This is a genomic window from Bartonella sp. AA18HLJMS, from assembly GCF_042197245.1.
Taxonomy (GTDB): domain Bacteria; phylum Pseudomonadota; class Alphaproteobacteria; order Rhizobiales; family Rhizobiaceae; genus Bartonella.
In genome coordinates, this window is sequence record NZ_JBHIRP010000003.1 from 115,344 (window position 1) to 173,014 (window position 57,671).

Genomic DNA, 57,671 nt, shown 5'->3' on the forward strand with positions numbered 1-57,671 from the left:
ACTTGATCACCAGAATTCAAACGGCGGATTTCAGGATCCGCACCAAGATTACCAATTAAAATAACTTTATTAAGGCTACCAGCCATCGCATAAACTCCAAAATTTTAATTTGTAAAATACTCTGTTCTATAACAGTTATAACCATCTTGACCTTCAATTTACATGTCGCAATTGACCATCAATATAGGTATTGCTATCCTTTACCAATATTGTATTCAGTGTAATTATAACAAAAGATGATAAAAACGCATAGTTTATTCCACCACGAGAGAATAAAAAGCTACTCATTTGTATTTTTTTCACAAAACTTATACCTTCCTTTTGCATTAAAGCAGTTAAACACATTGTAATTCTAAAAAAACAGTTTTATTCCATTTTAGGTGCTCAATTTTTGCCACATATGCCAAGGATAAAGTATGACTCATCAAAAATATATCTCCATTCGCGGTGCACGTGAGCATAACCTTAAAAATATTGATCTCGATCTGCCTCGTGATAAACTCATTGTTATAACAGGACTTTCTGGATCAGGGAAATCATCCTTAGCGTTTGATACAATTTACGCTGAAGGACAACGTCGCTATGTCGAAAGCCTTTCAGCCTATGCACGCCAATTTTTGGAAGTCATGCAAAAACCCGATGTCGACCGCATAGACGGTCTCTCTCCCGCTATCTCCATTGAACAAAAAACAACCAGTCGCAATCCTCGTTCAACGGTAGGGACCGTTACTGAAATCCACGACTACATGCGCCTTCTCTTTGCCCGTATTGGCATTCCTCATTCTCCTGTGACAGGACTTCCTATTGAAAGCCAGACAGTAAGCCAAATGGTGGATCAAATTATGTCCTTACCAGAAGGAACGCGAATTTTTATTATGGCCCCTTTGGTGCGAGGACGAAAGGGAGAATATAAAAAAGAGCTAACAGATCTTTTAAAAAGAGGATTTCAACGCGCTAAAGTTGATGGAAAATTCTATGAAATCGCTGATATTCCACCTCTTGATAAAAAATATAAACACGACATCGATGTCGTGGTAGACCGCATTGTTGTACAAAAGGATATCACCTCTCGCTTGGCTGATAGTATAGAAACCTGTTTACAGCTAGCAAATGGGCTTGCCATTGCTGAAATGGCAGACCAACCCTTAGCACAAAAAGAAACGACAAAGGAATCTGCTCATAAATCAAAAAATGATACACATAAACGGCTCATTTTTTCAGAAAAGTTTTCCTGCCCTGTATCGGGTTTTTCTATTCCTGAAATTGAACCACGCCTTTTTTCGTTCAATAATCCTTTTGGCGCCTGTCCTCTCTGCGATGGACTGGGCATAAAAAAAGCAATGGATCCACTGAAAATTGTGCCCAATAAAAATATTACCCTAAAGAATGGCGCCATTGCCCCTTGGGCTAAGTCAGATTCACTTTACTATAAACAAACCTTAGAAGCATTAGGAAAAGCTTACGGTTTCAAACTCACAGATCAATGGTGTGAACTCTCTAATGAAGCACAACAGGCTATTCTTTACGGTACAAAAAGAGATGAAATTTCTTTTATCTATAAAAATAATTCTGGTTCGCATAAAACGGCCCAACCTTTTGAAGGAATCATCCCTAATATGGAGAGACGCTGGAAAGAAACCGATTCTGCTTGGTCTCGAGAAGAAATCGAACGTTATATGTCTTCTTCGCCCTGTTCGGCTTGTCACGGTTATCGTTTAAAACCAGAGGCACTTGCTGTAAAAATAAACGGAATGCATATTGGGCAAATATCAGATCTTTCTATTCTAAAGGCAGATGATTGGTTTGCCAATGTTCATCAATATCTCACAAAAAAACAACGTAATATCGCCGTACGTATTTTAAAAGAAATTCGTGAACGCTTGGCTTTTTTAAATCATGTAGGATTGGAATATCTTACCTTGTCTCGAAATTCAGGAACGCTTTCAGGGGGAGAAAGCCAACGCATTCGGTTGGCATCCCAAATTGGTTCTGGTCTTACAGGCGTTCTTTATATTTTAGATGAACCATCTATCGGTTTACACCAACGCGATAATGAACGCCTGTTGGAAATGCTGCGCCACTTGCGTAATCTTGGCAATACAGTTATTGTTGTTGAACATGATGAAGATGCTATTCTCACAGCAGACTATGTTGTCGATATGGGGCCTGCCGCAGGCGTTCATGGTGGAGAAATCATAGCGCAAGGAACACCGCAGGAAATTATAGAAAATTCAGCCTCTCTCACAGGCCAATACCTTTCAGGAAAAATGGCTGTTAAAATGCCTACAGAGCGACGCAAAATATCAAAAACGAAAACACTTAAAATCATCGGCGCCAAAGGCAATAACCTCAAAAATATCAATGCGAATATTCCTCTTGGAACCTTCACATGCATAACTGGTGTTTCTGGAGGAGGAAAATCAACATTTCTTATTGAAACGCTTTTCAAAGCAGCATCACATCATATCATGGGCTCTCATCACAGCCCTGCCAGCTATGACAAAATTGAAGGATTAGAATTTCTTGATAAAGTCATCGATATCAACCAGTCTCCTATTGGACGCACCCCACGCTCTAATCCCGCAACCTATACAGGTGCTTTTACACCGATTCGTGAGTGGTTTGCCGATCTTCCAGAATCAAAAGCCCGCGGTTACAAAGCTGGGCGTTTTTCATTTAATGTTAAAGGAGGACGGTGCGAAGCATGTCAAGGTGATGGAGTCATCAAAATTGAAATGCACTTTTTACCTGATGTCTATGTTACTTGCGATGTCTGTAAAGGAAAACGCTATAACCGAGAAACACTAGAAATAAAATTCAAAGGACAGTCTATAGCCGATATTTTGGATATGACAATTGAAAAGGCAGAGGAATTTTTCCAAGCTATTCCCGCTATTCATAATAAAATGGAAACTCTCATTAAAGTAGGATTGGGTTACATAAAAGTAGGACAGCAAGCAACCACACTTTCTGGTGGGGAAGCACAACGTGTAAAACTTGCGAAAGAACTTTCTCGTAAAACAACGGGACGTACACTCTATATTTTGGATGAACCGACAACAGGTTTACATTTTCATGATATTTCCAAACTTCTTGAAGTGCTTCACGAACTAGTCGAGCAAGGCAACACAGTTATAGTCATTGAACATAACCTTGATGTTATAAAGACAGCCGACTGGATTATTGATTTAGGACCAGAAGGTGGAGATCGCGGTGGTAAAATTGTTGCAATTGGACGCCCTGAAGACATCATTAAAGTTCCCGCTTCCTATACGGGAAAATTTCTAAAAGATGTTTTACTGCGCCCATCTCTCTATAATTCCAATTCTTAGAAACGCTTTCTATTGTAAAATACAGCATACTAACAAAGCCTGTACTTTTATTATTACCTGTAAACCAACACCTAATTCCAGTGGTGCAACAAGTTTGAAGCAAAGACTAAAAACAATTTAGCGCTTTATAAGCTGTTTCAGTTGTCGTATTGCCAAATAGGAACGCGCACATAATTGCGTATTTATTCTCTGTTTTGTTTATACCTGAAACGACCAGACAACCTAAACTGGGAAGAATATGAAGTTTTAAGGGTATAAATAAATTTCTATATTTCCATTTCCTTTTAATTTATCTTTATGATTTTCCAAGGCATCCACAGCAATATCTTATAATGAAGATTGCCATTGCTTCACACTTTTATTTATCGCGTTCCTTAATGAAGATCACATTCCTCACGAAGGAACAAAACGCCCCAAACGGAATATATTTGCGTTGCCAATTCCCACATCTGTTTTAAAGAAACATTTCTCAATGCTCTCAAGCCCATTTCACGACGGCTCCTATGAATGCTATAATGATAAACTCATTATTGTACACCACCATCTTTACATTTATGAATCGGCATCATCACACTCTTTTCCAATATTTGTCTTCCCTACTCCCTAATATTGTAAAGCCTTTAATTATCGAAAGCTTTCATAAAAAGCATTTTATTTCTTTTTTCAAATGTTGTTATCCACACACTCATAACTATTTATGATATATAAAGGTATCGTTTTGATTGGTTGACGATAAAAGGATCTAAAATGAGAAAATCTTACGCTATTAGAGTTTCTCATTCAATGTGGAGAGCGTCTAATTATCCTTATAAGTCAAGATATTATCTAATAAAAAAGAAACAAAACTCTTTTATTATATTATTTGAATTCTTGTATAAGAATTGTAAGTTTTTTTCTCAAAAAACAGTATTTGGCTGTATTCTACAAAAGAAACTCTCCTAACAGAGCATAGAGTGTCATTATTTTCGACTTTTTGTGCACAAAGTATCTGTTGGACATCTTACAGTTGTCAATATAATGTGATGCAGTCTAAAAAGACAAAATAACGTTGGAGATAATTTCAGCATGAAAAAAATTGAAGCCATTATAAAACCTTTCAAACTTGATGAAGTGAAAGAAGCGCTTCAAAAAATTGGGTTACATGGTATTACAGTAACAGAAGCGAAAGGTTTTGGTCGTCAAAGGGAACATACAGAACTTTATCGTGGTACGAAATATGTTGTTGACTTTCTACCTAAAGTAAAGATTGAAATTGTTGTGTCCGATGAAAAACTGGAACAAACTGTTGATGCAATACGTAAAGCAGCTCAAACCAAACATATAGGGGATGGAAAGATATTTGTCTTTTCCATTGATGATGCAATTCGTATAGGCACGGACGAAACCGGTATCGATGCCCTTTAATAAATAACGAGAAAATTCACTTTTTTATCCACCTCAACGCCATATTAAGGAAATTGAATATGACAACCGCATCAGATATTATCAAACAGATTACAGACAACGAAATCCGTTTTGTTGATTTACGTTTTACTGATCCACGAGGAAAATTGCATCACATTACAATGGATATCGCAGAGATCAGCGAGGATACTTTTAGTGATGGTGTCATGTTTGATGGTTCTTCAATTGCTGGTTGGAAAACAATTAATGAATCTGACATGGTTTTAATGCCAGATCCAGCAACAGCACATATTGATCCTTTTTTTGCTCAATCTACTTTGGTCATATTTTGTGATGTACTTGATCCTGTCTCTGGTGAGTTTTATCGTAGAGATCCTCGTTCTATCGCCAAAAGGGCTGAGGTGTATATGAAATCTTTAAACATTGGAGATACAATCAATGTGGGTCCAGAAGCAGAGTTTTTTATCTTTGATGATGTGCGCTATAAAACGGACCCTTACAACACAGGGTTTAAACTCGATTCAAGTGAACTTCCCTCTAATGATGATACGGAATATGAAACAGGAAATCTAGGGCATCGCCCACGAATAAAGGGAGGCTACCTTCCTGTTCCGCCGATTGATTCCTGCCAAGATATGCGTTCTGAAATGCTCACAGCACTCAAGGATATGGGCGTACAGGTCGAAAAACACCATCACGAAGTAGCAGCAGGCCAACATGAATTGGGTATTCGTTTTGATACACTTGTTCGCGAGGCTGACAAGATGCAAATTTTTAAATATGTTGTACATCAAATAGCAAATAGTTATGGGAAAACAGCAACCTTCATGCCAAAACCAGTTTTTGGTGATAACGGCTCTGGAATGCATGTCCACATTTCCATTTGGAAAGATGGCAAACCCATTTTTGCAGGAAATGAATATGCTGGACTATCAGAAACCTGTCTGTTTTTTATCGGTGGTGTTATTAAGCACGCAAAAGCAATAAATGCTTTTACAAACCCATCCACAAACTCCTATAAACGTTTGGTTCCTGGTTATGAAGCTCCTGTTCTTCTTGCCTATTCAGCACGTAATCGTTCTGCATCTTGCCGTATTCCTATGAGCTCCTCACCAAATTCAAAACGCGTAGAAGTTCGTTTTCCAGACCCAACAGCAAATCCCTATTTGGCATTTGCAGCCCTTTTAATGGCTGGTCTTGACGGTATCAAAAACAAAATTCATCCCGGACATGCTATGGATAAAGATCTTTATGATCTTCCCTTAAAGGAACTTAAAGAAATCCCTACTGTTTCAGGAAGCCTGCGTGAAGCGCTTGAAGCACTTGACAAAGATCGTGGCTTTCTTAAAGCTGGCGACGTTTTTGATGATGATCAGATTAATTCCTTCATTCAAGTAAAGATGCAAGAAGTCTTGCGTTACGAAACAACACCCCATCCTGTTGAATTTGATATGTACTATTCTGTTTAAACAATCAATACGCATTCTTTTGATTTTTAAAGTGGAGGCAAAAGCCTCCATTTTTGTGGATATTCTTCTCATGCAAAAGCGCAAGAGGCTTTTTGCTCGTCCGCTTTTCCTTTATAATGTATTGAATCTCTTCAAATGAATTAACAAAGGTTTCTAATGCCGCGAATTTGTTTTCTCGTTCCCGTTCTTTTATGCATTGTCTTTATCACATCAACAACTAAAGCACATACAATAACCAACCAAAAACTTACAACTCTTGAGAAAGCAACATCTGCTTATAGTAAAGCACTTAAAAATGCCGATGCAAATGCCATCTTAAATGCTATTCCTCCCCAAGTCATCAACCGCTTAACCGCCAAAAAAAATCTTAATCAATCACAATTTCTACAAATCATGAAAAGCCAAATAGAACGGTTGGCAGAAAGTTACAAGATTGAAACGATCAACATTGATCAAAAACAAAAACGTGAAGGTACCCTTGATAATGGTACCCCTTATTTTGTTATACCCGTGGAGCTTGTAACCACAACAAATGCTGGGAAAAAATGCTCTATTCAAACTGAAATTATTGCCCTACTTCACGATAACCAATGGTATTTTATCCGTGGCAATGACGAAGCGCTCTTAACCATAACTAATGAACTATTTCCTGGACTTGATAAAGTAAAAACCAATCCTCAAAAAGTCACAAAAATACTCTGAGCCAAAAGAATGCACGTAAATAAAAGATTTTCCCCTATAAACAAGTTGTAACAATTGTAGCAGCAGCATTAAATTCAACTTTTTTATGAGCACGGCGTGCTATTGTTTCTTTATCTATTCCCCATTGTTCCATCATCCAATCTTCATCTAAATGGGCAATAGACCAAGCATGATCAGCATCAATGTTTCCCGCAGCAACGGCAAGAGCAATGAGAGCAGATCCCGTTAAGGTTGTCATCATATGAAGTGCAGCAAGCATATAAGCAGACTCAACGCTTCGTAAATAATGACTCACAGCTTGAAGTGCTTCTGGTGATTGTTCCACATGCATCAGCCCTTCTGTCAAATAAAACCTTGCACCCAGTTTTTTTTCTGCCCAATCTAATAAAGGATCCCATTGCTCAGATTGTTTTTGCACCAACTCTTTAGGTGTCTGTGCACGATAAAAGATCATATCACATGCAACGAAACGCAATAAATCTTCAAAAACCACCTGCATATCATCAGCGATACCATCAATAACAGTATTAACCAAACGCGTCATCGGCATTTTTGCAGGATCAACAACGTGCTTTTGGTTCTCAAATTCCTGAGCAACATATTCAGCAAACACTTCTGATGGCACATGAAAATGACGCCTTGCGGGCGTTTTTACGGGACGTTCATCCAACAAAATCGTAAAGCCGACCTCCTCACAAGCGATCTTCACTTGCTTATAAAACCGTTTTGGGTGTGATTGGCATGAAAGATTTTGAATCTTTTGAACAGAACTCTTCTTATTCAATGGCATATCAAAATGATCCAAAATCTCACGCATATTTGTTTACCTCTGATCTTTTCAAAAAAACGACTGTTTCTTTAGGTTCTGTAGCTTCAATAAGGTTTAATCTGACCTTCTTAACAATTCCAAAGAAGAAAAAAATCTTGCCAATCTCAATCTGATTTAAGAGTTATATTTCATGTTTCTTTTACAAACAAGACAATGATGATTGCCTTTTATATATTTAATACAATCATAATAGTAAAACAATTTCTAAAAGTATTATCTTAATTAAGAAGTTAAATATATTGAGTTTTATGGCAAAGATGTTCACGCCTTACCAATTTGCTTATTATTCACCTATAATAGTATTATCAATATGAACAGATTCAAAAACGCTGCTCATCCAAAAAATGATAGAGCAGTGCGGTTTACGTGTCATTCACCTTCGCTTAACCATTCCAATAATTCTCTAACATATCCAATAAATACCCTGATAGAATTTTTCCTGCTCAATTACTCCCCTAAACGACGATGTTTTACGGCATGATAGAATAATGAACAGACAAAATTATAATTGTAAATTTTCTTTCATATATACATTATTTTATAAAGCACTAAATTATTTAACGCATTGTGCTTGATATACTCTACATATTACACTATTTTAAATTTAGGCATATTTTTATAAAGAATAGAGATCATGCAATCTGAAAATAATACTTTTATCTATACACTTGTCCCTGCAGATACTAACTGTGCAGCAGCAGAACAATAGTGGCTTAACAATCACAATAAAAATATTTTGTCCACTGACTCGAGATCCCGTATTATCTTATACGCAACTCTTGAAGAAGCATTTAATGAACTTGCTCAAAAAAAAGATGCTTATCTCTTAAGTTGTGCTGCTTCCCCTGATTTGCATACACTCATATTTACCCGTTTAGGTGATATGCAATTATTTGACAGCTTTATCATGCCTACTCACTCTATGGTTTTAGCTAAACGCAATAACATTGATGAAATTAAAACCATAGCGCCTCATCCTGCCCCGCAATCTCTGGTAGCTCATCAATATGACAAAGTATTTGCCAACAGCAATGCTGATGCAGCCGTTCTTTGTAAGGCTGAAAAAGCCGATGCTTGTATCACAACATCGGTTGCGGCAAATCGCTATAAGCTGAATATTATCGAAAATTTTGAACAAATGCCAATGACCTTTTTGCTCCACTCACTAAAGTCAACTAATCATGAAAAAATCTGAAGTGCTTCTTTCCATTGTTAACTTAGTTGACAAATTCCGTATGCGCCAAGAACGAAATGGGAGCATTAAGGAACCAACTTCAGCAGATAGTAATATGATCAATGAATTGATCACTCTGCTGAACCACCATGCTAATATTCTTGATGGATTATCTCCAAAACTTTTAGCGATCATTTCTGATGATCTTCTTCAGTGGATGCTCAGCGGTTTAACGCCCCCTCCTCAATTTGATAACACTTTGGCTGCTTTCAAAGCCCCATTACCAGATGCTCCCTTGTTTTTCTTGGCTCCAATGCGTGCAACAAATGGACCTGATCCAGAAGGATTCCAGCTGGAATTAGTTACAGGATATCGTCATGAAACGGCCTATCTTTCTGACGCCTCGAAATATACAAAGAATTATCTATCACCATTTCAATGTATAAAAATGGGAATAGCATCAAAGGGATTTTTAGAAGGCAAGTTCTATTCCCAGAATCTGTAGCGACGGCTCAAAAAATTGATAAGCAAGCATTTGCTTTGTTTTTTTTCAGTAAATTCTTTGATATTTACAACAAGCAAACAATTGTGGAAGCTGAACGTTTACTCGGTCGAGATAGTAAATTCCTGTTCGGTCAATTGCATAGTCGTAACTTATCTAAAGAAGACATTTACGATGCTCGCTGTTTGTGGGGCTATTATCATGACTATGCACATCATACCGGACCGCGGCCATTGGATAAAAATCTGTATATAAAATTAAATTGGTTTACAGGTCTTCTAGAAGAAACTAAAGTTGATTTAATTACAGTGCGTATTATGCTACAAAATCATCCAAAATTTTGGAAAGAAATAACTGAATTTGTCCTATTAGAACGCATATTCCGTTATCCACAAGATTCTGATCAGCATATGACATTCGATGCTGGTACAGGGATCTTGCTTTTTGAAATATTGATGCGGAACAAAGCATTGATTGAAACAAATCAAAGTTATCTTCAATTTGATTTGGAGCGTCTTGAAAAAGTAATAATATTGATGATAGCAGATATAGAAACACTTGAAGCATTAGATGATGACGCTTATTTGGCAGGAGCTAAGGATTATATCCAAAATAATCTTGGTAAGCCGCAAACTTCACAGTCACGATTTAATTTTTCAACATCATATTATGCACAGCGAGTGATTAGAGGATTAAATCATTGAGTTTTATAAAAGGACGGTTATTATTATTTACTTTTGCTATTCTAGCATTGTTTTCCATAAGTTGGTTATTATCTAAGAATTTGGTTAGCAATATACCCGTCATGCATGCGGTTGGACTTAGGTTGTTTTCCACCGCTGCCACCTTATGGCTGATTGCAATATTTCGTGAGAAAGCTGTTTTCAGATCCCTACCATTGCTTTCCATGATACCTTCTTTTTTAATTCTCTCAGTGTTAGGATTTTCGCTGTATTTTGTATGCAGCTTTGGTGCATTAAAATCGCTCAAAGCCAGTGATTTAACCATGGTGCTCGCTACTATTCCAGGAATTACTTATATATTAGGTGCATCGACAAATGTCCTTAAATTCTCATGGCTGAAGCTTAGTGGAGTGATAATTGTCAGTGTAGCAGCTGTAGTATTCAATATAAATAGTGGAGAAGGTGGATATTATAACCTGATAGGAGTAGTGCTTGCCTTAACAGCAGCACTTTCTTATTCTGCTTATGGCTTATTGTCTAAACGTTATCTTAAAAATCTACCTTTGCTCACCTCACTGGCTTGGATCACGACAATTTCTGCAGCATCATTTATGCCATTATTTATTTTTGATCCTGCCCCACTCTTCTATCTTAAGTTAGAAGATATATTTAAAATATTGATTTTAGGAACTGTTTGCTCGGCACCAGTTTACGTATTATACCAAAAAGTTTTAGCCGAAGGAGGCGTATTATACGCCAACACTATCGGCGTATTATCCCCTTTTGCAGTGGTTGTATGTGAATGGATAATCGGCTCGAGCCCTTCCCTCAATATGATCAAAATAATTGCTATGATTGTAGTTGTTATAGGGATGACACTCTTATTTATAGATGCATCAAAGGTATCTACATGGCAACAGAAACGTCGTGCCCAAAATTCCAAATTTAATGAGGAAACAAAATGAAAAAACTCGCGTTAGTTTGCCAGCGCAATGCAAAATTACCATTTATATTTGAAGCAGCACAAGCAGCTAATATCGAATTAATAATGATCTATGATACCGCTGAAAGCGCTCCCACTCAACACCCCGCAGCAGTCACTTCAACTTGGCAACTTCCTGTTTTTGATAACCCAGAGGCAGCTCTAGACACTTTTGCAACAGGAGCAAAAGAACGCAATATTGCTGGGGTTATGACCCTTCGCGAAGAAGCCATCCTATGGACAGCTTTGGCTGCAAAAAAAATCAATACTCCAAGTATTGAACCAGAAGTAGCAGCATTAACCAGAAATAAATATCTCATGCGTCAAACTTTCGCTAAAGCAGGCTTAAGAACACCAGGATTCTTTTATATAGATCATCCAGAAGACCTATCAAAAACACAAGCCTTGGATTATCCAGTCGTTATTAAACCTGTCTCTGGATGGGCAAGTGCAGGCGTCATGTTAGCTAAAAATTCCGCTGAACTTCCTGATCTCATTAAAGCCGTATGGAATGTTCAGCATAAAGACATGGCACGTTTTAATGATAAAAGTAAACCTGTAGGCTTAGTCGTAGAACAGTATTTGCCAGGAAAAGAGTTTGTCGTAGAATGCTTTGTTGATACAGCAGGTGTACACGTTCTATCCGTTGGAGACAAGGGACAGCCTGAGGGACCATGGTTTGAAGAAACAATTTATCGTCAACGATGTGATATAGATGATCCTTTAATTATTGCTTTATGTGAGGCTGCATGCTCTGGAGTTAAAGCTCTTGGTATAAATATGGGAGCTGCTCATGTAGAACTACGCTTAGATGCCAATAACTTACCCTATATAATTGAGATCGGTGCTCGTATAGGTGGATCAGGTGTTTCCCATTTTATTGTCGAGCAGGGCACAGGAGTTTCATTTGCAAAACTATGTATGAATGCCGCTTTAGCTGAAAAAAACTTAGACCTTCCCGATATACTCCCAGCTAAAAAAGTGGCGGCAAATTATATTATTCCTCTTCATGGGTATGGACGGTTTTCTGGATTTTCAGGTCTAGATAAGGTTGCACAGCATCCTCAAACCGCCAGAACTATCATTTTCTTTGAAACCAATCACATTTCACCACCTCCACCAGCATTTGGTGGATATCCTGGTTTTATTTTCTCTGTTCATAACTCAAACGAAGAAGCACGCAATTACCATAAATGGCTCGATGATACCTTAAGCATCATATGGAAACACCATGTTTATCAATAGCCCGATAAAGATATTTTTACTGTCCCTGAACTTTGATATAAATCTTATCGATACAAACGAAATTACAATGCGAATGCGATTGCCTAAAACTTTGCAAACGTTTTTCCATTAAAGATGCATATTTAAAAAAAACAGGAATTGAGGAAGATATAATCTACTTTTACACCCCATTTTAATAAAAGCTCTTCAATGTTTCTATATTTGAAACAATAATAAGAACTTATGAACGATTTTTTTGATACGATCAACCTCTTCTCCCCACGTCTTAAAAGAAGAAAAAAAATCTTATCTCCCCACTTTGATATAAAACTTATATTTCATATCTATTTAACAAATAAGACAATGATCTTGTTCATATATTCAATACAGCCATTAGAACAATTTTTTTAAAGGATTTATCTTTATTAAGAACTGAAGATATTGAATTTGATGTTAAAAGTGATCATGCTTTACCACTTTTCTTATTATCCATCGACAACAATGCAAACGATACGAACAGCTTCAAAAACGCTTTTTGCAAAATTTTAAAGCAAAAAAATACGCATCATCCACGAAACGATCGAGCTGTATATTGTACATATCTCCTCCTTTGCTTAACAGCAAAAGCTTTTAATCAACAGTCAATATCTCCCTGCCTTTCATGATTGATATCAGCGACCTCAAACGCCAGTCTTTACAACATGATAGGATAATAAGGCTACTATTTTAAAAAGCTGATGACAAACACATCCCCAATATTTATAGCAAAAATAACACAAATAGATTTACAGTCTCATTATCATTTTTTTTGAAGCATTTAAGCTCCCCTATCAATCAGATAAAAAATAAATCAACGTGATCCTTCCATACCTATTAAAACACATGATACCATTATTAAAAGAAGCAATTAAAATTCTGCATCATCAATGGTTTAAATCACGACAATAAAACAAAACTTTAAAAATCACATTTATTATTTTTAAAAAGATTTATTAAAAATGATAGCGCAAACCACCAGAAAAATGAACTCCAGAAAAACCAGCCTTGGTTAACCTATGCTGATAGCTAAGATCACTGTGAAGTGTAACTTTAGAAGAAAACTGCGCATTGATACCCAAACCTGTTTCTAAGGAAGAACCGAAAGAACCCAACTGGAAAACATCTTTAAAATGAACAAATTGTTCTTTATCAAAACAATGAGCAAAATGAATATTGCCATAAAAAGAAGTGATCCAATCCTTATCAGAGGCTGTAAATGTTTTACTTAAACGCCCACCAACACGCACAAACCATTGATCTATTTTTTTCATCTCAACATCAAATCCATCAATATCACGAAACTTATCAAATTGAAGATGTTGATAAATAAGCTGAAGTTGCGGATCAAAAATAAGATCTTTATATCCTGTCATAGACACTTTACCAGCAGAAAACGACACGTTCAAAGGATTTGCTTTTAATGTCGCCGTCTTACCCCAAACACGGCTACGCACATCCCCTTTAAACAAACCATAAGATAAAAGACCGTCTACGTAAAAATCAGTGTAATGTTTCACACTAGCATATGCCGTAAATGACCATTTATTAAATGTACTCTTTTGACTTTGTTCCACGTTATGAGGTTGTAAGGAAAGCTTTCCATAGGTTCCCATAATCCCAAAAGATGTCGTACTATATGCACCCTCTATTGTTTTGAGCAAAATATCTGTTTTTATAGCGTTATAATCAACATGACCATCGTACCCATATTTAAGTGTAGAAAGATCTGAGACATAACGATAACTCCCACCATAACCGTGGACAGATAAAGCAAAGTTCCCTTCAACTTTTAATAATTTACGAGGGATAGACCGCCTAACTTGCAACTGCTTTTGTTGATGACTAATATCCATGAGCCCAACATGAAACAAAGCATTTGGTAACAAAAGATAGGTCAGAACTTGTGGAACAACCTCTCTGACCTTTAACTCAGAAGGGGGAATAGCAGACACCTCTAAAACAGGCTGAATATATTTACTTTCAAGGCGAAAATCCCAAAAATCTCCATCTCCTTCAACCAATCTTTGAGAAGTTTGTGCATTTCCAAGAGCAGAAGCTGGACCATAAGCATGAAGATAATATTGGTAAGGCAAACCCTCTAATGCGATATAAGCACGATTTAACTGAAAAGAATCCTCTGCCGCTTTTCCAGAAACCTGAATAAGTGAAATACTATGAGCATTTTCACCGGTTGCTATCTCACCCTGATTTCCTGCAACAAATTGCACATAAACTGTTGTTTTTCCAGAAACATCACCATGTATTAAAAGCCGATCAGTTTTTGTATTATCAAGCAAACCATCCCTACTGAGATACGTATTGAGATAAATATCTGCCCTATCTTGCGCACTATAAACTTCTTTTTCTCCCTTCCCAATATGAAGTGTCTGATACTCCTGAAACATTGGAGTCTCAAAAGCAATAAAACTATCAGAAACTTTCACAAATGAAATAGACGAACTTGTACGGTTTGCAACTTGCAAATCGATCTCTCTTCTTTTTGTCAAAAACCATTTTGATCCCCTTGTTAAATAAAGCTCAGCAATAGAATCATCGGCAACACGAGTCCCTCCTATCAATGAAGAAGAATTAGCCAAAATCGCTACACTTCCCCCTTTTTCAGCTGTTAATAATAAGTCACCAAAAATTTTTGTACCTTCTGTTACTCCAATATAAATACGACTGTTATGGCTATGAACAGCTGTCCCATCTGGAACCTCAAAAATCGTCCTTTTCAAAAAGACAAGCCCCTGTTCATACGCATCATTTTCCCCATCCCTCTCAAAATACATACCTTGTTTGTTACCTATTGCTTTAATTGTTGAATCTTCAATATTAACCCGCGAAATTAAAATATTTCCTTCCCTGCCGTTATTGGATGGCGTGTTAGAATCTTGTCCAACTGTTAAAATATGAACATCCGTAGAAATAATATTCGTATTTTTTACATAAACAGAACCCTGATGTTTTACATTGAAAACTGTATGTATAATTTTTTCATTTGTATTTTCTTTGTCTTCTGTTTTTTGATATTTTGAAGCAATGGTAACACCATCTAAAGTCGCACTCCCCCCTCTCCCCACATAAAGCGCAGCAGCATCATTCACATCAATAAATCCACTTTTCATCTGAATACCCGCATCAGCACTAACGAAAAGAGCACTCTCTTGACCGATACCCAAACCTTCCACTTTAATTTTTGTATTCGTTAACGTAACAGATGCTCCTCGCTTCTCTGCATAAGCAGCAATCTGAGAAGCCTCAATTGTTCCACGATTAACCTCAATCATTCCACTATCAGCTTTAAGACCTATTGATACATTTTTAAAAGCTGAATCGCTCAAAACAATTTTTCCCCCTTGTGATACAAAAACACCATAAATATCTTCTATACTTGCAGTCCCTTCAACCTCTACACGCATTGCCTCAATAACTGTATTTGGCTCCTGTACTACTATAGCAGCAGGTAACATGAGAGAACGATCCTCCCCATTCTTTTTTTTAACAGGCGCCGTGAATTTATATACTTTATCACTAATTGTATGCTTTGAACCATCACTGCATTCATAAGGTAATTTGTTTTTGTCACATGACAGTGATGTATATGAATGAGAATGTGCCTCAATATTTATATTTAACAAAAAAGAAAAAATAGCTGCTGTAAAAACGCACGAATACAAGTGATTGTTAGATACCTTGACTATCATTGTTTTTCAAAACTTTCTTTTTTCAACAAAAACAAAAAATGCTGGCAAAAAAATAAACCACAAATTAAACACAACAAGAATAAAACGAACAAAATTATTTTATTTTTATGATAAATTACAGCATTCAATAATATGTTTTGTGTTTTATGTAAAGAAAGAACAAAAAGTTTAAAAATACCATTTAGGAGGACAATCCCTCTAAAGAAGGCATCTCAAAAACCGCTGAAAACTGCAATTACAAAAGGCCCAAAAACCAATCTTAAAAAAACGTGAAAAAATGCGAATTTTGAAGAGATATAATATTCAATTTATCTCACCACCGAAAAATAAAAATACAACAAAATGAGAATAACTTCTAAGATTAAACGATTAAAACGTTTTAATAAAACACAGCACAAAAAGATACAGTATACGAAATCTATAACCGCATCATCTCTTCAACTACAACAAAAAAACAAGAAATTGCACACTAATGTATAAGCTGATGTACACAATTTCTATATTAAAAATGCTAGATATCTAACAAAGAAATTTGAATAAATAAAAAACTTCTCCTAATACCCTATCATCAATGATTTGAATTAATAAATGTAATATTTTAGATCTTTTGATAAAATCTAAAATACAGTAAAACACTCACCATTCTGAACTTAAAAAACACCAAAATAAAATTTCATCAAAATTAGCTCTATGAAAGCTATCTGTTTATTATCGTTAAGGAAGATATTTTAGCAAAGCTATTATTTGCCATTCTTTATATTGAATAAATTTCTCTAAACAACAACTCACTCTCCTCGGCTAGCATCATCTGACAACAACACTATTGCCAATCTCGTAGCTGATGAATATAACTACATTAGAGACAAAAGAGCTATATTTCTCTCTTCTCCCGTTTAATATGTTTATTTAATTATTGCTTTAAAAATTAACGTTCTACTGTTGATGATCACTTGTGCAAAGCTTTTTTTATTTTCTGGCGCTTTTTATCATTTTCAAAACGTAACATCAAATCTCGCTCTTGTTTTGTCGAATTGGTTACACCAAAAGTATCATTGTCCATAACCTGCTGATACCCTGCTACCATTAAATTGACTAAAAATGAATCACTTCGCGGCGTTGATGAAAAATAGATTCCCTTTGAATCTTGTAATTTGTACCGATAACCTGCTTTAGTCATGCACTCATAAACTGCTGCAAAATCACTTGCACGCGAATCCATATTTTTAGAAGAAGCGTAGATTGGTTTCCAACCACATTTTGACAGTGCTTGTTGGACCATAGACTTACTGACACCAGACTTTTCCCATAATTCTAACGTCGATGGGGGAGGTTTGCTAATACACCCAGCAGAGCTTAATAAAATTATAGCAATCAATAATTTCAATGTTTTTTTCATTTCCCCCTCCGTCAATATTTACGATAGAAAGACTGATAAATCTTCTAATATTTTCTCACACGCAAGATGACTTTTGTTAGCATATAGATATTGAAGAAACAATCCCACCCCCCATGCAAAAACAAGAATGGAAGGATTTTTGATTACAGCAGCCTCAATACTTAAGGTTGACATTCAGGTTGTTCTTTATGCTCTTCACAATGAGGACTATTCAAACGCCTCTCTACACTTCGCTGAGGAATAACTGCATCAGGCTGACAAATTGGAAGATTTTTATATTTCTCACACCACTTCATTCTTCCCAATTTATCTTGGAAACCTGCTTGGATCATACATGCATTCACAGACTCCTCAGCATTGAATTTCTCATCAGTACTTGTTTCTGTATCAAGACGACCATCAAGATGCTGTATTCCACATTCTAACAGAGCTTTTTTGATCTCAAGCTGATCAGCACCGGATTTTTCCCATGCATCTACAGCTGTTCGAGAAGGCTGCTCAGGGTAGCATCCAGCCATAACAAATAAGGTTATCCCGCTTAATAATTTTAAAATCTGCTTCATTTTCCTATCCTTGAGTAATTTTGATATTACGAAACAATCTATAAATTATTTTACATACTGTTTTTTATTTCCAAAACAATGATGAACATTATCAACCTATATTATTTTATCTTTCCGAAGATTATGCCATAATTATTATATCAAAAATACGGTAAAATTATTACTAAAATCATCTATCTATCAACGATATGCTTATAATTATTATCAATATTTTGATTACAACCAAAATAGATATTTTATATTATTGCGCCAACAGTTGTGGTACCCATAAATAAATAGCATTGACATGCTGAATTAAGCCCCCCCCGCGTACGGGTATGAGAAACATGAAGGTAGGGATTGTGATCGTCACAAACAGCAAGACTTAAGGTTTGCATTCAGGTGCATTTTTATATTTTTTACAAAAAGGGCTGTTCAAGCGCTTCTTGACACTGCGCCTCGGGATGACAGCGCCTGAACGACAAATCGGCAAGTTTTCGGCTCTAAAAGTATAACATGGCCCACCCGCTCTTGCTACCTCTTCATCTTTATAGCGGAAACCTGATTGAAGCATGCAAGCATAAATTGTTGCTTTTGCATTGATGCTCTGCTTTCTATTTTCTGGATCGACATCATAAGGAGTTGGCATACCACATTCTAACAAGCCTTTTCCTATCTCTGTAAAATCAGTAACACCATTTTTCTCCCACGTAGCCACCTCTCCTAGAGGAGGTTTATTAAACTGGCACCCAGCTATACCCAATAGAATTATCGCACTTAATAATTTTAAGGTTTGTTTCATTTTTTCCTCCATGATTTAATTCAAGGCTTTTGTTCTAAATGAGATGTGCCATAAAACTTTTGGCATTTCGGACCCGCATCTCCAAGACAGGTATGGGAGCTTATGGGATTCATGATCACTCTCCACCATTCTGTCCACCAGTTACTATCAGCAGGTGCTGTCTCGTAAGTATAGTCATTGCCGCCAATAATTCTGCTTACAAAGTCAAATCTATGCCCATCAAAAACCTGTTTCATGCGTCTGTGAATGGCTGCTATGATGGTCTGTCATGCCAACAATCGTCATACTTTCCCCCATTACATTGATATCTTGACCAGAAATCAGATGAGAAGCAATAATCGTAGCATCTCATTGTACATCCATATCAACATTGCCTGTTGCCTCAAGGATAGAGAGAATTGTTGTTGTGTGTGTTCAGAGCTATCGGACGATTTCTCATGCAAAAAGCCACTTGATGACGACTGTTTTTGCTGATCGTAGTGTTCTTGAGCACCTTTTATGGTAATATTGAATAATTTTGCACCGAAATACAGTTGCGGAGTGCATTTTGTCCGCCTCCACTTGTGATAAAAATTACTCTTGTATCAATATTAAAAAAATAAGTTTGATCCTTCCTCTTGTGAAAGCAATAAGAATCGTAAAACTGTCACACGTTCATTGTTCTCTTTAATTTACTCTTCTATGAGATTTTATTGTAATACCTTGCTGCTGTTTATTAAAGTTTTTGTAAAAACAATGATACAATGCCTCATGTAACTTTGTTATCCACTATTTTCTACCAACGCCAATCCTCTTTGAGAAAAAATACATAAAGAACTTTATCTTCGTTTCTAAAAGCAATAGTAATTTTCTAAACAACAAAATTTAAGCAACCAATTTTTTAAAGAGCTTAAAAAACAATTCTTACAATAACTTCTCTTGTAAAACAGAACTTCATTAATACGTTTAGAAAAAGATATCTGCCTATAATCTTGTATCTGGTAAAATCTATTTGCGCTGTTAGGCATTTTAACCTGAAAGACTTATATTGATGGCACAGCTCACCATCAAAAAACGTCTAATATTTATATGATTTGGTCGTTACCGTAAGCAATGGCTCACAAAAACTTCCAAAGCAAAATAATAACGAGCAGATTTTTTCAATCTAGATTGTTCTAACCTTTAGAGAAAACAATCAAACACCTGTTCTCCTGATGACATCAGCTATTTGTTTTGAGTTTTTTCTCTATTCACATTTTATTCAGCTTCTTTTGCTTAAAATTATAAAGTTTAAGTGCATAGAAACAAATAACAAGCCAAGCAATCCAAATAACACCTATAATTAAAACTGGTCGTGTCTCATCAAAATACCATAGGAGAATAAAAATAAAAACCATAAATAAAATAGAAAAAATCGATCCTATTGGCCAAAATGGAATGGGAAATTTTAAACCATTCTGAGCTTCTTTAGGCATCTTAATTCGCATAAAAAATTGTGACAGTAGAATCATCATCCAAACAAAAACTGTCGCAAATGTTGCCATTGCGGCAATAAGAAAAAAAAGCTTTTCATGATAAAAATAATTAAGGACAGCACCAAGAAGAAAGATACCGAAGATCATCAAAATAACAAAAACTGGTATACCATTTTTTGATAAATATTGAAACTTTTTTAAAGCATAACCTTCCTGCGATAAACCATGGATCATACGACAAGCACCATACATTCCACTATTCATTGCTGAAATAGCCGCTGTAACAACAACAATATTTAAAATATTTGCTGCATACGAAATCCCAAGATTTTCAAAAATGGATACAAAAGGGCTATCCATAAGACCAATCTCATTCCAAGGATAAAGAGACATTAAAATAGCTAACGTCATGACATAAAAAAGCAAAATACGAACTGGAGTAGAATTAATTGCCTTTGAAATCGTTTGATGAGGGTTTTGAACTTCCATAACTGCCATGCCAATGATTTCTATGCCACCAAAAGCAAAAACAACAACACTAAAGCAAGCTAAAAAACCAAACCAACCATTGGGAAAAAGTCCACCATTTTTCCATAAATTATGAACAGTAACAGTAGAAAAATCTGCACCTTCACCCCACCCCCAAAAAATAATTGCTATTCCTAAAATAATCATCGCAATGATAGCGATAACTTTAATAGAAGATAGCCAAAACTCTAGTTCACCATAGACTTCTACAGCCGCTAAATTAATACCTGTGATGATTAATGTAATACTCAGTGCCCATACCCAAGGAGCAACATCAGGATACCAAAACCCCATATAAGTCGCAAAAGCTGTAATATCAGCCAAACCAACAAGAATCATCTCAAATACATATGTCCATCCCGTTAAAAAACCTGCTAATGGTGATATGTAATTTGCCGCATAACGAGCAAAAGAACCAGGCAATGGATTATGAAGTATCATCTCTCCTAGAGCCCGCATAACCATAAAAATAGCTAAACCAGCAATACAATAGGCAATCAAAACACTGGGACCCGCAAGCTTAATTGCCTGTGCAGACCCATAAAAAAGACCTGTTCCAATAGCAGAACCAAGAGCTAAAAAAATAACTTGGCGCTTACTCATACCCCGTTTCAGTTCATTTATTGCCATTTCTTTCCTTACTTTTTGAAATGCTGACAATCCACACCACGATAACAGCCCTATGATAAATAAAGCCTCATGTTTCTTTCACAAATATATTTCAAAAAACATCGAAGACCAGCCAGTCCAACACTTTGCTCTAAACAATGAAAAAATACTTTTATTGCGAATTATTCAGCTTTTATAGCCTACAATTTCGTATTATTTTATTCAAATAAAGTGATAATGAATTTTTTCACAATTGTCATTTAATTCATTTCGTATTCTATAGTTTTTTACAGAGAAAATTAACCTTAATGTAAGCTAAACTTTTAGGCTTCTATTTCGGTGCACTGAAATAGAAGCCTAAAAATTCATAACAAACACATTAACTACGCATAAAATTAATTTTTTGTTACTTTAAGCAAACTTTCTTTAAGCCCATAAAACAAACTTTTTATGCCAATTGAATAGCTCAATCAATGATAATACGAATCTCGCAATTCTTCAAAAGCATGAGAAAATTTATCTACAACCCATCTTTTAAGGACTCCAGCTGCCTTAACGACAAGCTTTCCAATGAAAAAAAAATATACGATAAAAAGAGCATCTTTGATTGTTGGTCCGATGATAGCGTTCTCATTACCTCTGGGAATTTGCCCTGAGATAGCAATAAAATCTTTGTTTTTCGCTGAAATAAGAGGCTCTTTCTCTTGAGCCACTATCATAATGAAAACTTCCTCTGGAAAGCTAGCTCTCCTAAAATTTGCATGAATCTCAAGAATTTGAGAGAAAAAAAGAACTGTTATTGAAACACATAATTTAGCACTTTTAAACATTCTTTTCTCCTTTTTTATTTTAAATATCAAAAATGAACTATAAAATTCATAAAGTATTAAAAAATAAGAAGAATATAAAATAAAAATTTTATTTTTACTTGATACAATACATATATCATAATTTATATTTATAAAAATACAATATCACGAATATATAATTCGTATATATTATTTAACTTATATTAAAATTTCTGATATAAATCAGAAAATATAGGTGCTTTAATTTTATAGTTTCTATAAAATAACAAAATATCTAGTTAACTACAAAAATCAGATATATACAGTAATAAATATATAATTTATTAAATAATTCAAATATAGTATTGCTCCTCTATATTTTCATATGAGGAAGTTTCAAAATTCAATATCCCCCCTTCAGCATTGACCTTAAAACAAATACTATTGAAAACTTAATGAAGGAAAAATTGTTTCTGGTAAAACAGATAATAAGTGCCCTTCACGCACAAGTATATGTGCTTGATGAAGATCTGGAGCCAGATAGCGATCTTCCTTAAGAGAAGCAACATTTTTTCGTAAACATTCCATAACAGATTGCAAAAAAGTACTTGTTTTTAAAGGTGCACGATATTCAATTCCTTGTGCCGCAACAAGCGTTTCAATGCCAATAAGTGTAAAAAGGTTTTCACTCATGACCAATAACCGACGCGCTCCATGGCAAGCCATTGAAACATGATCTTCTTGATTAGCTGAAGTAGGTGTTGAATCAACGGAAGCAGGATAGGCCATTTGCTTATTTTCAGACATTAAAGCTGCTGCTGTTACTTCAGCGATCATAAAACCTGAATGAAGACCTGGATTATGCGCTAAAAAAGCTGGAAGTCCATAAGAAACAGCTGGATCAACCATAAGAGCAATACGCCGCTGAGAAATAGATCCTATTTCACATAAAGCAAGAGCGATCTGATCAGCAGCAAATGCTACAGGTTCTGCATGGAAATTCCCACCTGATACAACTTCACCATTCCTTAAAATCAAAGGATTATCTGTAACAGCATTTGCTTCAATAATCAGTGTTTTTGCTGCTGCCAGCAAAATATCAAAACATGCCCCCATCACCTGTGGCTGGCAACGTATACAGTAAGGATCTTGTACACGCTCATCACCCCGTAGATGTGCTGCACGAATTTCTGAATTCTCTACAAGTTTTTCTAATGTTTTCGATACGGCAATCTGCCCATAATGTCCTCGTAAAATATGGATATCAGGATGAAATGGCGCCGTTGACCCCATGAGGGCATCTGTTGTCAAAGCTCCTGCCAGCAATCCACCACACAATGCCCGATAACCTCGAAAAAGACCGGCAAGTGCAAGGGCTGTTGAGGTTTGAGTCCCATTAATAAGAGCGAGACCTTCCTTTGCCTTTAAAATAATAGGGGACAATCCCGCTTTTTCTAACGCAGCTGCTCCACTCATACGAATATTTTTAAAAAATGCTTCTCCCTCTCCCATCATAACAGCCGCCATGTGAGCAAGTGGGGCGAGATCACCGGAAGCGCCAACAGACCCTTTTTCAGGGATGACAGGAATGACGCCTTTTGCAAGCATATTTTCCAGCAAATTTACCAATTCTAGACGAACTCCTGAAGCCCCTCTTCCTAAAGAGATAAGCTTTAAGCTCATTATCAAACGCACAATATTTTCAGCTAAAGGCTCTCCTACCCCACAACAATGGGACAAAATAAGGTTTCTCTGTAAAACAGCGACATCGTCCGCATCAATTTTAATGGAAGCCAACTTCCCAAAACCAGTATTAATACCGTACACAGGCTCACTTCCAGCAGCAATTTCAGCAATGCGCTGAGCCCCTTTCTCGATAGCTAAATGCGTGTCATTATGAAGTTTACTTACTTCACCATTAAAATAAATAGCTGCAAGCTCACTAAGCGTCACCTCGCTCGGTTTCAGTATAATAGTCATAATTTACTTTCTTTTTTTTATCAAAGTATAACGTTTAGCATTATTGATCCTTCTATAAAACAAAAAAAACTATAACGACTCTTTAAAGCGAGAATGCTTTCTTAAAGGTATTCCTTACAATGGAGTTATTATCCAAAAGTAGAATAGTTGACGATAAATGAAAATGAAAATGAAATATTGACAAACACAACCAAGGTCATGGATTTTAAAAATAGATAACGCATTAATTTATAATTATAATCTAGCATGATTCATATTAAATGAGAGAGCGGAATATCTTTAGACTCTCTCATTCCAAATCTGTGTATGTTGAATCAATCAAAACCATTCGCTTGCACGTCATAAGCGAAATTGGCGTATGGATAAACTGTACAAAAAAGGACTACTCCTCTTATGAGCCGTGTCAAGAGCTGTCACAACATTGGGAAATGACAAAGTGTGTGATGGTGCAGGCTTATTCTTTTATGAAGCGTAAAGATGGAGAACTCAATGGATTTATCATCAAGCTATTCCTACTAAACTTATAAAAATCTTAAATAGATAGCTGTCACAATCTATCATGATTGCAAAAATTAAACTCTATAGAAAATTAAAAAACTTATTCAACACATCACAACAGAGAAGAAATTGAGCTTATTTGCCACTTCTAAAATTGTATTTAAAGCGCCAGATTAAATCTTGAAAAACACATCTTCAATAAAACCACATAAGAATCGGCCTAACCCGTTATTTAAAATAGAAAATAAAAGAAGTTTTCTTATATCAAAAAAAAATAATTAATATATTGTTTTATATTATATCTTTTAAACAGAGAAATGCTTCATATAGCATATTTATATTTTACTTTTTTGTTATACTGAATCTAAATTTAGAGATAATTTCAAAATGAGTTGTTTTTTTAAGGTTCTTCCAAGCCATTACCTTTTTTACTACAAATTTCTGATTATGATAATTTTTTGTACTTTTTCAGTTATTTTTGTCAAAATTTATTAAAAACACTCTCATTTAATAATAAAAAGCAATCATAAAAACAAAGAATTATCAAACATTTCTATTCAATCTACCTCTTTCCATTTTATAAAATAATCTGTTGTTAAACTGCAGTAAAGAAAGCGCTTCGATGCTATAATGCAGAGCATAAGTTTTCTATTTAAACTCTCTCATATTAAATGAACAATGAAAATCAGCGGTAATAAGATGTCAATGTGAATGCTGAAGAAGAAAAAACCTTTCTCTCTCAAAGTCTGACTTAATAAGGCGTTAATTTTCTGAATACCGCCCACTCTGATGTGTTAAAAGAGCAAAAGCAATCATCGATATCGGATTATCCTGCATACATATAGAGCTCACTTTGATACAAAAGCTCCAAATTGCCTTGCACTTCATATTTCTTTATCAATGCGACCAATTGCCGCAAATATTCTTCCCCATAGCAAGCAATAGCGCGTTGCACTTGCGTTGAAGAGCGGCTCATTCCAATAAAAGCTTCAGATGGGATCATCATCGTCCAATTGTGCGTATGAAAAGAAATCTTTTCTGGATCTACCCCAAAGCCATCACTCATTTCCTGTAAAAAATCAAAATTACGATAATAACGGGAATAATTTGGACTCATCTTCTCTAACAATGTCTCATAAGCCTCTAGAAATTCGCTATGCTTGAAATCACGATTATTTTGAATAACCGCCATGACACCATTGACCCGAAGTTGATCTGAAATAACGCAAAGCAATTTAGGGCGATCCATCCATTGAAATGCCTGCGCTGCAACGATAAGATCTACCTTGCCTATTTGAGGCAATAGATCTTCGGCTCGGCCCTGATACCACCGCACGTTCGGAAATTTTCTTCGTCCCTGCTTAATCATATCTTCCGATACATCAATAGCATGATATTGATGCTCGTTGCCTAAAAATTTAACAATCCCCTCTAATGCGATGCCTGTCCCAGCGCCTATATCCACGATGGACAAATTCTTTTTGTTCTTAAAAGGAAAGAGCATGGTTTTAAATAAAGTAAGGGGATAGCGAGGACGATAACGATCATAATCATTAGCCAATCCATCAAACTTTTCACTTTGCCGCTGAACACTTTCTATCATAGGACTTTGTCTCTCCTTACAGTTGCTGATATACATAATTAAAAGTCTTTTTATCCAATACGTTAAGCATAACTTCTAAAGGAAGAAAATAGGAACTGCCCTTACCTTCTATTTTTCTATAAAATTGATCCTTACATTTTTCTCTTTTCCAGTTATTATCTGCACATTTTGAAACCCAAAACTCCTACGAAAATAATATAATTTTCTGTAATAATAATTAATATTAATATTATTGATCTTTTATAAGATGACATCTATATTACTATTATTATTTTAATATCAACAAGTCACTTAAGCGTACCTAAAACGCAGAGAGATATCAATTTATTGATAAATACGCCTGTTTATAAAGTTCAAAATACTTTCCACCAAGAAAATAAACCCTATATAATACATAAAATATCTGTGGAGACATCTTTATGTTAAATGTACAAACTTCTTCAATGTTTAAAATATTAAAAAAATTTCCAATCGTGATTCTTTTGGCATGGTTAGTGCCATTTTTAAGTGGGTGCGGATTTAATACGATACCAACAAATGAAGAAAAAGCACATGCAGCATGGAGTGAAGTGCTCAATCAATATCAACGTCGTATAGATCTCATCCCCAATCTTGTAGAAACAGTTAAAGCTTACGCAGCTCATGAACAAAGTGTTTTCACAAATGTAATTGAAGCACGTGCTAAAGCAACACAAGTCAACATTAATGCAGATATGTTGAATAATCCAGAAATTATGCAGCAATATCTCAAAAATCAAGCAAATTTATCAAGTGCACTTTCGCGACTTATGGCTGTTGTTGAAAACTATCCGGATCTTAAAGCAAACCAAAACTTTCTTGCTCTTCAATCACAATTAGAAGGAACAGAAAACCGTATTTCCGTTGCGCGCCGCGATTATATTGAAACAGTACGTGCCTACAATACTGCACTCAAAACAATGCCGACGATGATTTGGGCAAAGTTATGGTTTCGCGATGCTAAACCCATGCCAACTTTTACCATCGATACAGATAGCCAACAAACACCAAAGGTTAATTTTAATTAATGAAATCATTTCGATACTCTTTGCAACGTATTGTATTTCCAAAATTATGGGCTTTTATCTGCTCTCTGTATTTAGTTGCTGCATTGGGAAGTATCGCTTGTTCGCAAATAAAATTTCCTCATTTAACAGGTTATGTTAATGATGTGGCTCATTTGCTCGATAATGCAACCAAGGAAGACTTAACAAAAAAACTGGCAGCACTCGAAGAGAAAACGGGAGATCAAATTGTTCTTGTAACACTCCCTACTCTTTCGGGCAACGATATAGAAACGTACAGCAATTCTCTTTTTCGTACATGGGGATTAGGCCAAAAGAAGATCAATAATGGTGTATTACTGGTCATTGCACCGAATGAACGCACAGCACGTATCGAAGTTGGATATGGTTTGGAAGGAGAGCTAACAGATGCTCTTTCCTCTGTCATTATTAATAGCTTCATGATTCCTAATTTTCGCGAAGGAAATTATCAAAAAGGAATTGCTGAAGCAGTTGATGCAATTATCAAAGTTATTACAGAAAGTGATTCTGATTTTACTTTTCGCATCAAAGAAAAAGCTAAAATCGTTGAAGAACAACGTAAACAAGCTGAAAAAGAAGAAATGGTAATCAATGCAATTATGTTTTTAGCCTTTTTTATAATGTTTGGTCTTCCTATTCTTGCAATGATTTTTGGTAAAAAAGTGGGGCCACAAAAGTATCTCTGGCTGGGGATCATCTTCACACCTTGGTTTCTTAACTTAAGTGCCGGTGGCAGATATCCTGGTGGAAGGTTCGGAGGTCCTCGAGGTGGAGGGGGATTTAGGGGTGGTGGTGGATCATCAGGTGGTGGCGGTGCAACAGGAAGATGGTAAAAGGAACGTGGATTTTTAAGCGTAGCAAATCTTCTTAAGATAAAATTTTATGAACGTATTCTCTTTTATTCAACAATTCTATACCTTACTCTGTAATCACTTTTATTGATTACAATACAAACTCAAACATCAAGATAAATATTACCCATGACATGTGAATTGAAACATACAGATCGTAATCACTTATCACATCATTTTAATGCAATTCTAGAAAATCCACCCGTCGAATGGAAAATAAGCGATCATCTGATTGAGTATCCTGAAGCTCTGCGTTATATGCAAGAACGTGTAGAAAAAATTCTTGCAAAAACCGCGCATGAACAAGTTTGGCTTCTTGAACACCCTTCCCTTTATACAGCGGGAACGAGTGCAAATAAAAAAGATCTTTTGGCACCTAATTTATTCCCTGTTTATGAAGCAGGACGTGGAGGTGAATTTACATATCACGGTCCAGGACAGCGTATTGCTTATATCATGCTTGATCTTAAACGCCGAAAACAAGACATTCGTGCTTTCATTAGTGCATTAGAAGAATGGATCATACAGATGCTTGCAAATTTTAATATTAAAGGCGAACGACGAGAAGATCGCGTTGGTGTCTGGATTAAACAGCCTCATTGCCCATCAAAACAAAATGATCTTTCTTCTGAAAATAAAATTGCAGCTATTGGCATTCGAGTGCGCAAATGGATAAGTTTTCATGGAGTTTCTATCAATGTTAATCCTAATTTAGCCCATTATTCAGGAATTGTTCCTTGTGGAATTACAAACCACGGTGTAACAAGCTTTCTTGATCTAGGGTACTCTGTAGCAATGCATGATATTGATATTGCTCTCAAACACGCTTTTGAAAAAATTTTTGGTCCAACAATCGATGTTTCCTAAGTGCATTGATTTTTAAATAAAAAACAGGCATAAAATTTATTTTAATGAAATATTTTATGAGGTGGATAGTTAAACGCTATGAGCGATAACAAAAAGGATCTTTTTAGTGTTTTAAATAAAGCCCAATCTCGGGTAAATACAAAAGAAAACACTCTGCAGTCTCCAATGAAATCAAACGCGATGATTTCAAGAAAAAGTGCAAAAGATACGCAAGAAGATGACTATAATGCTCTCTCTATTCGAGTTCTTGAGGGGTTAGAGCCCGTACGTTTACGCCCTGGAATGTATATTGGTGGAACAGACAGTAAAGCGCTTCATCATTTATTTGCCGAAATTATTGATAACGCGATGGATGAAGCTGTTGCGGGTTATGCAGATTCTATTGAGGTCTCATTAGATAGGAACGGTTATATAACCGTTACAGATAATGGACGCGGTATTCCTGTTGAAAATCATCCTCAAATGCCTGAGAAATCGACTCTTGAAGTTATTATGACACAACTCCACTCAGGGGGAAAATTTGATGGAAAGGCTTATCAAACTGCAGGTGGACTTCATGGAGTAGGAATTTCTGTCGTCAATGCTCTTTCTGATGATATGGAAGTTGAAGTTGCACGAGAACGAAAACTTTACCGCCAACGTTTCTCACGCGGTATTCCTCAATCTGGATTGGAAGATCTGGGAGATGTTTATAATCGTCGTGGTACGCGCGTTCGTTTTCATCCTGATCATGAAATTTTTGGTGAAAAAGCAGCTTTTGATCCAGAAAAAATCTATAAGATGACATGCTCCAAAGCCTATCTTTTTGGTGGCGTAAAAATTCGCTGGTCTTGTGATCCCGTCATACTTGAAGGCGCAAAAAATATTCCTGAAAAAGCTGTTTTTCATTTTCCCGATGGGCTTAAAGACTATTTACTTTCGTCACTAAAAGATGAATATCGAGTAACGTCAGAAATTTTTTCTGGCAAAACACAACACAATAATGGCCATGGCTCCGTTGAGTGGGCTATCGCTTGGCATGGTGGTGATTCTTGTGTGCAATCTTACTGCAATACGATTCCTACAGGAGAAGGCGGAACACATGAAATAGGATTACGTCAAGCTCTTTTGCGTGGATTGAAATCCTACGCTGAGTTAATAGGAAACAAGCGCGCAACGATTATTACGTCTGACGATATTATGATTTCAACAGCCGCAATACTTTCAGTCTTTATCAGTAACCCTGAATTTGTTGGACAAACAAAAGATCGATTAGCAACCATTGAAGCACAGCGTATCGTTGAGAATGCAATCCGGGATCCTTTTGATCATTGGTTAGCAAATTCCCCACAAGAAGCAACAAAACTTCTCGATTGGGTTATCGAACGTGCTGAAGAACGTGTTAGACGACGCCAAGATAGAGAAATAAGTCGAAAAACTGCTGTCCGTAAATTACGTCTGCCCGGTAAACTTGCAGATTGTAGCCAGAACCATGCTTTGGGTGCTGAACTATTCATTGTTGAAGGGGATTCTGCAGGAGGATCTGCTAAACAAGCAAGAAATAGAGCAAACCAAGCAATTTTACCTCTTCGTGGTAAAATCTTAAATGTCGCCAGTGCTGCACATGAAAAAATGAACTCAAGCCAAACAATTAGCGATCTTATCCTTGCTCTTGGATGTGGAACACGCTCCAAGTATCGTGAAAAAGATCTCAGATATGAACGTATTATCATCATGACAGATGCTGATGTTGATGGTGCTCATATTGCGTCACTGCTCATTACCTTCTTCTTTCAGGAAATGCCTGACCTTATTCATCAGGGACATTTATATCTTGCCGTCCCTCCCCTTTATAGAATATCGCAAGGAGGAAAAGTTGCTTATGCTCGTGACGACATTCATAAGGATGAATTGCTCAAAACTGAATTTACTGGAAAAGCTAAAATCGAAATCGGGCGTTTTAAAGGGCTGGGTGAAATGCGCGCAGAACAACTTAAAGAAACGACTATGCATCCTCAAAAACGTACATTGCTTCGTGTTTCTATTGATGCCGTGGAAATGCAAGAAACGAAAAAGACTGTAGAAAGTCTCATGGGAACAAAACCAGAAGCACGATTTCGTTTCATACAAGAAAACTCTACTTTTGCTTCTAATCTAGACATCTAATATAAAAAATATCCCTTTCAAACCACTGCAGCTGCGTCAATCACGCGCAGTTGCGGATTGATCGTTCCATTCCAATAATTCAAACTAAGATGACCAGCTAAATGAATCATTTCACCAATATTTTCAAAAAGAAAATCACCAAGTGATGTCCCTACAGCACGAAAAGCTATTCCTTGTAGTTTTTTTCCTTCAACATTAGATACAATGAGGCGAAGATGTCCTTTACCAACTTCAGATAGATTCACCAGTCGATGAGAGGGAAGAACAAAAACAGGTGTTGCATTCCCTGCCCCAAATGGCCCTGCTTTTTCAAGCAATTCAAACAGCGCTTCATTAACACCAGAAGCAGAAAGAGAACCATCTATACTAAGAGATTTTTTTGCACGCAACTGTGAAACCATTAAAGAAACTTTTTCTTCTAGCCATTTTCGAAAAATTTCAATTTTTGTTGATTGAATTGTAATTCCTGCTGCCATACTATGTCCCCCTCCTTTTTCTAATAAATTTAATGTAACAGCTTCACGAACGATTGCTCCTAAATCTATACCATTAATTGAGCGTCCCGACCCTACGCCATTTCCATCTTCTTTCAAAGCAATAGCAAAAACAGGACAAAAAAAACGCTCTTTGAGGCGGGAAGCAAGAATACCAATAATCCCCGGATGCCATTCTTTATGAGAAATTACAAGTGACAATGGTATTTCTTGACCTTGATAAAGAGAAGCAATATAGGATTCCGCTTGTGCTAATTGAATATTCTCCATTTCTTGTCGTTCTTGATTAAGCCGATCTAATTGTTCTGCTATTCTGTCCGCTTCATCTTTATTCTCACAGCTAAGCAAACGTGCTCCCAAAGCTTGATCACCAATGCGCCCTCCTGCATTAATTCTAGGACCTAATAAAAAACCTAAATGAAAACTATTAAGCGGCTCCCCTATTCGTGCAACCTTTGTTAAAGCTGTTATTCCTAGATTATGCATAGAACGAGCAACTTGAAGCCCTTTTAACACAAAAGCACGGTTAACCCCCTGTAATGGAACGACATCACATATGGTTGCCAATGCAACAAGATCAAGCATACTTAAAAGATCAGGCAGCGGTCCTTGGAATTGTTTTTTCCGCAGCAAATGATGAACCCAAGCTAACGTAACAAAAACAACGCCAGCTGCACATAAATGCCCCTGTTTAGAAAAATCATCAGGACGATTAGGATTGACAAGAGCAACAGCTTCTTGATGAATCTCTGACATTTGATGATGATCTAAAATCACAACATCAGCACCAGCAAGCCTCGCTGCTTTTACGGCATCAGGACTGTTTGCGCCACAATCAACAGTGATAATTAACCGAGCGCCTTCTTGCACAAGCATCCTCATTGCTTGTTCATTCGGACCATAGCCTTCAACAATACGATCAGGAATATAAATTTTGACTTCAATACCAAAATAACGAAAAAAACGCGCTATGAGTGCCGATGAACAAGCACCATCAACATCATAATCACCAAAAACAGCAACCTGTTCTTGATTGAAAAGAGCCTTAACAATACGCTCTGCAGCGCATTGCATATCCCTAAAACTTTCTGGATCAGGCATAAGCGTACGTAATGTTGGATTAATAAAAGCAACAGCCTCAGCTTCATCCACATCTCTTGCTGAAAGTACTCGAGCTAACTGATCTGGAAAGCCAAATTTTTGAGAAATAGCGCGCGCGTTATTTATCCCTTGAACATCAAGGGCATCTAACCAAGCTTGACCACAAGCAGAAGATTCAACATTGAGAAAATAACGAGACCACTGCATTATTTCTTATTTTATAATGAAGAACGATAAAATACAATCATGCGTTAAAGATAAAATAGTCTTTTGCAACATTCATTTTAAGTTTAAATGGTCTACAAACTTCTTTTAATGGGGTATTATAATACCTTTCTTGTAACATATTGTTTTATAAAGTTTTTATTTTCTCTTGACGTCAATCAAAAGACATTATATCAGAGCAAGTAGTATGCGTTAAATATTTCGCTATGGTAACAATTTTCAACGCAAAACAGTAAAAATTCCCTTATATTAAAAGGGTTCGAATAAAGGATACTTCTATGGCAACTTTTTCACAAAAGCCAACTGAAGTGGTGAAAAAATGGGTTATTATTGACGCAGAAAACCTTGTTTTAGGTCGTCTTGCCACATTTGTTGCTAACCGCTTACGTGGCAAACATAAAGCTACATTTACTCCACATGTTGATGATGGTGACAACGTTATTGTCATTAATGCAGATAAAATAGCTCTCACTGGCAAAAAATATACGGATAAAAAATATTATTGGCATACCGGCTATATTGGTGGAATCAAACAACGTACAGCACGTCAACTTCTTGAGGGGCGTTTTCCCGAACGCGTTATTGAAAAAGCGGTAGAGCGTATGATTCCTCGTGGACCTCTTGGTCGCCGTCAATTGAAGAATCTACGTGTTTACGCTGGAAGCCAACATCCACATGAAGCACAACAGCCTGAATCTCTTGACGTTGGTGCTTTAAACCGCAAAAACAAAAGGATTGCTTGATTATGGCTGAAATTAATTCTCTTTCTGAGCTTAGCATAGTAACAAGTATTACAGAAACACATGAAAATGTTGTTCCTGTTCACATGCAGAAGCTTGATTCACAAGGACGTGCTTACGCAACAGGAAAGCGTAAAGACGCTGTTGCGCGTGTATGGATTAAACCAGGTTCTGGAAAAATCACGATCAACAATAAGGAATTTGACAAATATTTTGCTCGTCCTGTTCTTAGAATGATTCTTCGTCAACCAATTGTTGCAACAAATAGGGATACCCAATTTGATATTATTGCAACCGTTGCAGGCGGTGGTCTTTCTGGACAAGCCGGCGCAGTACGCCATGGCATTTCCAAAGCTTTAACCTATTACGAACCAGAACTTCGCTCAATCTTGAAAAAAGGTGGGTTTCTTACCCGTGATAGTCGTGTTGTTGAACGTAAAAAATACGGTAAAGCAAAAGCACGTCGTTCTTTCCAATTCTCAAAGCGTTAATTTCAATTTTGCAATGCATAAAGCCTCGGACAAAAACGGGGCTTTTTTAAACTGCTAAAACAGACTTTTAGATGAATGTAGGAACAAATCTATACCGATTAGAAAAAACAAGAATGCAAAACAACCTCTTCTCTTAAGATAAAAGGCAAGAAAAATAGACCGAAAAAATTCAAAACTTCAGTTTCAATTTTTTAAATCTGTTTTACTAACTTGTAATATATCGACGTGCTAAAGCACAAAAATATTTACGCGACGACTTTAGCAATCTTATAAGCTTTTCAATATTTTTTCTATCATTACTTAACAAGCTTTAGTCCAAGAAATGCTTTACCATTGTGATAAAATGAGGGACAGAAATAGGCTTTGACATATATTCTTCACACCCACTGGCACGAATTCGCTCCTCATCGCCTTTCATAGCAAAAGCTGTTACAGCAACAACGGGGATTGATCGAAGTTCTTCATCTTCTTTTAATTGTTTAATAACATCTATTCCAGAGACCTCTGGCAACTGGATATCCACAAGGATAAGAGATGGCATTGATGAACGCGCCAAATCTAATGCCATAAGACCATTACGCGTTTCAACGGTTTCATAACCACTCGCTTCTACAAGATCGCGAAACAACTTCATATTAAGCTCATTATCTTCCACGATCATGACTTTTTTTGACATTCGTATAACTCCACCCTTCTCAGATAAAATAGAGAAATAGAAATGAATCCACATTCTCTTTGCTTAAGATAAAATGATAAAATGAATTGTAAACCACAAAGAGATTAAAAGATTCCAATAAAAGCATTTTTGCAAATATTTGTAAGACGCATCGCTATACTTATTCAGTTCATCAACATAAAACCCACAAATAGTCGTAAGATTGTGTGACCTTGTATTTTTTGAGTTGATATACAAAGTTTATGGATATCTCAATTAATGCATTCGCGTTTTCATCATAAAAAAATATCAACCACAAACTTAGCTCAAACGCGTATTTTGAAGAGGAAAAAATTTAAGTAAATTTAAAAAGCAACTGATTAGCTGAATTTAATGCGCCATATACTGGCATCCACAAAACAATATCTTAATGATATAAAAAGATAAACTTATCAATGTCATTAAGAGTAAAAAATAAATAAACCGTGATTAAATAACACGGTTTATTTAATATAAACATTCAATAACAGCATAATTCAAATTTGATCAATGATAATATCTTTTAATTCAAAGCCCATGAACTATGAGCAAAAGCATCGAATGTTCTTCCACCTGTCTCTCTGTTAGGACTGGGCGGCTTTCTAGTAAAGAAATATACAAAATATGCGATTAAAGCAAAAATCGCTGTCTCCATCCCCATTAAACCCGCGACTTTTTGGACATTTTTCTCACCCCCTTGTCCTCCAAACTGGCTAATAACCATATCAACAGCTTTAATAACTCTATTTTCCTGTGTCATTACAGAAATAAAACCAGCATTTTGAAATCTACCATTTAAAGAATCAGCATTAGCTCTTAAAATCTGTGAAAAGAAAATCGCTACTGCAACAAAACATACTATACAATACTTGAATATTTTCATCATAACCACCTAATTACAATATTTAGTAAAATAAATTTTCTTTACCGCCCCCTCTAAATAGAAAACATTCCGTTATCTATATATAAAGTATATTTATCTTCTGATAATAAAAATATAATACAAAATTCAATTAATAATTTTATTTTAATTGTTATTTTTATATTATATTACACTTACAATATATCCGTTACATGTTTATTTAAGGATTGTCAATTATTTTATTTGTAATTTACATTGAGTAATTTAAAGATAAAAATATATTAAAATAAAGTTATTTTATTGTTTTTATTATAAATTTAGCTTTATTATCATAACTATTATTATGATTTTATAATATAAAAAATATCAATATGTTGTTTTTTTAGTTACATACAATGTTTTTATTTTTTGTATAATATATTAAAATAAATATTTTTATAAAATATTTTTCTTTAGTATAGATTGAGAAAAAATATTTGCCCCAGCTACAATTAGCGTAAGAACCAGCTTAACTCTTTGATTGAAAAAGCTAAATTAGATAAGATAAGGGATAACTTTGGTGAATGCGCTAAATCTAATACCATAAGCTATTACACATTTCAACGTTTTCACAGCCATGCGTTTCTACCAGAACATGGAATAATTTTAATAAAGTTCATTGTCTTCCACAATTATAACTTTCTAACATTAATATAATTCCACGATTTTAAGATAAAATAGAGAAATAAAAATGAGTCCACCTTCTTTCTAACCAAGATAAAATGATTAAAATATAAATCATAAAAAATTTAATAATGTCCAATAAAAGCATTTTTGCACAAACCTTTGTAATGCTAATCGTTATACTTCTTCAGTTTATCAAAATGATAATCTAGAATAGCCATAAAATTATATGATCGTATATTTTTTGAGTTGATACGAAAAATTTATCGATATTCAAATCAGCTCATGCCCCTTTTCATCTTAGAAAAGATATCAATCACGAAAATTAGCGTAGATATATATTTTGAAAAAAATTTAAATAACGTTGATATGGATAGATTATTTGCTAGCAAACAATCTTCTCTATTAAATCAGAGTGTTCACTATTGTGATATTTTAATCTCAATCACTACAACACTTCAATAACAGAAAAAAATATAGATTCACTATAAGCTTAAAATAAAAATTTTGGAATTGATCATATATACAATGAATGAACCGTAAAATACAAAAGTAATCATAACACTAGAAAATGAAAAAGCTTATCACTCTTGTTCACTATTCCTTCCTCTCTCATTTTTTCTGTGTTATTTTTAAAGTCTTGTAAAAGATATGAATTACATGAAAAAAATTTAGCCCTTTGTAATCTCTACGCCATCAATCACATTAGTTTTATTAATGATAAGAAATAACATCTGTATAGCTCTAAGCTTAAAGAGCAACACAAGATTAAAGTATCATTTTTATTTATTGTAAAAGAGGATGTAAAACTTCATTTTTCTCTTATCCTTGTTAAGAAAAATTGAAAAATGATCTTATTAATAATTAAAAAATAGAAAATATTTTTTTACAAAATAATATATTATTTAATTACTTTTTAAAATAACCTATTTAAAATAATATAAATATATTATGTTTATATTGTATGTATTTAAATTGTATATTTTCAATTAAATAATAATGTTTATAATAATAATAAAAATATTACATAATAATTATCTTTCTATTAAATAAAATCGTAACATGAAATAAGAAATTCATAATAAAATTAAGTATAATTTTATTGGTTTATAAGTGCAACAAAGAAATATATTTAATTATGTTATTGAGCTCAGTTGCGTTGCCATCGTTTTTGCCTGCTTGGATTGGTGAATCCTTTTATTTCCAAGCAATTATTAACTGAACTTTGACTGCTCAGCATGCTGAAAAATCTCTATGTGATTGTTTTCTTGATAATTGCTATTATGTTGTTTAGCGCAGCTCTTAGCTTTCTATCAGGCAACTTAAAAGCTTTATTCTGTCAATTTTCTTATTGTTTAAGCAAAAACTCATCCACGTAATAATATATTGAATGCACCAACAAAATCCGCACGAATAACCACATTCTACACATCTAAAAATTACCCATCTTTGACAGTTTTTTAGCACTATAAACGCAACAAAAGTAAATTTTGCTCGGAGGAAAAAGCACTACTAATATTGTATACCATCTTACAATTGGCTTGTGTCATCAAGCAGCCATCCAAACTCAAACTAAAACTGATCTAAAACCAAGAAATTTAACTCTATGATTTCTGTTGTAAATTCTTTGCTCATAGCTATAGAAATACAACCGATTTTATGCATGAATATGTCTAATAAAAATCCTCATGTGTAAATTTTACATACCCTATACCGCCAGCATAAATAACGATATTTTACAGTACGATAGAATTTTCACTCAATTTTTTATTTTTATAATCATGCTGACTTTCATCTCATCCCCCTAATCCATTAAATTTACGCATTGTTTTCTTATAACTTATGAAAGTCATGACCATGGAAAGAAAAGCGCTCAACAGAAGATATCCAATATTCCATTCGCCTTTACCAAGCAACAATGACACAGGCAAGGAAGCAGAAAAAGCCATAGGAAGCATAAACAAAAGCCATTTTACGATGCTTAAAGGATAAATTCCTATTGGTACAAATGAAAGCTCGTAAATCATTTCATGAAAATATTCGACAGGCATCTTACGGCTAATAATAAATGTTATAAAATTGAACATCAGAAAAAAACAAATATTGACAATAAAAACACAAAATATTGCAACAACAAAAGAGATCCATCTGAGCTTAAGATCAGAAATATCCGGTAATGATACAAATAAATAGGCACTAACATAAAGAACAAAGAGCTTGATCAAATTAAGAGATTTACACCAACCAAACAACATCAACAACCAGCTTGAAACAGGCTTTATCAAGTATGGTTCAATTTTACCATCCGCTACTTTTTCAAAAAACGTTTCAATAGAATTAGTAAAAATATTCAAAAATATTCCAAGTAGAACAAAGACAACAAAGATAAAATGGATTTCATCTCTGCTATAGTTACCGATCTTTCCTGAAAAAGAAGATATTCTATCAATAAATATGAATTGAATAAAATAATAGCATAGAGAAAGAATAAACTCCCCAGCCAAATTCTTACCATAAACAATCTGTCGGCGGATATTCAAAATGATAAAATGAAGGATTATTTTCATCTCAACCACCTGCTCCATTATATGCTTTCATCCCTTTATTCCAAGCAATATAAATTAAGAATAAAAAACACAAAATAGAAGTAAAACTTCCGAAAATAAACTGCTGAAACAACGCTAAATTTTGCGTCGCGAAAAACTCGGCAGGAGCTGATATCATGAAACGATAGGGATTAAATTGCATAAGCGGAATAAGCCACACCGGCCAAAAAGATGGTGGTAAAAGAACACCCCCAAGAAGCGTTGAACTGAGAATACTGAAAGAGAGTAATATATTGTACTCAATCACCCAAAAGCTTAATAAGGCAATTCCAAAAGAGAGTAAAAAACAAAGCAATTGTGATAGAATAACAACCAGAAAAAAGAACAGAAAAGCGATGACCAATCCCAGAATATTTTCATAGGATAAAACAAGCTTAACAACAAAAAGAGCCAATAACGGGATGCTATATAATACACTCTCCCCTAAAAAAGTAAAAAGCATTTGTGTCATATAACTAAAGGGCTTTGTAAGATATACTTCTAATTGACCTTCTTTAACATGATGAGAGAAAAACTTAATCACATTATAACCATTATTTAAGCGACCTAGGACTAAAGCAAAAGCATAATAATACATCATATCATAAAAGCTAAAGCCATTGATGGTGTTGCCCGTATCAGAGAAAAGTGCATTCCATAATAGAAGTTGAATAACAAATGGCGAAAGTGTCCCAATGATAATATCGGTAAAAAACATTGCTCTATCACTTAGAACAGTGAGTAATCCATTCTTGGCAAAAAGAAACATACCAAAGCAGTGGTTAGATAAATTCTTTAAATTTAACACGGAGCATCTCTTCAAGCGAGGGAGTGGATACAGAGAACGTACAGTTCAATTCGGTTGTAATTTCGCGTACAAAACGCACAAAATCCTCACGGGGCAGCGAAACCTCCAGCGAGCATTCTTCAGCGTTAAAGTGCTTATCTTTTAAAGGAGTAGATAATTTCAACGCAATCTCATCAATTTTTTCTACAACAGCTGAAGGTGCAGCCATATGTTCACAAAAAAGTGTCATTCTCACCAAAGAAGGAATGACACTTTTAAGCGCATGAAGATTACCATGAAACTGTTTCTTTCCTTTATGCAAAAGAATAATATCATCGACGTATCCATCAATATCTCCCATATCATGACTTGTGATGATATACCCAGTGCCACGCTCCTTTTTCAGTTTTTTAAGAAGCTCCCTGATTTCATGCTTAGATGTAATATCAAGACCAATACTTGGCTCATCGAGAAACAACAGTTTAGGTTTAAAGGAGAGATTAAATGCCAATTCACTTTTCACTCTCTCACCCAGACTAAGCATCCGCACTGGCTTATCCATAATATGCTCAAGACCCAGCAACTCAGCGATCTCTTTAAGATCACGGGTAAAAGAGGCGCGTTCAAGACCATATAATGGTTGAACCATATCCAAACTGTAGCGTAAGGGCAAATCCCACCATAAACAATTCTTGTGACCAAAGACCACACCCAAAGACTTGAACAGATTTTTCTTCGCTTTATAAGGATCAACACCAAGGACTTTAACACATCCCTCATCAGCGTATTGTATACCAGAAAGTATTTTAATCAGTGTCGATTTACCCGCTCCGTTAGGGCCAAGAATTGCTAACGATTGCCCTGAAAAGAGGGTAAAACTCATATCTTTTAACACATGATGATTTGTATAAACCGGCTTGAAGAGAGAAAAGACCTTGTTTTTAAAACCAATTCCTCTGTCAATGTTGCGATATATTTTTGAGACGTTATTAACGTCAATCAATAATGATCCCATCAATCACTCCTCATTTCAACTTATCTCCCCTTTGAATGTTTCCATAATAAATATCTGTTTTGTTCACTAAAAAAACAAAAGTGTTCAAGCCCTCCTTAGAGCAATAAAACGCGCCTGACGTTTTATCTCCAATTTTTGTCTAGATATTTTTTCAATGTGATGAGTTCACTTCAATGCAGCATTAAGATACTAAAAACTTATTTCTTCTTTTATGAAAGATAGTCTTTTGGATAAACTAAGTAAGTAGAAAAATAATTGCTCATTGAAAGGAGAACTTTGCTAAGAAAGCTTCATTGTGTAAGCAAAGATACAAAAAGCATAAATCTATACTATAAGCATATCAAACCACATTGATAATAAAACAAACTTCCTTGACAACAGGAATTTTTGAGAGGCTACTTTTCCTCAGCATTACTATAAAATGCCTCCTTTATCTCCCATGAAAAAACTAAAATCGCTTTCTCTATTTTAGTAAATATCTTTCAGATTTTATCTAACTCATCTCCCTCAACAGACACGCCTTCCCAATATATGACCTCTATAGATAATTCAAAGAAGCAGCTTCATAAACTCAGATTATTAAATGATACACCATATCCAAAAATAACAATACAATCAATTATGGATAAAGAACTGTAGAAAGAAAGCCATGATATTCGAAAATTTCATCACTCAAAAACACAATTTTCTCATAGCGATTGACTTATCAAAAACTTTCTTCAAATGATGCCCTATTCATCTTATCAAATTTATAGACAAAATTTGTATCAATCAAAAAGAACAAATGAAGTTTGTTTAGTCGGTTTCAGCATCACTCTCATTAAAAGATAAAAGATTAAAACTTTGGACCATATGAGGTGGTAAAGGTGCAACAATGTCCAATATTCCTCCTGAAGGATGCGGAATACGAATACGACGTGCATGAAGATGAAGACGATTTTGAATTCCTCTTGGTAATGTCCAATTACTATCAGAAAAAAAATACTTTGTATCGCCAATGATAGGATGATCCATATGGGCTGCATGCACACGAAGCTGATGTGTTCTCCCTGTATAGGGTTCCATTTCAAGCCACGAAAGAGCCCGCCCTCGCGTATCTAAAACGCGATAGTAGGAAACCGCATGATGTGAATCTGGCTCCCCATGTTCACAAACACGCATTTTGTCACCTTGTGCAGTCATTTCCTTAACCATCCACGTTGAAATTTTGTCTTGCTTTTTTTTAGGCACACCCCGAACCAACGCCCAATAAGTCTTTTTTGTTTCTCGCGCTCTAAAAGCAGCAGTTAAGAACTGAGCAGCTCCCCTTGATCGCGCAACAATAAGCACACCCGACGTCTCACGATCAAGACGATGAACCAAACGCGGCTTTTCACCTTTTTTATTGCGCCATACCTCAAGCATACTATCCATATGACGAGTTAAACCAGAGCCTCCTTGTACAGCCAACCCAGCTGGTTTATTAAAAACAAATACCTTTGGATCTTCATAAAGCAGCATTTTTTTCAAAACGGTCCCATCATCCTGCCCACGAAGTGTTTTATCCGTTATTGAAAGACTTTCCTTGTCATTAATAGGGAGAGGTGGAATACGAACAGCCTGTCCTATACAAAGACGCGTATCGGCTTTAACACGTCCACTATCAACCCGTATCTGACCAGAACGCAACAATTTTTGCAAAGCTCCAAAACCAAGTCCTGGATAATGCACTTTAAACCAGCGATCTAAGCGCATTCCATTTTCATCTGCCTCAACTTTTTTTATTTCTATGCCTGCCATGAAAATTCCCTTACCTGATAATTTTATTGATCTATTTTTGCGCCTTTATAAACACAAAAATTCATATTTTAGTTGGTTTTATCACACCATATTACAGTTAGTATCCAAAATTGCCTTTTCTTAACGTCCAAATTTTATTAGCTAAAAACTAAGCGTTGTAAAAATCAACAGCCTTTACGCTTAATAGCGAATGGAGATAATTAACCGTGTCCTTATTTAAAACCTATGCACGTGTTCTCACTTACCTAAATAGAGAAAAAAATGCATCCCTTTTAATCTGTACCGCTAATGTTATGTTAGCTATTATCACTATTGCAGAACCTATTTTATTCGGACGTGTTATTGATTCTATTTCAGAAAAATCAGCTATCATTCCTACTCTTACCATTTGGGTTTGTTTTGGACTTTCACATATTATTGCTTATGTCCTTGTTGCTCGCGGTGCTGACCGCTTAGCCCATAGACGCCGCTTAACGGTTTTAACGGAATCTTTCGAACGTATCATTGCTATGCCTTTAATTTGGCATCAACAACGTGGAACTTCCAACGCACTCCATACACTTTTGCGCGCAATAGATTCCATGTCAACCATATGGCTTGATTTTATGCGCCAACATCTCTCAACGCTTGTCGCCTTATTGGTTCTCATCCCCATAGCGTTTAATATGAATTGGCGTCTTTCAATAGTCTTGGTTGTGCTTGCCATCACCTATGTATTAATTGCACGTTTAGTGATGCGAAAAACAAAAGACGGACAAGCCGCTGTAGAATGCTATCATCATAACCTTTTTAAACATGTCAGTGATTCAATCTCTAATGTTTCCATTGTACAAAGTTATAACCGAATAAAAGAAGAAGCTTCTACACTACATCAACATACAAATGCTCTGCTTAAAGCACAAAATCCTGTTCTCAATTGGTGGGCGCTCGCCAGTGGCTTAAATCGAATGGCTTCAACAATTTCAATCGTTTGTGTTCTTCTCCTTGGAGCTTTTTTTGTTGCAAAAGATCAATTACGAGTAGGTGAAGTCGTTGCTTTTGTTGGATTTGCACAACTCATGATTAGCCGCCTAGACCAAATGAGCAATTTTATTAATTGTGCAATATCCTCACAAGCAAAACTGCAAGAATTTTTTGAAATGGAAGACTCAACCTTTCATATTAACGAACCGCAAAATCTTCCTTCCCTCCAAAATGTTAAAGGCGCCATACAATTTCATCACGTGACCTATCAATTCCCAAATTCTTCTCAAGGTGTTTTTGATATTTCCTTTGAGGTTAAAGCAGGACAAACTGTTGCAATTGTAGGACCAACAGGGGCTGGAAAAACAACATTGATCAATCTGTTACAGCGCGTATACGACCCTACCCTTGGGCATATCTCCATTGATGGAATAAATATATGCTCAATCAATCGCGAATCTTTACGCAAATCTCTAGCAACAGTATTTCAAGACTCGGGTCTTTTTAACCGTACTATTCATGACAATATTTCAATAGGAAAAGCGAGCGCAACGAATGAAGAACTTTATGAAGCAGCAAAAATAGCAGAAGCTCACGATTTTATTCTAAAAAAAGCTGATTGTTATAACACAATGGTGGGCGAACGAGGATCTCAATTATCCGGTGGAGAAAAACAGCGACTAGCAATTGCACGCGCTGTTTTAAAAAATGCCCCTATTCTCATTCTAGATGAAGCAACAAGCGCTCTTGATGTTGAAACAGAAGCACGTGTCAAAGATGCTCTCGATTGCATAAGCCATAACCGTACTACTTTTATTATAGCACATCGCCTCTCAACAGTACGCAATGCTGATGTGATACTCTTTCTGGATCATGGTCACTTAATGGAAAAAGGAAACTTTCAAGAATTGATCGATAAAGGGGGACGTTTCTCTAATTTTTTAAAGGCAAGTGGTTTAACAATCAAACCACCAGAAAGAGAAGGAGAAAATGTTATTCCCTTACATGAAGCCATAGCTTCATAAAAACGATACTCTTCATAGATCTTATGCAAAAAATGCCTCTTCAATACAATAAGAGTTCTTATATATGATACAAGTAAAAAGATTTCTAAAAATGCCACAATCCATTTTAGGTATTTAAGAAAAATATTAAAACAGTTTAGTATTTTCTCTGCTATTGCAATTTTACTAGATTAGAACAAAAATATTTTCCTATATCTGTGCATACTGACGAGTATACATTCTCATTTAGGGAAAATGTAAAGGTAAAAACAATTTCCAGTTTTACCGTCTTCCTTTCACTCAGCTTTACGAATTTCAAAACGAACTAAAGTAATATCTTTTAAATAATGAATATTATGTATTGCGTTGCACTTTTGTTTATCACTTTCTTTATAGTCCTCTCATAAAGAACAGAACATCATTGTTTTGCACATTCATATAACTTTTTTTAAGAAACATTTCTCAATGCTCTTAAGCCCATTTCACAACGACATTCGTGAGTGGTTTTGATTAATTTAACATACACAGAATTTGAAATAATAAAACCCTACGAATATTCGTAGCTCTTATTCAAAAGATAAAACGATAAATTATCATTATAATTCAATATATTAAAGCAATTTTATCATAAATAAATTAGATGTTAATCTAAATCTTTAGATTTATGTGATATTCATTTGATTTATATTGATAATTCATTACTTTATAACTTGAAATAAAGATTTATAAAGATAGGAGAATATTCTTTTCCAAACCTTTTAATAATAAACCAAAAAACTGTTTTCTTGTACATAACAAGCAAAATAAAAACAACACAATAGCTCTAAGATACAACAACTCTTTTATAAGCCTTTTCAAGAAAAGAGATTTTATTCATTTGAAAACTAATAGAATAATGATAGCTTATAACTTTATAAGGATAATCGTATGCAATAAATCTTGTATTTTTCCTTTCATAAAAAGAGATGTTTCTTCAAAAAATCTATAAGAGCAACACAATAACTAGTCTTCCTAGTAAAAGAATACACAGTAAAGCATGAAGTGCTGCATAATCTATCTTATCTTAAAAAGGTGACTCCTGAAACGCTTGGAAGCTATAAAGCCAAATGATAAAGTGGTGATAAAGACAAACACTGTCTTTATCTTTACAATTGTATTTTCCCCAATTACGCTGTATCTGCATTTCAGAAATACACCAGACAGATATTCATGATACATAGATGCCAACCAAATATAACAATGTGAAAAATACCTATGCAGAATAATTTCATTCTTTAATTTTTTTCAAGAAAATCTTTTAGTGCCGCAAATGCCTCATCAGCTTTGTTCCCCTCAGGACCACCAGCCTGCGCCATATCAGGACGGCCACCTCCACCTTTACCACCAAGCATCGCTGAAAGAATACGAACGAGATCTACAGCATTTAATTTATCCGTTAAATCATCCGTAACACCGACAACAGCACTCCCTTTTCCATCCTCCGAGACACTAATAAAAGCAACCACTCCAGATCCAATTTGTTTTTTCTCAGAATCGACGAGCGCCTTAAGATCCCGTGGTAAAATATTTTTAACAACGCGTCCGGTAAAAGAAAACCCATTGATGATGATAATATCATCTTGGCTCCTTTCTGTTACTCCACCACTCAACATCATTTTCTTGCGTACATCATTCAATTCTTTTTCAAGTTTACGACGATCATCAAGCAAAATTCGCACCCGTTCTTCCACACCAGCAGAAGAAGTTTTTAAAAGATCAGCGATTTCATGAATACGTTCATCTTGGCGGCTAAGATAAAGACGTGCTTCTTTGCCTGTTAAAGCTTCAATACGCCGCACTCCAGCTGAAACAGAACTTTCAGAAACAATATGAATTAAACCAATATCACCTGTTCGCTCCACATGTGTCCCTCCACAAAGCTCAATTGACCAACGCTTTTTTAATCTTTCCTGTTCAAGTGGCTCCCCCATAGAAACAACGCGAACTTCATCACCATATTTTTCACCAAACAATGCCATGGCTCCTTCAGAAATGGCATCATCTACAGCCATGAGGCGCGTTATTACTTTACTATTTTGCAAAATAATCTCATTTGCTAAATCTTCTATTTTTTTCAACTCTTTTGGTGAAACGGATTTTGGATGGGAAAAATCAAAACGCAACCGATCTGGCGATACAAGAGAACCCTTTTGAGTAACATGATCCCCCAATGTTTGGCGTAAAGCTTCGTGTAACAAATGAGTAGCAGAGTGATTCGCGCGAATTTTCTTACGACGAACAATATCAACCGTTAATTCTACACAATCAGACCTCGATGCCTGACCAGATTTCACCTCCCCAATATGGATAAAAACACCATCACCCTTTCTTTGGGTATCATGCACCTTAAAAATAAAATTTTCACCAGAAATGATACCGCTATCACCAATTTGCCCACCAGATTCACCATAAAAAGGTGTCTGATTAACAACAAGCATAGCTTTCTGATCTGAAGAAATATGATCAACAATTTTACCATCACATACAAGAGCTGTAAGAATACCTTTCGCTGTCTCAGTTTCATAACCTAAAAACTCTGTGGCCCCCACTTGATCACGAACAGAAAACCAGATTTTCTCTGTTACAGCTTCTCCAGAACCAGACCAATTGGCACGTGCTTCCTCTTTTTGGCGTTCCATCGCTTTATCAAAAGCACCAACGTCAACAGATATTCCGCGACGACGAAGAACATCTTGCGTCAAATCAAGCGGAAAACCATAGGTATCATAAAGTTTGAAAGCAACTTCACCATTCAAATAGTCTCCTTCTTTAAGATCGGTACTTGCTTCGTTCAACAAACCAAGTCCTCGTTCAAGCGTTTTACGAAAACGTATTTCTTCTAACCTTAAAGTTTCTGAAATCAAAGATTCAGCACGTGTCAACTCAGGATAAGCTTGTCCCATTTCGCGAATTAAAGCAGTCAAAAGTCGCCACATTAAGGGCTCTTTAGCACCAAGAAGATGCGCATGACGCATAGCACGACGCATAATACGACGTAAAACATATCCTCTTCCTTCATTAGAAGGAAGCACACCATCAGCAATCAAAAATGCAGATGAGCGAAGATGATCAGCAATGACACGATGGCTGGCAATAAAATCACCCTTTGCCTCAATCCCTGTAATTTCTTCTGATGCAGCAATTAATGCACGAAAAAGATCAATGTCATAATTATCATGAACGCCCTGTAAAACAGCAGCAATACGCTCTAATCCCATGCCTGTATCAATAGAAGGGTGAGGTAAGTTAACACGTTCTTCCTTGGAAACTTGCTCATACTGCATAAAAACAAGATTCCAAATCTCAATAAAGCGATCCCCATCTTCATTAGCACTTCCAGGAGGACCGCCCCATATTTCATCACCATGATCATAAAAAATCTCCGAACAAGGCCCACAAGGTCCTGTTTCTCCCATCGACCAAAAATTATCAGCCGTCGCAATACGAACAATTTTTTCATCTGGAAGACCTGAAATTTTACGCCACAGTTCAGCAGCAACATCATCACTCTGATAAACTGTCACCAACAATTTATCTTTTGGCAGGCAAAATTCCTTTGTTAAAAGATTCCATGATAAAAAAATGGCTTCTTCTTTGAAATAATCACCGAAAGAAAAATTACCCAACATTTCAAAAAATGTATGATGGCGCGCCGTATAACCAACATTATCAAGATCATTATGCTTTCCACCCGCACGAACACATTTTTGTGCCGTTGTTGCCTGCGTATAAGAAGGTTGTTCAAGTCCAGTAAAAACATTTTTAAACTGCACCATCCCTGCATTTGTAAACATAAGTGTAGGATCATTCCGCGGAACAAGCGGACTAGAAGAAAGAACTTTATGCCCATTACGATGAAAATAATCCAAAAATGTTGACCGAATATTATTAACACTATTCATGTTGACACCTGCTCAATACAGCACAAAACCATAAAAGAAAAATCCCCCTCATTAAATCCTCTTCGCCACGCATGGAGTCAATTTAATCAAAAATGGAATATTTGTTTTAAAAAATTGAGAAAAAAATGACTGCGTATTTAAAAACTCAAACAAAAAAACAGGAAAATCTTAAAGAAAAAAAATTATAGACGAAAAAAACGCCCCATCAAATGGCTTCATCACTTTCTATATTTTCTGACCCTGCATTTTCTAACAATTCAATCGCAATCAAACCAGCATTTTGGCGCAAAGCTGCTTCAATCTCTGTAGCTATTTCCACATGTTCACGTAAAAACTGCTTTGCATTCTCACGCCCCTGCCCTAAACGCTGAGAATTATAAGAAAACCATGCACCAGATTTTTCCACAACACCAACCTTGACACCCAAATCAATCAACTCACCTACTTTGGAAATACCTTCACCATAAATAATATCAAACTCAACCTGTTTGAATGGAGGTGCCAATTTATTTTTCACCACTTTAACGCGCGTCTGATTACCAACGATTGAATCCCTATCTTTAATGGATCCAATGCGACGAATATCTAAACGAACAGAAGCATAAAACTTTAAAGCGTTTCCACCCGTTGTCGTTTCAGGAGAACCAAACATCACACCAATTTTCATGCGAATTTGATTAATAAAAACAACCATACAGTTAGAGCGAAAAATTGCTGCGGTTAATTTTCGTAACGCTTTACTCATTAACCGAGCTTGCAATCCGGGCAAAGCATCACCCATTTCACCGTCAATTTCTGCTCGCGGTGTTAAAGCTGCGACAGAATCCACAACAAGCACATCAACGGCACCAGAACGAACCAACGTTTCTGTAATTTCCAATGCCTGTTCACCGGTATCTGGCTGAGAAATGAACAAGTTTTCTAAATCAACACCAAGCTTACGCGCATAAATAGGATCAAGCGCATGCTCTGCATCAATAAAAGCACAAATCCCACCACCTTTCTGTGCCTCAGCAATAGCATGGAGAGCCAATGTCGTTTTCCCAGAACTTTCTGGTCCATAAATCTCAACAATACGCCCCTTCGGTAATCCACCAATCCCTAAAGCAATATCCAAGGATAACGATCCTGTTGGAATTGTTTCAATTTCAACAACTTGCTCTTTTTGCCCAAGACGCATAATCGAGCCTTTACCAAAAGAACGTTCAATTTGTGAGAGAGCAGCATCGAGAGCTTTTGTTTTATCCACGATTATATCCTTGACCGAATTCATAATAACCTAAAACTTTAGTGTACACTGTACTTTTAATTTAACTAAAGGTTTGAGTTTAGAGTTTCACAGACTATTTCCATTCCTATCTCCACATTATGTCCATAAACATTCATGACCATCACAATAAAGAATTGGCATTGCTTATCTTATGACACATAATAAACTCCAATAAAGTAATATCTCTATGGGAGCATAGTTAACATATTTATATCTCTCTAGAAAAGGAACAATTTAATTTTAAACACAATGTTCTACAACCCTTCTGCTTATCCCTTTGATTAAATACTTGAGAGACTAAGAATTCTCCCGCTATTGATCACACAAAAAACGCATCATCAATCAACCTCATACCCTATTGCATCGAAGAACAAAACGCTATTGTGTTGCATATTCATGCACTTGATTTAAGAAACATCTCTCAAAACTTCCAAGCTCATTTTGTGACAACACCTATGAATGTGGTATACTGCAAAACCCTTTAGGCACCACCATCTTTACTCTATAGAAGGAGCAAGCCGGCACCATCACACTATTTATCATCCTCCAATATTGCAACAGCTCTCGGCACTTGAGACAATTCATAAGAGGGATTTTTAGTCTTTTCTTGTACAGTTTTTATCACACGCTAATCCTGCTTGTAACATGCAAGCGAATAACTTGATTGCTTCAACAAATAACAGACTTGGGATGAGAGAAATTTACGGTATTTGAAACTTTCATTCAACTTACGAAACAGTCAATCATCATTATAAGTCAATATATTATTTAATAAAAACCAAAAAAAATACAGCAGCTTAAAAGTTGAATGACATATTTAAATTTGAAAAAACATGCACTTTTGAAAATATCAAAAAAAATCTCTACAAGCAATGCAATAAATGTTTAAAATATAAGCTAAATTTCTCATACAATAACATAAGAGATAAAATAATAAATCCAAGATCAATAAAAAACGTATTTCAACTCAAATTTTATTTTGATCTTTACGTTTTTTGCGCAACTGTTGCCACCACTCAAGACGTTTCACAATTTCACGCTCAAAACCACGCTCAACTGGTTTATAATAACTCTGACGCCCAAGTTTTTCGGGAAAATATTCTTGTCCTGAAAAAGCGTCTGGTTCATCATGGTCATAACAATAACCACTTCCATACCCTTCTTCCTTCATAAATTTCGTAGGCGCATTAAGAATATGCTTAGGAGGTGGTAAAGAGCCATTTTTGCGCGCACAACGCAGTGCTGCTTTATACGCAAGATATGCTGCATTTGACTTTGGCGCAGTTGCAACATAAAGACATGCTTGCGCCAAGGCCAATTCTCCTTCTGGTGATCCTAAATAATCATAGGCATCTTTTGCTGCATTACAAATGACAAGAGCTTGAGGATCCGCCAAACCAACATCTTCAACGGCCATACGAACCAATCTTCGCCCAATATAGAGAGGATCTTCACCAGCATCCAACATACGTGCCAAATAATAAAGCGCAGCATCAGGATCAGATCCACGAACGGATTTATGCAACGCTGAAATGAGATTATAATGCCCATCTCGTCCTTTATCATAAATAGGCGCACGACGCTGAATAACTTTTTGCAAAGCAACAACATCAAGAATCTCTCCCAATGGTGCAATAGACCAAACTTCCTCTGCCAATGTTAACGCAACCCGCGCATCACCATCAGACATCTCTATCAAAACGTCTCTGGCATCATTATCCAAGGGAAGAGTTTTTCCCTCCACTTCTTCAGCACGCCTCAAAAGCATGTCCAAACTTTCATGATCATGAGAAAGAAATGTTAAAACACGTGCACGCGAAAGAAGGGCAGCATTCAGCTCAAAAGAAGGATTTTCGGTTGTTGCACCTATAAGTACCACAGTACCCTCTTCCATTACAGAAAGAAAACTATCCTGCTGTGCACGATTAAACCGATGAATTTCATCAACAAAGAGAAGTGTTTTATCCCCAGATATAAAACGCCTCTGCGCAACTTCAAAAATCTTTTTAAGTTCAGAAACTCCTGTAAAAATAGCAGAAACCTGTTCAAACACGAAATTTGTTTCAAGGGCTAACAAACGTGCAACAGTCGTTTTTCCCGTCCCTGGAGGTCCCCAAAAAATCATCGATCCAATTGAGCCTGTTGCCGCCATACGTGAAAGCAAACCATCCTCTCCAATCAAATGCTTTTGTCCCACAACATCATTGAGAGAACAAGGACGCATTCTTTCTGCAAGTGGCTGATTTTTATTAACTTGAAAATCAAACGACGAAGTAAAAAAATCTTTCTTCAAAAAAAACCTCAACGAATAAATTGGCGAATATACATACCATCACGTTCATATTCCAATTGCCACATATTTGAGCGACCTTGCATAAGAACCTTTTTCAACTGATGAACTGTTTGAATTTTATGGCCATTTACAACACGTAGAATATCTCCTGACTGAAAAATTCCAGCTGCATTGCTCATTTTATCAAGATTGGTAATCACAACCCCTTTTGCAGATATAGGAAGATGAAAACGTCGACTATTTTGCGGTGTCAAATCTAACACTTCAGCACCAGCAAGAGGACTGTCACCCGTAATTTTTTCAGATTTTAAAAATGCAGTTTCTGATATCGATGAAACTGTTATTTGTGTTTTTAAAGTTTTTCCACTTCGTAAATATTCCAAAGCAAGACTATGCTCAACGTCAGCTGTCATCAAACGATAACCAAGACTATCTGGACTGTCAACGCGTACCCCCTGCACACTCAAAATAACATCACCTACTTTCAATCCAGCTTTTTCAGCAGGACTATCTTTGATAACTTCAATAATCAGAGCACCATAGGGACGTTCTAAACCTAAACCACCAGCAATATCAGCTGTAACATTTTGAAAAGAAGCCCCAATATAAGGCGGCACAAAATATTTTCCACCGCGTTTAACAGTATCAAGCATCACTTTTACAAGATTAACTGGAATAGCAAAACCAATCCCTACAGAACCACCGGAACGCGAATAAATAGCCGTATTAATTCCGATTAACTGACCTTTCATATCAATTAAAGCGCCACCAGAATTCCCTGGATTAATGGCTGCGTCTGTTTGAATAAAAAAGTCAAAATCAGAAACCCCAACACGTGTACGCGCTTGCGCTGAAACAATACCACTTGTAACTGTTTGACCAACACCAAAAGGATTACCAATAGCAAGAACAAGATCACCAACTTCAACAGCATCAGAATTTCCCAAAGAAAGAACCGGAAATTGAGCATCTTTTTCCTTAACTTCAAGAATGGCAATATCAGTTGCTTCATCTTTGAGCACGACCTTACTCTCAAACTCCCGTCCATCAGAAAAAGCCACTTTAATTTCGCTTGCATCTTTAATGACGTGGTAATTTGTAACGATCAAACCACGTGCATCAACAATCACCCCTGATCCTAATGACGATTGCTTACGAACAGGAAATTTATTTTGAAAACGACCAAAAAATTGCTCAAAAAATGGATCGCCTTCAAAAGGTGATCGAGCTCTAATTTGTCGAGCTGCATAAATATTTACAACAGATGGAACTGTCTTTTTAACTAAAGGAGCAAATGAAAGAGTGATTTCTGTTTGTGTTTGAGGAACATGAGCATATACATGATCAAATGATATCTGCATCATAATTGCAAAAAAAATCCGCACCCAAAAAGAATACCTCATAATCCACTCCTTATAAAATCAGCACATTCTGTTGAAGATTAATAGAATAAAAAAACGTATCCCCGCAAATTAAGGACCTCTATTAATATTTCATAATAGAGAATAAAAACAACCTATTTAAACAATAAATATTATAAAAATAAGATAATTCAATATTCTATAATTTTCTCTCTGCACCTATTTCTCAACTAAAACAAACTTAAAAATGCTCACAAAAAAACCGCCCAAGACAAGGCGGCCTTTAAAAATCCAACAGAATAAAAAACTCTACGAAGATGTTCCCTTTTCATTCTCAGAAGCTTCCATGCGAGCACGATCCTCAGCACCCTTCGCTTCAACATCACGATCAACAAATTCTATAACAGCCATGGGCGCATTATCACCGGTACGAAACCCCGCTTTCATAATACGCAAATACCCACCGTTGCGTGATGCATAACGTGGCGCAAGCGTATCAAATAATTTTGCAACCTTTCCTGCATCACGAAGTGCTGCAATAGCTTGCCGACGCGCATGCAAACCACCACGCTTACCAAGAGTAACGAGTTTTTCAACAATAGGACGAATTTCTTTAGCCTTTGGAAGCGTTGTCACAATCTGCTCATGCTCGATCAACGAAGTTGCCATATTTGCAAACATCGCTTTACGGTGACTGGCAGTACGGTTCAACTTGCGTCCTGACTTACTATGGCGCATAAGCCCTCTCCTTAAATTCTAATTTTAATATTGATCTTCATAACGTTTTGCAAGATCATCAATGTTTTCAGGCGGCCACGCAGGAATCTCCATCCCAAGATGTAAACCCATACACGCCAAAACTTCTTTAATCTCATTCAACGATTTGCGACCAAAATTCGGTGTCCGAAGCATTTCAGATTCTGTTTTTTGAATCAGATCACCAATATAAACAATATTATCATTCTTAAGACAGTTTGCCGAACGAACTGAAAGTTCTAATTCATCCACTTTTTTGAGAAGTGCAGGATTAAAAGAAAGCTCAGAATCAGCCTCTTCAACAGGCTCCTTCTGTGGCTCTTCAAAGTTAATAAATAACGATAATTGATCCTGAAGAATGCGTGCTGCAAAAGCAACAGCATCCTCACCATTAACAGCACCGTTTGTTTCAATCGTGAGCGTTAATTTATCATAATCGAGAACTTGACCTTCGCGTGTATTTTCTACTTTATAAGATACCTTACGGATCGGTGAATAAAGACTATCAATTGGAATAAGCCCTATACGTGCATCATCAACACAATTACGATCAGATGGAACATACCCCTTTCCTGTGTTGACAATAAATTCCATACGAATTTCAGCTTCTTCATCAAGAGTACAAATAACATGATCTGGATTTAGAATTTCCATATCTCCAACTGTACTGATATCTCCCGCTTTCACAACACCAGGCCCCTCTTTATAAACGACAACACGTTTAGGCCCTTCTTCTTCCATACGAAGCGCAATTTCTTTTATATTCAGAATAATATCCGTAACATCCTCACGCACACCTGGAATCGATGAAAATTCATGCAAGACACCGTCAATCTGCACAGCAGTAATAGCAGCACCACGAAGCGAAGATAACAAAACGCGACGAAGCGCATTTCCTAACGTTAAACCAAAACCACGCTCAAGAGGTTCAGCAATCACACTTATAATATTTGGATTATCATGTGCACATGATTCAACCTTATTGGGTTTAATAAGTTCCTGCCAGTTTTTCTGGATCATATTTTTATTCCCGTTCTTTAGTTCCGTTACCATTCAATCGTAACGACCAATGTGAACATCAGAGAAATCTCCGACAACAAAAAACAACACCCAATTAAACACGCCGCCTTTTCCGCGGACGACATCCATTATGAGGAATTGGTGTTACATCGCGAATAGAAGTAATGACAAAACCAACAGATTGCAATGCACGTAAAGCAGATTCACGCCCTGATCCAGGTCCACAAACTTCAACTTCCAAAGAACGCATACCATGCTCTTGCGCTTTTCTTGCACAATCCTCCGCAGCAACTTGAGCAGCAAAAGGTGTCGATTTACGCGCACCTTTAAACCCCTGAGCTCCCGCAGATGACCAGGCAATTGCATTACCCTGAGCATCAGTAATAGTAATCATTGTGTTATTAAATGTTGAATTAATATGTACAACACCCGATGAAATATTTTTACGTTCGCGACGACGAACACGTGTGGCTTCCTTGGCCATAATTTCCCTTTCAACGATCTCATCACTGCCGTAACATCAGCAGCTCCACCTTTTTTCCTTGTCAAAAAAATCAAACAAGAAAAAGAATATATAAAAAACCTTCCACAAAGGCCCTTATTTCTTCTTACCGGCGATTGCCTTAGCCGGACCTTTACGTGTACGGGCATTCGTATGTGTACGCTGTCCTCGGACAGGCAAAGACCGGCGATGACGCAATCCTCGATAACAACCAAGATCCATCAAACGCTTAACATTCATAGCAACCTCACGACGAAGATCACCTTCAACTTGATACCCCTGATCTATTGCCTCACGAATCTGCAGCACCTCAGCATCTGAAAGCTCATGCACACGACGCCCCAAAGGAATGCCAACTCTTTCAATAATTTCTTGAGCAAATTTTGGTCCAATCCCGTGGATATATTGAAGCGCAATAATTACACGCTTATTTGTCGGGATATTGACGCCAGCAATACGAGCCACGCCTACTCTCCTTAGTTATTTTGACAAATTGTTATAAAATACCTGATATACCTTACAGAAAAAAATAGACTCAGAAAAAAATTCTTCCGAATCCTATTATTTCACTAAAATAAATTAAATTCACTTTTGATAGATTTCATCTCAAAAGTCAACTCTTTTCATTTATTTCTAAAAAAAAATCTCATGAAAGAAACCCTCTAATCATACGTGTCACTTCAGCAACACTAATCATTCCATCAATAACCTTCAACATTCCCCTCTCTGAATAAAATTTTGATAAGGGAGCTGTTTTTTCACGATATTCTACTAATCTTTTTGCAAAAGCAACAGGATTGTCATCTAAACGAACCTGTCCACCAGTCGCTATTGTTTCCTCAACGCGCTTCTTCATACGTTCAATCAACACGTCTTCATCAACACACAATTCAATAACAGCATTAAGCCGCATATTTTTTGAATCCAGTATCTGTTGCAACGCTTCTGCTTGCCCCACAGTTCGCGGATATCCATCCAAAACAAAACCGTTTACACAATCAGCTTCATCAATCCGATCTGATACGATTTGATTAACAATACTATCAGGTACCAAAGTACCAGAACTTATAATAGCTTTAGCTTTTTTACCAATCTCCGTTTCTTTGGCAATCACCTCACGCAACATATCCCCTGTTGATAAATGAGGAATGTTATATTCCTCAGTCAACATTTTTGCTTGCGTACCTTTTCCCGCTCCAGGAGGACCTAAAAGAATAACTCTCATCGATTCCTTTTACCTCCACGAAGTTTTGATTTTTTTATCAACCCTTCATATTGGTGGGCAACAAGATGCCCCTGAATTTGAGCAACCGTATCAAGTGTAACAGTAACAACAATCAACAAGGATGTTCCCCCAAGATAAAAAGGAACCTGTAATGCAGATATCATAAATTCAGGTAACAAACAAACCAAGATAATATAAATAGCGCCCACAACAGTAATACGCGTCAAAACGTAATCAATATATTCGGCTGTACGCTCACCTGGACGAATCCCTGGAATAAAACCAGAATGTTTTTTCAACTGATCTGCAGTATCACTTGGATTAAACACAATAGCTGTATAAAAAAAGCAAAAAAACGCCATTAAAAATGCATAAACAATCATATAAAGTGGCTGTCCATGACCAAGAGCATAAGAAATCTCCTGAACCCATTGTGGCATTTTATCAGAAAAATTATTAATAGTGGCAGGTAATAATAATAAAGATGAAGCAAAAATAGGTGGAATAACACCAGCAGTATTCAACTTTAAAGGAAGATGCGACATATCTCCTTGAAACATTTGATTACCGACCTGACGTTTCGGGTATTGGATAAGAATTCGCCGTTGCGCACGCTCTATAAAAACAATAAGCCCAATAACCAAAACAGCAATAAGAACGATTCCTATTAAAAGAAAAGTTGATAAATCAGCCTGACTATGAGCTGTCAAAAGCTGAGCAAAAGTA

44 protein-coding genes and 1 pseudogene (2 of these 45 cut by a window edge) are annotated in these 57,671 nt (G+C 36.0%); 16 read left to right on the forward strand and 29 right to left on the reverse strand.

Annotated elements, in window-relative coordinates; genetic code table 11:
• Window positions 1-86: the 5' end (the start) of a single-stranded DNA-binding protein gene (gene ssb, locus ACFINW_RS03410; RefSeq protein ID WP_375606669.1), read on the reverse strand. 421 nt of this gene lie to the left of the window's left edge; 86 of the gene's 507 nt are visible here — the first part of the coding sequence; it begins with the start codon at window positions 84-86; its stop codon lies off the left edge, out of view.
• A gap of 330 nt (window positions 87-416) precedes the next feature.
• Between ssb and uvrA the strand changes: the two genes are divergently transcribed.
• From uvrA to ACFINW_RS03430, 4 genes are all read left to right on the forward strand, one after another.
• The gene (gene uvrA, locus ACFINW_RS03415; RefSeq protein ID WP_375630129.1) at window positions 417-3,332 is read left to right on the forward strand and encodes an excinuclease ABC subunit UvrA; all 2,916 of its coding nucleotides are present in this window, start codon (window positions 417-419) and stop codon (window positions 3,330-3,332) included.
• 1,065 nt (window positions 3,333-4,397) lie between these two features.
• Window positions 4,398-4,736, forward strand: a complete 339-nt coding sequence (locus ACFINW_RS03420; RefSeq protein WP_015856528.1) for a P-II family nitrogen regulator — start codon at window positions 4,398-4,400, stop codon at window positions 4,734-4,736.
• Window positions 4,737-4,795: 59 nt separating this feature from the next.
• On the forward strand, window positions 4,796-6,205 hold the full coding sequence (gene glnA / locus ACFINW_RS03425; RefSeq protein WP_375611514.1) for a type I glutamate--ammonia ligase: 1,410 nt from the start codon (window positions 4,796-4,798) through the stop codon (window positions 6,203-6,205).
• Between the two features lie 156 nt (window positions 6,206-6,361).
• On the forward strand, window positions 6,362-6,907 hold the full coding sequence (locus ACFINW_RS03430; RefSeq protein WP_375621407.1) for a hypothetical protein: 546 nt from the start codon (window positions 6,362-6,364) through the stop codon (window positions 6,905-6,907).
• Between the two features lie 34 nt (window positions 6,908-6,941).
• Here ACFINW_RS03430 and ACFINW_RS03435 read toward each other — a convergent pair whose 3' ends face one another.
• On the reverse strand, window positions 6,942-7,724 hold the full coding sequence (locus ACFINW_RS03435) for an ATP12 family chaperone protein (protein WP_375630128.1): 783 nt from the start codon (window positions 7,722-7,724) through the stop codon (window positions 6,942-6,944).
• A gap of 748 nt (window positions 7,725-8,472) precedes the next feature.
• Between ACFINW_RS03435 and ACFINW_RS03440 the strand changes: the two genes are divergently transcribed.
• The 5 genes from ACFINW_RS03440 (at window position 8,473) to ACFINW_RS03460 (ending at window position 12,322) form a co-directional block, all read left to right on the forward strand.
• Complete coding sequence (locus ACFINW_RS03440; protein WP_375621409.1) at window positions 8,473-8,931, forward strand: prephenate dehydratase domain-containing protein; 459 nt, start codon at window positions 8,473-8,475, stop codon at window positions 8,929-8,931.
• Entirely contained in the window at window positions 8,918-9,415 is a 498-nt protein-coding gene (locus ACFINW_RS03445) for a hypothetical protein (RefSeq protein WP_375621410.1), read from the forward strand. Before ACFINW_RS03440 ends, ACFINW_RS03445 begins: the two co-directional genes overlap by 14 nt.
• Window positions 9,349-10,116, forward strand: a complete 768-nt coding sequence (locus ACFINW_RS03450) for a DUF6421 family protein (RefSeq protein WP_375640474.1) — start codon at window positions 9,349-9,351, stop codon at window positions 10,114-10,116. Before ACFINW_RS03445 ends, ACFINW_RS03450 begins: the two co-directional genes overlap by 67 nt.
• Before the next feature lie 80 nt (window positions 10,117-10,196).
• A complete protein-coding gene (locus ACFINW_RS03455; protein ID WP_375640551.1) occupies window positions 10,197-11,060 on the forward strand; it encodes a DMT family transporter in 864 nt (287 codons plus the stop codon).
• The gene (locus ACFINW_RS03460; RefSeq protein ID WP_375640479.1) at window positions 11,057-12,322 is read left to right on the forward strand and encodes an acetyl-CoA carboxylase biotin carboxylase subunit family protein; all 1,266 of its coding nucleotides are present in this window, start codon (window positions 11,057-11,059) and stop codon (window positions 12,320-12,322) included. Before ACFINW_RS03455 ends, ACFINW_RS03460 begins: the two co-directional genes overlap by 4 nt.
• A gap of 971 nt (window positions 12,323-13,293) precedes the next feature.
• Here the strand turns inward: ACFINW_RS03460 and ACFINW_RS03465 are convergent.
• From ACFINW_RS03465 to ACFINW_RS03510, 10 genes and pseudogenes are all read right to left on the reverse strand, one after another.
• On the reverse strand, window positions 13,294-16,047 hold the full coding sequence (locus tag ACFINW_RS03465; RefSeq protein ID WP_375673794.1) for an autotransporter outer membrane beta-barrel domain-containing protein: 2,754 nt from the start codon (window positions 16,045-16,047) through the stop codon (window positions 13,294-13,296).
• 946 nt (window positions 16,048-16,993) lie between these two features.
• The gene (locus ACFINW_RS03470) at window positions 16,994-17,443 is read right to left on the reverse strand and encodes a hypothetical protein (RefSeq protein WP_375673796.1); all 450 of its coding nucleotides are present in this window, start codon (window positions 17,441-17,443) and stop codon (window positions 16,994-16,996) included.
• Between the two features lie 161 nt (window positions 17,444-17,604).
• A complete protein-coding gene (locus ACFINW_RS03475) occupies window positions 17,605-18,006 on the reverse strand; it encodes a hypothetical protein (protein ID WP_375613121.1) in 402 nt (133 codons plus the stop codon).
• A gap of 364 nt (window positions 18,007-18,370) precedes the next feature.
• Window positions 18,371-18,787 (reverse strand): hypothetical protein, encoded by a 417-nt coding sequence (locus tag ACFINW_RS03480; protein WP_375640487.1) that lies wholly within the window; start codon window positions 18,785-18,787, stop codon window positions 18,371-18,373.
• 20 nt (window positions 18,788-18,807) lie between these two features.
• Entirely contained in the window at window positions 18,808-19,023 is a 216-nt protein-coding gene (locus ACFINW_RS03485; RefSeq protein ID WP_375621416.1) for a hypothetical protein, read from the reverse strand.
• A pseudogene (locus tag ACFINW_RS03490) lies at window positions 19,010-19,296 on the reverse strand (hypothetical protein); the annotation flags it as partial. The gene ACFINW_RS03485 and the pseudogene ACFINW_RS03490, both read right to left, overlap by 14 nt.
• Before the next feature lie 720 nt (window positions 19,297-20,016).
• Entirely contained in the window at window positions 20,017-21,399 is a 1,383-nt protein-coding gene (locus ACFINW_RS03495) for an amino acid permease (RefSeq protein ID WP_375613124.1), read from the reverse strand.
• A gap of 449 nt (window positions 21,400-21,848) precedes the next feature.
• Window positions 21,849-22,238 (reverse strand): hypothetical protein, encoded by a 390-nt coding sequence (locus ACFINW_RS03500; RefSeq protein WP_375673798.1) that lies wholly within the window; start codon window positions 22,236-22,238, stop codon window positions 21,849-21,851.
• A 369-nt stretch (window positions 22,239-22,607) separates the two neighbouring features.
• Window positions 22,608-24,146 (reverse strand): histidine ammonia-lyase, encoded by a 1,539-nt coding sequence (gene hutH, locus ACFINW_RS03505; protein ID WP_375673799.1) that lies wholly within the window; start codon window positions 24,144-24,146, stop codon window positions 22,608-22,610.
• 1,324 nt (window positions 24,147-25,470) lie between these two features.
• Window positions 25,471-26,247 carry a class I SAM-dependent methyltransferase gene (locus ACFINW_RS03510; protein WP_375621419.1) on the reverse strand — a complete coding sequence of 259 codons (777 nt, stop codon included), beginning with the start codon at window positions 26,245-26,247 and terminating at the stop codon, window positions 25,471-25,473.
• A 419-nt stretch (window positions 26,248-26,666) separates the two neighbouring features.
• Here ACFINW_RS03510 and ACFINW_RS03515 point away from each other — a divergent pair, with 419 nt between their 5' ends.
• The 4 genes from ACFINW_RS03515 (at window position 26,667) to parE (ending at window position 31,174) form a co-directional block, all read left to right on the forward strand.
• Window positions 26,667-27,293, forward strand: coding sequence for a LemA family protein (locus tag ACFINW_RS03515; RefSeq protein WP_375621420.1), 627 nt, complete (start codon window positions 26,667-26,669; stop codon window positions 27,291-27,293).
• The gene (locus tag ACFINW_RS03520; protein WP_375611497.1) at window positions 27,293-28,144 is read left to right on the forward strand and encodes a TPM domain-containing protein; all 852 of its coding nucleotides are present in this window, start codon (window positions 27,293-27,295) and stop codon (window positions 28,142-28,144) included. The genes ACFINW_RS03515 and ACFINW_RS03520 overlap by 1 nt, the downstream gene beginning before the upstream one ends.
• A 147-nt stretch (window positions 28,145-28,291) precedes the next feature.
• Entirely contained in the window at window positions 28,292-29,029 is a 738-nt protein-coding gene (gene lipB / locus ACFINW_RS03525) for a lipoyl(octanoyl) transferase LipB (RefSeq protein ID WP_375630117.1), read from the forward strand.
• Window positions 29,030-29,107: 78 nt separating this feature from the next.
• Entirely contained in the window at window positions 29,108-31,174 is a 2,067-nt protein-coding gene (gene parE, locus ACFINW_RS03530) for a DNA topoisomerase IV subunit B (protein WP_375632404.1), read from the forward strand.
• Window positions 31,175-31,191: 17 nt separating this feature from the next.
• Here parE and recJ read toward each other — a convergent pair whose 3' ends face one another.
• Complete coding sequence (gene recJ, locus ACFINW_RS03535; RefSeq protein ID WP_375640501.1) at window positions 31,192-32,976, reverse strand: single-stranded-DNA-specific exonuclease RecJ; 1,785 nt, start codon at window positions 32,974-32,976, stop codon at window positions 31,192-31,194.
• Window positions 32,977-33,272: 296 nt separating this feature from the next.
• Between recJ and rplM the strand changes: the two genes are divergently transcribed.
• A complete protein-coding gene (rplM, locus tag ACFINW_RS03540) occupies window positions 33,273-33,737 on the forward strand; it encodes a 50S ribosomal protein L13 (protein WP_015856544.1) in 465 nt (154 codons plus the stop codon).
• 2 nt (window positions 33,738-33,739) lie between these two features.
• The gene (rpsI, locus tag ACFINW_RS03545) at window positions 33,740-34,225 is read left to right on the forward strand and encodes a 30S ribosomal protein S9 (protein WP_375630114.1); all 486 of its coding nucleotides are present in this window, start codon (window positions 33,740-33,742) and stop codon (window positions 34,223-34,225) included.
• Between the two features lie 310 nt (window positions 34,226-34,535).
• On the opposite strand, the gene ACFINW_RS03550 is transcribed toward rpsI, so the two are convergent.
• From ACFINW_RS03550 to ACFINW_RS03575, 6 genes are all read right to left on the reverse strand, one after another.
• A complete protein-coding gene (locus ACFINW_RS03550) occupies window positions 34,536-34,901 on the reverse strand; it encodes a response regulator (RefSeq protein WP_273724078.1) in 366 nt (121 codons plus the stop codon).
• Between the two features lie 541 nt (window positions 34,902-35,442).
• The gene (locus tag ACFINW_RS03555) at window positions 35,443-35,802 is read right to left on the reverse strand and encodes a hypothetical protein (protein ID WP_375630137.1); all 360 of its coding nucleotides are present in this window, start codon (window positions 35,800-35,802) and stop codon (window positions 35,443-35,445) included.
• Between the two features lie 2,438 nt (window positions 35,803-38,240).
• Window positions 38,241-39,029 carry an ABC-2 family transporter protein gene (locus ACFINW_RS03560; protein ID WP_375630113.1) on the reverse strand — a complete coding sequence of 263 codons (789 nt, stop codon included), beginning with the start codon at window positions 39,027-39,029 and terminating at the stop codon, window positions 38,241-38,243.
• Window positions 39,013-39,837, reverse strand: a complete 825-nt coding sequence (locus tag ACFINW_RS03565) for an ABC-2 family transporter protein (RefSeq protein ID WP_375621426.1) — start codon at window positions 39,835-39,837, stop codon at window positions 39,013-39,015. Before ACFINW_RS03565 ends, ACFINW_RS03560 begins: the two co-directional genes overlap by 17 nt.
• Window positions 39,812-40,831: an ATP-binding cassette domain-containing protein gene (locus ACFINW_RS03570; RefSeq protein ID WP_375621427.1), complete on the reverse strand. Its 1,020-nt coding sequence runs from the start codon at window positions 40,829-40,831 to the stop codon at window positions 39,812-39,814. The genes ACFINW_RS03565 and ACFINW_RS03570 overlap by 26 nt, the downstream gene beginning before the upstream one ends.
• A 795-nt stretch (window positions 40,832-41,626) precedes the next feature.
• Window positions 41,627-42,610: an RluA family pseudouridine synthase gene (locus tag ACFINW_RS03575; protein ID WP_375640506.1), complete on the reverse strand. Its 984-nt coding sequence runs from the start codon at window positions 42,608-42,610 to the stop codon at window positions 41,627-41,629.
• A 206-nt stretch (window positions 42,611-42,816) separates the two neighbouring features.
• Between ACFINW_RS03575 and ACFINW_RS03580 the strand changes: the two genes are divergently transcribed.
• On the forward strand, window positions 42,817-44,598 hold the full coding sequence (locus ACFINW_RS03580) for a glucan ABC transporter ATP-binding protein/ permease (RefSeq protein ID WP_375621429.1): 1,782 nt from the start codon (window positions 42,817-42,819) through the stop codon (window positions 44,596-44,598).
• Window positions 44,599-45,851: 1,253 nt separating this feature from the next.
• Here the strand turns inward: ACFINW_RS03580 and alaS are convergent.
• From alaS to secY, 10 genes are all read right to left on the reverse strand, one after another.
• A complete protein-coding gene (gene alaS / locus ACFINW_RS03585) occupies window positions 45,852-48,518 on the reverse strand; it encodes an alanine--tRNA ligase (RefSeq protein WP_375621430.1) in 2,667 nt (888 codons plus the stop codon).
• Window positions 48,519-48,723: 205 nt separating this feature from the next.
• Window positions 48,724-49,767, reverse strand: coding sequence for a recombinase RecA (gene recA, locus ACFINW_RS03590; protein ID WP_273791424.1), 1,044 nt, complete (start codon window positions 49,765-49,767; stop codon window positions 48,724-48,726).
• A 988-nt stretch (window positions 49,768-50,755) separates the two neighbouring features.
• A complete protein-coding gene (locus ACFINW_RS03595; RefSeq protein ID WP_375630110.1) occupies window positions 50,756-52,081 on the reverse strand; it encodes a replication-associated recombination protein A in 1,326 nt (441 codons plus the stop codon).
• Window positions 52,082-52,089: 8 nt separating this feature from the next.
• On the reverse strand, window positions 52,090-53,484 hold the full coding sequence (locus tag ACFINW_RS03600; RefSeq protein ID WP_375621432.1) for a DegQ family serine endoprotease: 1,395 nt from the start codon (window positions 53,482-53,484) through the stop codon (window positions 52,090-52,092).
• 267 nt (window positions 53,485-53,751) lie between these two features.
• Window positions 53,752-54,180: a 50S ribosomal protein L17 gene (gene rplQ, locus ACFINW_RS03605; protein WP_375640511.1), complete on the reverse strand. Its 429-nt coding sequence runs from the start codon at window positions 54,178-54,180 to the stop codon at window positions 53,752-53,754.
• Window positions 54,181-54,204: 24 nt separating this feature from the next.
• Window positions 54,205-55,218 (reverse strand): DNA-directed RNA polymerase subunit alpha, encoded by a 1,014-nt coding sequence (locus ACFINW_RS03610; protein WP_375611485.1) that lies wholly within the window; start codon window positions 55,216-55,218, stop codon window positions 54,205-54,207.
• A gap of 94 nt (window positions 55,219-55,312) precedes the next feature.
• Window positions 55,313-55,702, reverse strand: a complete 390-nt coding sequence (rpsK, locus tag ACFINW_RS03615) for a 30S ribosomal protein S11 (protein WP_007347762.1) — start codon at window positions 55,700-55,702, stop codon at window positions 55,313-55,315.
• Between the two features lie 114 nt (window positions 55,703-55,816).
• Complete coding sequence (rpsM, locus tag ACFINW_RS03620) at window positions 55,817-56,185, reverse strand: 30S ribosomal protein S13 (protein ID WP_026500557.1); 369 nt, start codon at window positions 56,183-56,185, stop codon at window positions 55,817-55,819.
• 181 nt (window positions 56,186-56,366) lie between these two features.
• Window positions 56,367-56,945: an adenylate kinase gene (locus ACFINW_RS03625; RefSeq protein WP_375621433.1), complete on the reverse strand. Its 579-nt coding sequence runs from the start codon at window positions 56,943-56,945 to the stop codon at window positions 56,367-56,369.
• Window positions 56,942-57,671, reverse strand: the 3' portion of a protein-coding gene (secY, locus tag ACFINW_RS03630; protein ID WP_375621434.1) for a preprotein translocase subunit SecY. Its footprint extends 617 nt past the window's final position; only the last 730 of its 1,347 coding nucleotides appear in the window; the start codon falls outside the window, past its right edge; it ends in the stop codon at window positions 56,942-56,944. Before secY ends, ACFINW_RS03625 begins: the two co-directional genes overlap by 4 nt.

Excerpts from the sequence above, each read along its gene's own strand:
- uvrA (WP_375630129.1), top strand. The coding sequence starts at position 417 with ATGACTCATCAAAAATATATCTCCATTCGCGGTGCACGTGAGCATAAC.
- ACFINW_RS03420 (WP_015856528.1), top strand. The coding sequence starts at position 4,398 with ATGAAAAAAATTGAAGCCATTATAAAACCTTTCAAACTTGATGAAGTG.
- glnA (WP_375611514.1), top strand. The coding sequence starts at position 4,796 with ATGACAACCGCATCAGATATTATCAAACAGATTACAGACAACGAAATC.
- ACFINW_RS03430 (WP_375621407.1), top strand. The coding sequence starts at position 6,362 with ATGCCGCGAATTTGTTTTCTCGTTCCCGTTCTTTTATGCATTGTCTTT.
- ACFINW_RS03435 (WP_375630128.1), bottom strand. The coding sequence starts at position 7,724 with ATGCGTGAGATTTTGGATCATTTTGATATGCCATTGAATAAGAAGAGT.
- ACFINW_RS03445 (WP_375621410.1), top strand. The coding sequence starts at position 8,918 with ATGAAAAAATCTGAAGTGCTTCTTTCCATTGTTAACTTAGTTGACAAA.
- ACFINW_RS03450 (WP_375640474.1), top strand. The coding sequence starts at position 9,349 with ATGTATAAAAATGGGAATAGCATCAAAGGGATTTTTAGAAGGCAAGTT.
- ACFINW_RS03460 (WP_375640479.1), top strand. The coding sequence starts at position 11,057 with ATGAAAAAACTCGCGTTAGTTTGCCAGCGCAATGCAAAATTACCATTT.
- ACFINW_RS03465 (WP_375673794.1), bottom strand. The coding sequence starts at position 16,047 with ATGATAGTCAAGGTATCTAACAATCACTTGTATTCGTGCGTTTTTACA.
- ACFINW_RS03470 (WP_375673796.1), bottom strand. The coding sequence starts at position 17,443 with ATGAAAAAAACATTGAAATTATTGATTGCTATAATTTTATTAAGCTCT.
- ACFINW_RS03475 (WP_375613121.1), bottom strand. The coding sequence starts at position 18,006 with ATGAAGCAGATTTTAAAATTATTAAGCGGGATAACCTTATTTGTTATG.
- ACFINW_RS03480 (WP_375640487.1), bottom strand. The coding sequence starts at position 18,787 with ATGAAACAAACCTTAAAATTATTAAGTGCGATAATTCTATTGGGTATA.
- ACFINW_RS03485 (WP_375621416.1), bottom strand. The coding sequence starts at position 19,023 with ATGAAACAGGTTTTTGATGGGCATAGATTTGACTTTGTAAGCAGAATT.
- ACFINW_RS03495 (WP_375613124.1), bottom strand. The coding sequence starts at position 21,399 with ATGGCAATAAATGAACTGAAACGGGGTATGAGTAAGCGCCAAGTTATT.
- hutH (WP_375673799.1), bottom strand. The coding sequence starts at position 24,146 with ATGACTATTATACTGAAACCGAGCGAGGTGACGCTTAGTGAGCTTGCA.
- ACFINW_RS03510 (WP_375621419.1), bottom strand. The coding sequence starts at position 26,247 with ATGATAGAAAGTGTTCAGCGGCAAAGTGAAAAGTTTGATGGATTGGCT.
- ACFINW_RS03515 (WP_375621420.1), top strand. The coding sequence starts at position 26,667 with ATGTTAAATGTACAAACTTCTTCAATGTTTAAAATATTAAAAAAATTT.
- ACFINW_RS03520 (WP_375611497.1), top strand. The coding sequence starts at position 27,293 with ATGAAATCATTTCGATACTCTTTGCAACGTATTGTATTTCCAAAATTA.
- lipB (WP_375630117.1), top strand. The coding sequence starts at position 28,292 with ATGACATGTGAATTGAAACATACAGATCGTAATCACTTATCACATCAT.
- parE (WP_375632404.1), top strand. The coding sequence starts at position 29,108 with ATGAGCGATAACAAAAAGGATCTTTTTAGTGTTTTAAATAAAGCCCAA.
- recJ (WP_375640501.1), bottom strand. The coding sequence starts at position 32,976 with ATGCAGTGGTCTCGTTATTTTCTCAATGTTGAATCTTCTGCTTGTGGT.
- rplM (WP_015856544.1), top strand. The coding sequence starts at position 33,273 with ATGGCAACTTTTTCACAAAAGCCAACTGAAGTGGTGAAAAAATGGGTT.
- rpsI (WP_375630114.1), top strand. The coding sequence starts at position 33,740 with ATGGCTGAAATTAATTCTCTTTCTGAGCTTAGCATAGTAACAAGTATT.
- ACFINW_RS03550 (WP_273724078.1), bottom strand. The coding sequence starts at position 34,901 with ATGTCAAAAAAAGTCATGATCGTGGAAGATAATGAGCTTAATATGAAG.
- ACFINW_RS03555 (WP_375630137.1), bottom strand. The coding sequence starts at position 35,802 with ATGAAAATATTCAAGTATTGTATAGTATGTTTTGTTGCAGTAGCGATT.
- ACFINW_RS03560 (WP_375630113.1), bottom strand. The coding sequence starts at position 39,029 with ATGGAGCAGGTGGTTGAGATGAAAATAATCCTTCATTTTATCATTTTG.
- ACFINW_RS03570 (WP_375621427.1), bottom strand. The coding sequence starts at position 40,831 with ATGGGATCATTATTGATTGACGTTAATAACGTCTCAAAAATATATCGC.
- ACFINW_RS03575 (WP_375640506.1), bottom strand. The coding sequence starts at position 42,610 with ATGGCAGGCATAGAAATAAAAAAAGTTGAGGCAGATGAAAATGGAATG.
- alaS (WP_375621430.1), bottom strand. The coding sequence starts at position 48,518 with ATGAATAGTGTTAATAATATTCGGTCAACATTTTTGGATTATTTTCAT.
- ACFINW_RS03600 (WP_375621432.1), bottom strand. The coding sequence starts at position 53,484 with ATGAGGTATTCTTTTTGGGTGCGGATTTTTTTTGCAATTATGATGCAG.
- rplQ (WP_375640511.1), bottom strand. The coding sequence starts at position 54,180 with ATGCGCCATAGTAAGTCAGGACGCAAGTTGAACCGTACTGCCAGTCAC.
- ACFINW_RS03610 (WP_375611485.1), bottom strand. The coding sequence starts at position 55,218 with ATGATCCAGAAAAACTGGCAGGAACTTATTAAACCCAATAAGGTTGAA.
- rpsK (WP_007347762.1), bottom strand. The coding sequence starts at position 55,702 with ATGGCCAAGGAAGCCACACGTGTTCGTCGTCGCGAACGTAAAAATATT.
- ACFINW_RS03625 (WP_375621433.1), bottom strand. The coding sequence starts at position 56,945 with ATGAGAGTTATTCTTTTAGGTCCTCCTGGAGCGGGAAAAGGTACGCAA.